This is a genomic window from Gilvimarinus sp. 2_MG-2023, assembly GCF_030547685.1.
Taxonomy (GTDB): domain Bacteria; phylum Pseudomonadota; class Gammaproteobacteria; order Pseudomonadales; family Cellvibrionaceae; genus Gilvimarinus.
The window spans coordinates 1-57,671 of sequence record NZ_JAUOQM010000038.1; the positions used below are offsets into that span (position 1 = coordinate 1).

Below are 57,671 nucleotides of genomic sequence, written 5' to 3' on the forward strand. Positions count from 1 at the left end.
TGGTTGGTTTGGCGCTTACAAATAAACAGCCTGAATCTTCCTACGTTTGGCGAAAAATACGCTATAACCACTACCACAATGCCAACGATCATCAGCTATATTTTCCCGGAAGTATCGCCTTTTATGGCGGTAAGTTTTACATCTCTAGGCATATCAACTTTCTATTTAAAACTGATTGGCTAAACAAGGAAATTCTTTGGTTCGAATTTACGCACCCTGGACAGGTGCATAATCTGCCTGAAACACCTCCCGCGAATATCGACGATACGCTAGCAGGCGCTGACAGCAACAATAATCTTATTAGAGACGACTTTGAATACAAAGTCTTGTTTTCCAACTATCAGCCTGAAGTAACAAATGCCGCCATGGCGGCAGGAAAAGTTTATCAACTATTAGTGACCACAAGCGAAGAATCTCAACCTCCTCCCACACAAAAAGCAAGAGACCTAGTTGCCGGGTTTGTTCTAGCTGAAATGTGTAAGCGTACAATGCACAGAAGATATTCAGGCAATGCTTGGTCAGAGGCTAGCCACTTCAACACGATCGATCGAATTAAAGTGAAATACAGTTATATTAATTACTTAACCTCAATGGTCGGATATGAATCAATCGATATTCCTACGGGGGACGCCTGTGTAAACCTTGAATCCTATAGATTAAGGAGGTCTATATTATGAAACTTTCCATGCTAACTACAATAATAATTATTATAACATTTTCTTCATCACATTCTTTCGCAATATGCGAAAACAATATAGACAACACCAAAACATACTATATTAACGGCATGTTTACTACTGTTGATGATTACTTTGCAAATAAGAGTATAATTTCTGAACTACTGGATAATTATTTTCCAGATCAAGGATTCAGCAAACATGTCTACGGATCTCATAACAATAAAAATGAAAAACTTCTCTACCAAGCTGCCGAGGTAGCCAGACAAAAAATAGAAGATAATGTACAACACGCTAAGGAAGTTCTAATTTCATTTCTTAACAATGAAACTTCTAATATAAACTCAGACGCTGAGCTAGATGTACTTAAATCCTATCTGCAGGATATATCAAGAATATATAAAATAACCTTATCCGAAAGTGACACATTATCTGCCGAGAATGAAATTATAGATCTATTAAACACCTGTTCAAGAGTAATTCTAATTACCCACTCACAAGGGAATTTTTACGGAAATGCAATATATACCAATTTATATGCTAACTATAAAAATGTTCGCGGTTATTCGATAGCAAAATTCCCAATGCTTGGAATGATGCAAATCGCCTCACCTGTACAAGTTCCAGGCGGCTCTATTGCACAACTTCATCCTGATATGATTGGTCACTTAACTAACGATAACGATCTAATAATGAAAGCTGTTCGAGAAACTTTAGGAGCCGTGGAATCTAATTTTTCTTCTTCAATTACAATTAAAGACCTGTCTGGCCATTCACTCAATACATCCTATCTAACTCCTCCGGAACAATCTTCTGAAATTGCAGGCCAAATCGATAGAATTAGACTAAGAATGATACCATATCCTATGCAGCATCAGAACAGCATATCTAGCAGCGCCTTTGCCTCTCTTGGACATTCTACAATTAATAAACTTTTAGACCTAAAATTCACTGATGGAAGCGTTTACAGATATAGTGACGTAAGTGATATTGAATTTTTAAGCTTTATATCCTCTGCATCTCTAGGGTTATACTTTAATGAAAACATTAAAAACATTTATCAATATTCTAAAATTCATTGACCGTAAAGACTGATAAAGCTTGCGGAATTCACAGACCGAAATTCTTTAACAGCGGATGGACTAATTCAAACATCTAATAGAATAACGAGTTCCGGGGACAGTTTACTTAATTAAATTTATCGGTTTTCACTTAATCCATGAATAAATGGGGTCAGATGAAACTTATGGCGCAATAAACACCTTTCCTGAAACCACTAGTCTTCCGGTTGATACTCATAATAGATGATTAAGCCGGTCGGAGGGGCGGGGGATTACCGGACCGGCTGTGTCTGAGATAACAGCACTGCATTAAAGCACTAACCTACCGGTTATTTTAATAAACCTGTCGCCAGGGTGCGGAAGGCTACTATGGCTTTTGGCAGTACGTCTTTCGGGGAGTCGCTGGCGGCGCTGCATTTAGCGCGGCGCCGTTTAGTAGCCTTGCAGCCGCATCAATGTCTACTCTGCATTTTGTGGGTTTCCCGGATTTTGCGGATTTTTTTTTAATTTTGAATCAACCCGCCCTGAGGACTTGAGCAAAACCACTGGGGTCAGATACCTTCTTGAAAATTAAGACCGGAAAGCGAAATTTCGGATTAATATGGGTTTCTGACATCACGACACCGTAGAACATGTGAACCAGCTTCCGCATGCTGACGCCTATAAACGCCGCTGACGATTTGGCACTCTTAAAGAGTCTGTCATCACCAATTTATGTCAAAAACTGGGATTAGCCCAGCACCCTGCCTTAAAAATTCACTCTAATTAGGTGGCTAAATTTACTATAACACCCTAAGTGATTGTTCAGTGCTTGCATTCAAAACTGAATGACAGTATTTTCACGATGGGTACAGTATCAAAAATAATACGAGTATATAGGGGAATTAGTTGATGAAATTCTTACACGTTATCTTTTTAATGGTAGTTGCTTTATATGTGGGTGGGGTAAATGCTCAAACCGCCATCCCTGCTGTTCAGGGGTTGATCCCGCCAGGGGTGGAACCTGGTGATAAGTTCTATATTATTTTCGCTGGTAGTGATACCGTGGACGGAGCGCAATCATCGGCCACTTATCAGGCATATGCAGCTTCTGTAAAAACGAACGACCCTATCACCGACCAAATAAGTGGCTGGATAACTTTATTTGGTCACGATGACTCATCCTTGGTCACGACGTCCGCTTTAGATTATACAAATATCCCTATTTACAATCGTAATGGTGATAAAGTGGCCGATAATAGGGCAGAGCTTTTTAGTAGTGCTCAGGATAGCGCCATTGGTTATGATGAACAGGGTAACCCCAATGCAAATAACATTTGGACTGGATTTAACTTTACCGGAGGCAATACTGGGATAGGTGATGATTCGTTGGGGGGGAATGATTCATTGGCTGATGGTTGCCTAGCTGGTAATGCTGCGGAAGCTGATAGTGAGTGGGCTGCATCGGTTTTAGCTGGTGGAAATGGTTGTACAGGCGTGAATTTGGGTATGTATGTGATTTCGCCAGCTTTCTTCATTCCTGAGCCTTCTCCGTTACCTATACTCAATATTCCAGGTTTTGTAATTTTACTAGTGCTAATGGGGCTTATTGCTAGACGTTACTTTGCTCGCTTACGTACCTGAGGAGTTGCAAACTCAGGCACAGAGTCAGGTTGAAGTTCCCCGAGAAAAACGGACACTATAATCAGGCGGTATTTTCAAACCATCGGAGTCGGGTCTTTAATCAACCACTCCCAACTCGTACCGTGGAGGGCTAGCTTTTAAATTCACAATGCATTTTGTGGGTGTCCCTGGTTTTTTCGGATTTTTTCAACTTGCTTGCAAGGCGCAGGATAGTCGCTGACTTTGTTTTTTGAGAGGTTTGATTGCGACACAAAAAAGGCCAAACAACAAAGCTGCTTGGCCTTTTAATCACACTTATTCAGCTAGTACTAGAATTTAACGTTTTCGACGAACGGCATACCCGCCCATAGCCGCTAGCATCAAGAACAGTACTAACTGACCCAACGCGCTTGTAGTGGGTAAGGGGGTAGGACTGCCGGAAGGCCCAGACGCAGCATCAACGTTTACCGCGATGCCGTCTATATCGTTGATATTAATGCCACTATACGATCCGTCGGCTGAGACAGCAGGAGCCGTGACGACAGTAAATGCTTGGTCGGCATCGACAACCATGTCGGCGACAGCTGCGACATCAAACGTGGCGGAGAAGCCGTTGCCTGCCGTCAGGACAACCGTGGCCACTGATACAGTGGCTTCACCGCCGGCAATACTCACATCAACAGAGATATCATTGGCCGGGGCGCCGGAAACTGACATGGTGACAGTTTGTGAGCTGCCCTCGTTGAGAATGAAGGCGCCACCACTGGATGGGTTCATAAAAATGTTGGCTATCTCATCATCAAAATTTGTGACATTAACGTTTGGGGTGGGTGCAGCATCGAACGAAGCTGTACCGCCTACAGCCGATGTAGTATTGGTAATAGTGTAGGCTACATTTCCATCAGCTACGCCATCATCAACTGGGGTAACGGTAATGAATTGCGGTGTATCCCAATCAGCGTCTGTAAATGTAAGATCAGCACTAACAGACCCCTCCGATGCATCAACTCCGCTGGTTGCTACTGTTACGACTTCTCCGGCCGATGGCGCCTCGTCTAAAACAACTTGGTAAGTAACCGCTGAGCCACCTTCATTGGTAAACAGAGTAGTGGTTGGGTTGATGTTAACTTGAATGGCGGCTGAGCTTAAACAGGAAAAGGATAATATAGCTGAGGCAAATAGTGTGCGTTTTAACCAATGATACATGGGATTTCCTTAAAGATTGTTTTTAACAATGGGGGACAGACCCGAAATACTTCGTTTTTTATCTAACCTTCCTGACTGGCTAAATTTTGGGTTGTGGTGCCTGCCTTCTGGCAGGTTGGCTGATCCACCATTACCCCTACGCGCTATGTGGCTAATCGTGCCATGAATGTGCACAGCTTGCAATTCCCTTTAATGCCGCCGTATTCAAGCAATCATCTCGGCAGTTATATATGCCAGAAGTCGGCGATTATATCTCCCCACGGATGCGACTAAAATTGAAAAATTTTAGATAAACCGTGTCAAAATATTTTCGATTTTCTTGACTAGAAGAGTTCCATCGGGGGTAAAAGTCCAAATCAATACACCAATATTACACAGAATAGATAACCACAATAGTGTTTTGAAGGGTTGTTTTATCGTTTTATGGCGCAGGCGTGATTGTGCATAGAGTGCCCCTGGCCAACCACCCAGTAGAGCAAGCATATGCAGGGTATTCTCTGGCACCCGACGGCCCCCACGTTGTGCCGCTCGCTAATCCAATGCGTAACACCAAACGTCAGTACCGACAAAACGAGATAAACAGGGAGCAACCAGAGCGGGCCGTTGAAAATAATCAGCGATCCGGCAGTGAGAATCAAAAAAGATAAAGCAAAAATCACTGTGGCGGGGGTTTCGCGGGGGTTTAGTACTCGAACACTCGTGGCATTTAGCCTGCCTTTGATGTCTTTTGTGAGCTCAAAATCTACGTTGTCACCCACGCCGGGCCGACGCTTTATACGGCGCAACTGTGAAACATGAAAGAAGACCCGTAATTTTACTTCTGACGCTGAAATAAACCCATATCCTTTAGCGTCGTGCCACTCAATAATTTTTCCTTTCATACTTTATGCTCTATGATTTTTTACTGTATGTTCTACCACAATGTAGCGTTTAGTTATGGCTATAGAGCATTCATCAGGCAGCATTCCACTCATGTACGATTACATCTGAAGCACCACTGGTATAAACAGGGTCGTTAAACGCTATTGTTTGTGCCGACTCTAGGTCTTCAGCCACAATCACATAGGCGCCACCAGTCTGATCGGTAAAGCCGCCGGCAAGCTCAAGTACTCCATTCGCCATTAGCTGAGCCAAATATTCTTTATGTCCTTCTATGACGGAAACATCAAAATTAGGTGTTCGTAGTGTCAAGATAAGATATCGCATGATCCACTCTTTTATGAGGATAGGGGAGTAAAGATGATGGATTATAGCGTGTTAGTACTTATAAGCTCCATTTCCACTATGATTTAAATGATATGCTCTCGGAAAATAGACAACTGGCTTATGCCGTCGTTATCATTTATATAACGATATAAGAAGCTCATCAAAGTTCCACGGTTGGAACATCACAAAATCCTATCATTTTGTGCGATTCCAGACAGTTATTAATATACAGTTAAATAATTTAAGACTGGAAACATTATTGCCAAAATATCACCCAAGATATAGCCGTATATTCATATACCGTTTCCTGATCAGGCGATCTATCGGCATCAAGGTCGATTTGATGTAGAATGACTGATTGATTTTCATCATACTCATACGTTTGCACACTATCCATCACCGTATCAAAATCGGAATCTTGCTCTAGCATAGAAAGATACTCGTGCGCGTTATAAGTATACAAAGAACATAAATCAAATGACCACTACACATTCCTTTCTACCATAAATTTAACATACGAAGACATGGCCACCTTTAAGAATTCAATAGCTTAATAACGGTAAATGTATTATTGGTAGATTCTTACATTGACCATAAGCTGTGTTAATTCAACTAGAATTTTTTACTAGCCCTATACCGATCCTGAACCCATCAAGGCAAACGTAAAAAAAAGTTTTTTATAGGTATTTAAAAAATATAGCAATCAGCCTCACCGGGATTAATTTGTCACTGATTTCCACTAATTAGTTTTTTTGTCGCTTCAATTAACCTTTAACAATGATAATTTTAAGATACATTTATCTTTCAGAACTTAGAATAAATGCATATTGTGGGGATAAGTCATACTGTATAGCCATATGACGAACGTCCGTGCCTGAATTACCTTGCTATAAAACTCTATTAAAACAATAACTAACCATCATTGTGGCGCATCTATTCAAGAACCATCTACCGTCTTAAGTACGGCTGGCTTCTTCCATCCAGAATTCGATAGTAGCGGGTAGTAGAAATTACTGAGAAAAGTGAACCTGTTAACAATCTATTTAACTTCAGTATTTGAATATTGATAGAAGGCTGTATTCATCGACGGTAGATTAATCGGTTTTCCAGAATAGACTTTGCTAGCATTTCTATCTGACTTAATTCAATTAAAAAATACCCGGCAAGGTGGGCAAACTAACCACTTTGCCGGGAGAAGATTCAGGGGTAAACGATTCGTTATTGAGTAATTAATGCAAGCTCAATATCTTGATTCAGCAAGACCCACCAAAGCTGTCTGTCGGTATCAAAACCTGCCACTGGCTCTGTACGACATGATTCTAATCGTGTAGGGGCTTCGTTAAGGAAGGCCTCATCGAACGCGCCCTCAACACGACAATCATGACTGACGACTTCAGTCCAATGACCATCGATTTTCCACGCTAGCGTATGTTCGCTATCACTGTGATCATCACTTAACTGCAGAGACACTGCATAGGTGTCGGAGACGGCAGTAGCCAAATCCCATTCTTTCGATGCTGTGGGTGGCAGCACAACGGCTGGCTTCTCAGTGCCTGTCGCGCTAGAAAGTGGTAATCCAGTCGCAGCTTCAATATCCAGTGGAACACCGTAGTCATCCTGATACACGCCAGTTTGATTTTGGGTGCCACTGATCAGAAGAATTTCAGAGGCCGTATTAGCTGCCGGTAACCAACTTAATGTAACGTGCTCTTTGAGGTCGAATGTTGTTTCGGGTATTACCAATTCTTCTGTTTCAAAATTAGGAATAATTCGCGCGGCGCTGTTTAAATTTGGTGTCCAGCTTTCATGCACCTGGAATAACCATTGGTAGGCTAAACGGGTAAGGTCCATCAGCGACTCTGCACGTGATATTCCGGGGGTGTAACTCATATCGCGAGTACGAGTATCTGTGCGATTAAATGTCGCGTTTTCACCACCTATTAATTTTGCAGTTAGACCACTGTCAGAAATACAAATGTCGCTGCGATATTCCGGCTGCAATACCATGACCGAGCGTGTACCCTCAGGAATTGAGGTAGGGTATATCAGCATTTCACAACGGTTAGTCGATCGTGAAAATTTATCTAGCAGCGACCAATCGGCGATAAAGTCTTGATCTGCGTCGTTACTTTGTGCTGTGTGTGGAGCGAACCAGCTTTCGTAATCAACTCGAGTTCCGGTAAAGCTCAGCACCGAGGAGTTAACGTCAAAGTTCTGTGAGCCACCACTCATGGTTGCATTTTTTTGAGCAACGATGGCTTGCACTAAGTCGCGCTCGCCGTAACGAAATTCATAGCCTTTATACGAAGCGTTGCCTGACATAATCTGCGTGTAAACGTCCATCCGATAATTACCACCTGTGGGCGTCGAGCCCGAAGGTAATGTCGTTAAGATGGTTTTGGCACTAACCACTGATCGCTGATATTGATGTTCATGGCCCTGCACATAGATAACATCGTGCTCAGCAAAAAAATCACGAATGCGAGGCTGTACATCGTACACCCAATTGTCATCTTTTGTGCCATCGACAATCTGTTCACGCGTTTGACCGTATTTCGCACCAATTAGACCATCGTGGCTGGCCACAACGATATGATCTACATCATCGCGGTGCTCAAGTATCACTCCGGTAATCCAGTCAAAAGCAATTGGCAAGTTATAGTAGGCCAAACCAATAATAAGCACATTGTCCCGAATCACATAGTAATTCACCCACTCATAACCATGCATGTGGACAGCATCTTCGGGAATAAAATCGCGCATATTCTCGATCCACTCCACGGTATAGGCATAGCTAGTTTCATGGTTGCCCATGACGGGTAGAAAGGTCATACCTGAATCTCGGTATGGCTCTGCAACACTCCGCCATTCATTAAATTCAAGCGTAGAGCCGTGATCGGTAAGATCGCCAACCGCAATTACCAAGTCGACACCTGCTTTCTGCTGATGCGCTAACACTTCGTCCATCGGGTGCATAGCCACATGCGCCTGATTGTCTGAGTCAGTGCCTCCTTGTGTATCGGGTAGCAAACCTATTTTGAACGTCGATTCTGGCGTTGGCGCTTCTACTTGGTCTTTATCTGTTTCAGTTTCTGTTTCGGTGTCCGGTATAGCATTTTCGCTATCTTTATTAGAGCTTCCACCGCAAGCACTAAGTAGTCCTGTCAGTGCAAAGCAGGCAAATATTGTCCAAATTTGTTTAGTCAACATAAGTCATTCCACTTGATAATAGTGAGTTACACTCCTAAACAGAGCGTGGCGCGCACATTAAAAGCTATATAAATGACGGTTGATATTATATTTGGTTACAATTGGATGAAGAAACAGTAAGGGCTAAACCAATGGCCTAGTATTGGCTTACCTGGCTGTAAAAGCTCCACAGTAGTCGCTCCTCAACGCTTTAAGCGCTTGGATTTTCGGGGAAAGTTTACCTAATTAGGTTTATAGGCCTTATTGTACTTAATGCTTAGAATTTGACAGGAGCTACTTAAGACAAAGATGCCTTGATGGCGAATTTCTCATTACCCGCATCAGATTATTCAGCGCGGTGCGCGCCGGATGAAAATATTTTTCACAGAAGTTAATTCTCAATAATACTTAGAGCTTGTGAAGTCATCCGGGCCAGACCTTTCATTTCACACAACTCATAAACCCTAAACACAATAGTTCGTTCATTTAAATTTTTGCTTTAAGTGGGCCAATTGAAAAAGCAGGGGGGAAGAACTACTGCGTAACATCTGGGCTTTGCCCTTTATTATTTAACCTTCCTAACTGGTTAAATGTGGATTCATGTGGTTAATTGCGCCATGAATTTGCGAGCCCTCTATTCCCTTTAAAACCACCGTATTCAAGCAGTAGCGGAGATCGAAGATCCAAGTCTTTTTGGGCGAAACTCCCAAGCCTAAATCTCACCTCTTTAGCTTTAATAGCAATCAAAGTACTTTTTGGGGAAATGTGCACCCTGTTTACGGTGGGATGGGTAATTATGGTGCGGCGTTGTCTAAACCGCTTAATCATTCGAGTATAAATATTATTTTGTAGTCATATTGGTCAACCAAAACACTTATTTGGGGATAAATATCAGCATTAACCTCCAAAAATGCGCCATTTTGTTTCACGCCTGTCACAAAATGTTAATTTTTGCACAGCATGGTAGCCTATTTGGTTTACAGAACGGTATTAGAGCAACTACTATTCAATCACCGCTAGTGGTTAACCGTTAGGAAGACAAGGTTGATTGCCAGTTGTGAGCCTTGAACCTTTTCCTTGGAACGCAAAGGTCTCGATGCCCGGTATGACTGATGTGAAAAACAATAAATCTAGATTCGCAATGTAAGACAGTTCTGGTTTTTCGTTTTGCTGTTCCGTTCAGTGATCTTTTGAGTCAGACGCAGGTGAGTCTTAATGATTCCCAGGTCGTGACAATACTAATAACAATCTCGGAGATTATTCCCCATGAAAAAAATCATGCAAATTCCCTCTGCACTAAAAGTAATGGCTGGCGCTATCGCGCTGTCAACCGCCGGTGTGAGTTACGCCGCCGACCCAGTATCCGTTAGCGCTTCTAGCGATGACGGCAACACCCCAGACAATACCCTCGATAACAGCTTGTCTAGCCGTTGGTCAGCTCAGGGTGACGGCCAGTGGATCGAGTATGATCTAGGTCAGGTGTATTCTGTGGATACACTTGAAATTGCGCTGTACAAAGGCGATCAGCGCACTTCCACCTTAGACATTCAAACCTCAGCTGATGGCAACAACTGGCAAACCGTTTTCTCCGGCGAGCAGCCTTCCAGCACTAGCAGCCAACAGACTTTCGATGTAACCGACAGCGATGCCCGTTACGTCCGTATTGTAGGCTACGGCAACAGTTCAAACGACTGGAACAGCATTACCGAAGTTGATATTGAAACCTCTACCGCGAGCAGTTCTTCTTCATCGTCCTCAAGTAGCTCAGCGGGTTGTGGTAGTTGCGGCACCAATGTTACCGCTTCGGCCAGTACCGATGATGGCAATGTAGCTGAAAATGTTCTGGATGGTGATTTGAATACTCGCTGGTCTGGCAATGGCGACGGTGCAATTCTGGAATTGGATTTGGGTACTAGCCAAACCGTTGGCAGTGTCGATATCGCCTTCTTTAAAGGAGATGAGCGCAATTCAATGTTTGAAATTCAAACCAGCGCCAACGGCTCAAACTGGGACACCGTTCTTTACAGTGCCGTAAGCAGTGGCAACACCACCTCACTGGAAAACTTTGCCGTGGAAGAAAGCGAAGCGCGTTATGTGCGTTATGTCGGTAACGGCAACACCGCTAACAGCTGGAACTCGGTTACCGAAATGAGCGTCAGTTCAGAAGGTGGCACCGACGGCGGTGGCGACAATGGCGGCGGTGATAACGGTGGTGGTGATAATGGCGGCGGCGACAACGGTGGTGGCGATAATGGCGGTGGAAACAACGGTTCTGCCAGCATTCCGTCAGACTTGATGAGCAACTGTAACCAGTGGAAAATCACTTATCCCGACGGTGTAGAAGATAAAACCCTGTGCGGTGAAGATAACAACGAATACTTCTACGTAAACACCGAAGGCAATGGTCTGGTCTTCTTCGCACCAGTTCGCAGCGGCAATGGCACCACACCCAACTCTAGTTATATTCGCTCAGAGTTGCGTGAGCGCGAAGCAGATGGCAGTAAAGATATTTACTGGACCACCTCAGGTCAGCACACTGTGTACGTTAAGCAAGCGATCACCCATCTGCCAATTGTTAAAAGCCACTTAGTTGCCACCCAGATTCACGGCAACAAAGACGACGGTATTGACGATGCTTTGGTTCTTCGCCTTGAAGACAACCACTTATTCCTTAGCTTTAACGGCGGCAAGCTGCGCAGTGATGTAACCGTGTCTAACGACTACAGCTTGGGTACCGAGCACGAAGTAATCTTTGATGTGGTTGACGGTAAGCATTACGTTTTCTACAGCGAAGATGGCAACCTAGACAGTGCTTATGCCTCAGGCAATGCGAGCCAGTACCTGGTACGCGACGGTTCTAACGACTACGTTATGGACCGTAGTTACGGCGAAGCTTACTTCAAAATTGGCAACTACACACAAAGTAACGCCGATAAAGAAGGCAGCGAAACCGGTGACCCAGATAACTATGGCGAAGTGGTTGTCTACGACTACTGGGTTGATCACCAGTAAGAGTTGTCGTTTCCGCACTTAGCGGAAACTGATTCGAATGCCTCCCCGCCGCTTATTGCGGTTGTGGGAGGTTTTTTATTGTTTGCGTTTTCTATACTGCCTAAGTATTTCCCGAATAAACCGAATAAACCAACACACAGCCATTGGTTACACTGTCGCGCCTATTGCGGTTGCTTAATGTAGAGTTAACCGGGAATCTTCGTTTGTTCTGTTCCATTTTTGGCTATCGCCGCTTTAATTTTTTCAACACAGCATCCACATTCGGCTCTTTTTATTCAACAGCCTATACACCCTCATTGGCTGGCCCAAAAGTGAATTCACCTTCGGCTAAAAACCGCCCATAATTTACGGGGACCACTCGGTAAACGTTGAAAGGCTTTAAACTATAAGAACTTACTGTTAGCCACGAAATTTAGCCTGACAGAAGGCCAATAATTTAACGTGATAAATTGAGCTATGAAGAAGGGAAGGTGTTTTAGAAATTATGCAATATCGGCGGTCAAACGTTTAATATTTAGAAGCCGAAATTCACACTGACCCTTGGCAATAAGGCCTCGGGTCAGTGCTTACTGCTTTGCAATTTATTGCGGATTCAAACCCAATTTTTCCAGTACCAGGAAGAAGTTTTCACGACGGTCTTCAATACCGTCAACTTCGCCACTGATTGGGCAAGATGAATCCGGGCAACCGCGGTTAACAATACCGGAGATGTCATCGATAAACTCGGTGCCCTGCATGCCACCATCAACATAAGCTTTTAGCTCTGTCAGGTAGTCCCAATCACCGTAAGGACCGCCATCTACGTTGTAGCCTTGTACATCGTTCACCCAGTAGAACAGACCTGCAATCCACTTGAGTTCTTTGTGCTCTTGCGAGGTACAGATCAACTGCGGATTTGAACAGAAATCTAAGTTTGCGTATAGCGGGTCTGCTGGTGCTGGTGCAACATTGATACCTTCCTGAACCGTACCCACAGTGGCAGGGTCAACATGGCTGCGCCCCAAAAAGTGGTTAAGCGTACCAAAGTTCTGGCGACCTGTGGTTTGAATTACACCACGGCCCCACCAACCACAACCTTCAACAGACTTTCCTGCTGCACCATTGTGAACAAACTCACCCGCTTTTTGGCCCACATAGACTTTACACTCATCACGCTCCCAAGCTTGCTTGGATGTGTCGATGCGCTCAGGTGTTTCAGCACACCAGCCACCACCGAAATTCCAGTAGCCGACAGCGCCATTAACCAACAAGCCGGCTTCTTCCAGCACCGCATCCGGCGCAGCAAACAGCGGCGCAGGAGCACCGTACCAACCAGCATGTGTTGTCGCCGTCACTTCCATCTTGGGTGCGAGTGGGCACGAATAAGGATGGTCTTCACCGGTGCTAGGGTTAACACCATAGCTGGCATAGTCTTGCTGCAGCTGGCCGCAGGAAGAGCTCAGCGGGTAGTCCACCGGATCACCGGTACCAATCGACCAGTTGTTTTCATCACAGGCATTGTAACGAATGGTTTCTTTCATGCTTTGCGAGAGGAAAGCGGCGATGGCGACTTTTGCATATTTGGTATTGGTGGCATCGTCTGCTTTCTCATCGAGCAACCAAAGTTTTTTGCCGGCAATACCGACGTTATGCATGGAGCTTAACGCCTTCAGGTAGTCGTTCCACTTGTAAACGGTCGACGGTGCGTAAGAGCCCTGAGATACCTCATACAAGAATGCCTCTGTATTCATTGTTTGCTCAACGGATAGAAGCGTTGAGTTCAATGAAGCGTTTGAGGTTAGCTCAAGATTATCGTCCACAGCACTGCCTTGACCCTCGTAATACAAAGGAACAGTTGCCGTCGCATAGTCCGCTATCTTGTCGCTCAAGCTTGTGCTGTCAGCATCAAACAGAACCGCAAATACATTGTGGTGTGCCGCGTGACGCAATTTACGCTCCGCAGAGGTTGTACCCAGAAAGTAGCTACCGGCTTGGGCTGTTGGTACAGACAACAAGGCAGGTGACTCAATAAAGTCGGAGACTTGTTTAACAAATCGCAATCCATTGTCCCACTGATCCGACGTTAAAGCTGCCGTCTCTGTCGTCTTGACGAAGGCGACGATGTCAGCGGCGTTGTCGCCACGGTACAGCTCGAAAGAATACAAGGCGTCTGCAGCTGCTTTAGAGGCGGCATCCCAAACACTGCGGTAACCTGAGTGGTAATCGTTGGCAAAGCTGCCAATGGTCAACTCCCAGCCGAAGACAGCGTTAGGTGCCATCTCGTTGAGAATTAGATTGTAGGCTTGTACCACGCCTTTAGCATCGTTGCTAAGATCGCTTGCATCGATAGACGCTGTGGTAGCAGATAGTGCCGCTTGAACATTTACAGTACCTAAAGAGGCGCCTTTGTCCGCCACAATTGAGCCGAGCAGGTCACCACCAATAACCACAGTTTTGGAACCGGCGTTTTGTGCAATGGTAATAGCGGCTTCAAAAGCATTGGTCAATATTGCAGTACTGGTAACACTTGCAATAGAAGCTGTGATGTCAACAATTTCAGGTGTCGTTGAGGGTGTGGCGGCGACAACTTGATTTGGCCAACCGGCGACTTTTAGGCTAACCGGATCGGTCGGGTTCGGCATAGAAAGCAAAGCCGGACCACCTTCAGCAGTACCATCACAATTAACCACGTGCTCCCATGTATCGTCGCTACCTGGAATCGTATCGGTGTAGTACTTTGCGCTGTAAGCTATATTGCCGTAAACCACCACTTGGTCTTTTTGTGCGTAATTCGCTTGCGGCCAGTTCGGATAAACAGGGTAGTCCTCACACAGCTCACCGACATCAACGCTACCCGAGCTTGAAGAAGAGCTGGAAATTGCGCTCGATGAGCTGCTGCTGGAAACACTGCTCACACTGGATGACGAGCTAGAGATTACGCTTGATGAACTGCTGCTGGAAACACTACTCACACTGGATGACGAGCTAGAGATTACGCTTGATGAACTGCTGCTGGAAACACTACTCACACTGGAGGACGAGCTGCTCGACGACGGATCACCGCCACAGCTGGCGCTGCCCATTAGCTCCCAAGGCCCGTAGTCTCCCGCGTTTTGGGGGTTGTCACCGCGTGTCCACCACTTGGCTTCAAAGCGAAAGCCACCGGCGGTGACCTGAGCACCACCCGTATAGGCGACACTGGCATCCCAAGCGTTTGCACAGGAACTGCCCGTTGAAGATGAGGCGGAACTAGCAATAGATGAACTCGTAGAGGATACAGATGACATCGACGAAGCCGAACTAGAAGACAGGCTCGATTGACTACTGCCATCGCATTGGCCCAAACCGGTCCAGGCATTTGCATAAGCCCAGCCCACTCCAGGCTCGTAAGCGCCGCCGGTGGAGCACCAGCCGCCCACCTCGCAGCGAAAGGCCTCACCATTGTGGCGAACCAGATCACCCGCGGCATAAGTAGTGTTGGCGTAATCGCTGAGACTCGCGCAATCATAGGCCTGAGCCTGCATAGCAGCGCCTGTCCCCACGGTAAGAGACAAAGCTGTCAGTAGCTTACCTCGTATGGATATAGTCATATTATTGTTCTCCCAAGTCATTAAAGCATTGGTCATTGACGAAGTATCAATGCCCACCTCCATCAGCGCTTTACCGGCAGCGCTTGTTCGCCCATCTGGTCGTGCATACCCATTGATCTGAACCAACGGGACAACGTTGTCATTTACAACCAAAAAAAAGCCGGCGGCTTTTAATTACATTTTCACATCTAGAATAAGCATGATCAGTATGCAAACACATAGATCTAAAAACAAGTCTTTTTGGCTAAAATACCAACAAAATATCTCTGTTGTGCCTTAAATCACACTGAATGGCTCTTTATTCAGAGTGCTTATTTCTGACTCCGACACAATGACAGCGTTGTCATTTCTTTGAACTTGTGAGGATTTATTGAGATCACCTAAAGCGCATTTTTTAGACAACTCAATGATTCGATAAGCCTGCTTATCCAATTTATAAAATTGATCTTTACTTGCCAACTTAGGGATCTTTAAATCAAACAAATACTTATTTAGAGTCTGACCATTTAAAGATTCCAGAGAAACATTATTAGCACCTGAAGGTTCTCTCGATTGAGGAAGCCCTTGAAATTTTTGCAGTACATAATCCGAAGGTGCCGATGAAAAAACTTGCTAAAAAATAACGTAGCTCATAAATATTAACCTCATTTCCTTGGTTATATAATAAAATTATTGAGCGATATACCCATTCAATAAATTAGTGTTAGCAGTCCATAAGAACATTCACTAGATAAAACTTTAAACTAATTTTTATTATTTCACCTTCTTGATTGGCTATATTTTTATATCAAATTTATACTTTTGGAAATTGAATATTGGTTTAATAACTCTGCGCACCAAGTGCGTTTAAAGCGCCACCGTGGGACGGCGCTATCTCCCGATTGATTCAAGTGACAGAAACACCTCAACAAGAGCCTATTTTATGATCGACCAGGGGCGCCACAATAGCCCCCTCTCTAATCACAAAGGCGAAGCTATGCGTCACCCACTAAATGTGCAAATATCTTTGGGCAGAAGGGTAGGAATAATGCCAAACTGCACCGTGTCTTTCGAGCAAGTACTCTCGGTAGGGGCATCCTTGCACAAAACATCGCCTGGATTTAGGTTGTCATTACCAGTAAAGCACCAAGCATGACCACCCGTAATAGTTCTTTTACAAGTGTGTTTAGTGGTACCAATCCAGTGCTTACAAACAGCATAGCTGTAGGTGCTAGCATTGCCTTTTAGTGCTTTTTCCGTCGCTGTTGTCTGGCACTTTTTCAGCGCCTCTTTACTTCTATCATTAACGGCATTGAGTATAGTGAAGTTACCCGATAGATAAACTTTTTTCTCATCGACACTGGCTTCTTGAGCCAATACATCACTTATACAATTGCATTGTTCTTCGGCCGCTTCGGCACTGAGCCCTAACTCCTGCTGATGATCGCTACAAGACTTCTGATAACTGGTACGAAAGTTTGGCGCCTCGCCGGCCAAACAACTCACGGCGAAAAGGCCGGCTACCAACGCGATAATTTTTTCCATCATTTATCTCCTTGAAATCAATATGAGGGGCGAAGCATATCGTACTTCTTCCCACGAAACGAACCTCTATTTAGGGGTAATTTATGAATCCAGAAACTCAGCTTGAATAGCCGAACCAGAATCTTTGTTAATTGTTATCTGTTTTATGAATGGACTACGCTTAAGTGCTCCAGTTGATTGAAAGTATCTATCCAGCTCGTTTTTTAAAACCTAAATGGTGTTTATATTTATGGATTTATCCGCCAAACATGGCTGAACTGGAACGATGCGCTGAAGTAGGTTTTGACTTGTTTCTTGCTGCGCGCCTATTATAGGATTTCTATAAGTTTATTTATACAGGGAGTGTTAAAAATGACCGGTTCTACTATGTCCATTCGCGATTACCTTAAGCATGTATACCCACTCGCACAGTCTGATTTAGACACTATAAGTGATGCTTCGGTAAATGAATTTTTCAATTCCCTGGGCTTTTACTTTCAACTTAGCCCGCAACCTATCGATGTTATTCCTCCGGGGAAAATTTCTCCACGTAATCAGGTCGAGTTGCCCCAAATTGGCGAGCTTTATTGGCCCTCTGTGATTAACCCGCAAGGCTTTTGGTGCCGTAATCCTTATGACCCTACCAACCCTCTCAACAACAAGTTTGTAAAAGGATTTGCATCCGGCAGCCGGGTAGAGGTATGCCACTCGAATGTCTACAACGGTAGCGCGGGTATCTACTACTATTTGGCTCCCGGCTCGGGCATTGCGGTTGATCTTGGCAAAACTCTTGTGGCCCGCAACAAATTAGATGTAATGCGCAAACTGGGTTGTAGTAACGATCAGATTGCAACGGCGCTGAATACTCCCGCTACAGCATACTGGCCTTACTACACCGGAGGCCAGCTACCACCGCCGGGCAGTCAGAAGCTCTTCAGAGATTTAGTCTCGAAGTATGTGGACCAATATGGTGTAACGACTGAAACGGCCCAAAACGCGATTATTGATGCAGCGATTGATGAGACCAATTACTTTTATGGCCGCGTCAACGACACTGGCTGGCAGGTGGATGAGGATAATTTTAATCTGGCCAAAAGCGCCGGCTACGATACTGTACAAATGACAACTCAGGCTAATATGAATAACGGCTGGGCGTTTGAGATTATCGATTTGCGCGTGTCTCCAGACAATAATTTGAAAACAACAATGACATCTTTAACGCAATATCACACGATGGTAAACCCGTTTAAACCTAGCCTTCATCAACGCGTGAGCAATACATGGCCATATTATAACTTATACGCCGCAAACACTTTGTCTGAAATTGCAAAAGATTATCCGTCTTATCAAGAGCGCTTCCCTTTTGCCGGGCCGGGTTATATTAACCCAACCCCAATCCCAGGGTATCCACACTAAGTAGCCTTGGTGCCGGCCCGTGAACTCACTCGCAAACGCTATGCCGTACTGCTAAGCACCGACAGTATTTTGTGCACTTGCTCTGTGATCTCACTGCCCTGAGATGTGAGATACCCACCATCTGGCTGGGTTACGAGGCCCCTCTGGTACAACCGCTCGGCTGCGGCTACGGTAGCCGGATCGGCCGAGTGTTTATGTACCTTTATGCCCTCTTGAGAGGACGATGAGTGAAACAAGGCAAGCAGGTTAAGTTCGTTGAGTTGTTCTGGGGAAAATGGCATGACGTATCTCTTATTGTTGTATTAATAGGTACCTGACTGGCCGATACCCTAGAATCTTTAGACTATACCGACTCTACCTGATTTTGCTATCAGATTGCATCTAAAATTAAAGTGGTTAAGCAACTAAAGCCGAGGCCCTTAATCTATCGCTGATTCTTACCTTTTACATTCTCAAAAACCAACCTAACAGCTCACCGGGCTTAAGGTCACAAAGTGGTACCATTTTAGAGCATTGGTACCCGCCTATGGTTTAACAACTTGGTTATATAACTTCTAATACTACTCGCTCGGTTAGGCTCATCAAAATCTTCTAAAGCCCGTAAGCAAGCCCCAAGTTTAAGCCTGCCCTCAACACAATAGGCAAGGCACTGTACTCGCCTCCTAGATCGGATTTTGGCAAGGTAATTCTCGACCTTTACCCACCCACTATACAATCAAAGTTGCTCTCTATTAACTATCCTATATACTTTACTGAACAACGGTAAAAGCCCCAGACGAGCATGTCTATATGGATCGCACCCTACTACGCACCCTAGGCGACAATACTCGCGACTTAATCTACGCTAAAGACTTAGAAGGGCATTTTCTTTACGTCAACGCAAAACTCCTCCAGATGTCAGGCGTTGACTCTGCCGATAAAATGATCGGTAAAACTGACTTTGACTTCTCCCCCAAGGATTTAGCACAAGGGTATTTCGAGGATGATCAAGCGGTTATTCTTTCAAACAAGCCCCTGACCGACCGAGAAGAGCTGGTTTTGGATTCCGATACAGGGCAGGCCCGCTGGCACTCCACCACAAAAGTCCCGCTCACTGATAACGGAAAAGTTATCGGCATCATGGGGATAACTCGCGATATAACAGCCAGAAGACAGGCCGAGGAAGAAGCTAAAAAGCTGAATATTGAACTTGAAAAACGGGTTGAAGAACGAACCCAAGAGTTAAAAAAGCTCAGCGATGTGTTAGCACATGAACGAAATTTAATGCGCACCTTAGTGGATTCACTGCCCGATAATGTTTTTGTTAAAGATACTCAAAGCCGTTTTTTACTGGCCAATCAGGCCATTGCTCGCGCCATGGGAACCACGATTGAACAATTGTTAGGCAAAACTGATTTTGAATTTTTCCCCGATAAAATGGCTCAAAGTTTTTTTGATTCGGAGCAAAAGGTAGTTCAAACCGGCAAGCCAGTACACCTAGAAGAGCCCTATCTCAACCAAGAAAAAAATCAATTAAGCTGGGTAATGACCAGCAAAGTACCTGTGCGAAACAGTGCGGGTAAGGTTATCGGTATAGTTGGAATTGGCCGAGACATTACCGAGCGGCGAGCCAGTGAGCTGGCATTACAAGAGAGCCAAGAGCGCTTTCGTAACCTGACAGAGTTATCCTCCGATTGGTATTGGGAGCAAGATAAAAACTTTGCCTTCATTAAACTGGCCGATCCAAATCATAAATCGGGTTACCGCCTCAACGATGTTCGCGGTAAAACCTTACAACAGCTGTCTCATGCCAAAGCACTTAGTTCCGATTGGAATTCACATCAAAAATGCATCAGCTCGAACTTACCTTTTCGCAATTTTGAATTTCAAGTCGTCGATGCTGAAGGAAACAACCGCTATTTAAGCTTAAGCGGTCTACCTAATTTTGGCGACAACGGGGAATTTGATGGCTACAGGGGCATCGGCTGCGACATTACCGAACGTAAAACCGCCGAAGCACATACACAGTACTTGGCCACTCACGACAGTCTCACCAACTTGCCTAATCGAGCCATGTTTTTTGAAACACTAGACCTTGCCATTGACTCCGCACTGAGAAACCGACGAAAGTTGGCTGTGCTATTTATTGATTTAGACCGCTTTAAGAATATTAACGACACTCTCGGCCACAATGCGGGCGATACCCTACTGGTTGAGATGTCATCTCGTCTCTCGACCAGCCTACGCTCATGTGATGTTGTCGCTCGCTTAGGGGGCGATGAGTTCGCCATTTTAATACAAGATATTACCGATCCAGAACAAGTCGCTAAAGTGGCTCGCAAGGTAATTAATGCAACCGCCAGCCCGGCAACTATACTTGGGCAAGAGTGTCGTGTTACCGCCAGTATTGGCGTATCAATTTACCCCGGCGACGCCAGAGATACTCAATCCATAATGAAAAATGCCGATATCGCCATGTATCGCGCGAAAGACGAAGGTAAAAACACCTATCAATTTTATTCGGCGGATATCAGCACACGGGCATTCGATCGACTCACTCTAGAGAACAACTTGCGCCTAGGAATAGAGCGCGATGAGTTGTTTTTGGAATACCAAGCAAAACGCGATCTTAAGACGGGCGATATTTGCGGCGTTGAAGCCCTTATACGCTGGCAGCATCCGAAGTACGGCGTGATTCCACCCGACAATTTTATTCCACTGGCTGAAGAAACTGGCCTGATTGTGCTCGTTGGACGCTGGGTACTTAAGACGGCCTGTACGCAAGCAAGAAGATGGCAAAAAGACGGCTTTGCTCCTATTGGCATGGCAGTTAACTTATCCGTTCGACAGCTATATGACGGACATCTCGTTGATGATATTGCACAGGCACTCAAAGAATCGGGATTACAGCCCGAACTACTAGAGATGGAAATAACCGAAGGCATGGTGATGCAAGACACCGAGCGTGCTATCCGTATATTGCAGGCCATAAAAGGGCTTGGAGTTCGCCTGGCTATTGACGACTTTGGGGTTGGCTATTCCTCCCTTGCAAAAATTAAACGTTTCCCTATCGATACCCTTAAAGTTGATCGGTCCTTTATATGTGATCTTCCCCAAAATACCGAAGACCGAGCGATTGCCGAAGCTATTATCGCCATGGGACGAACCTTAAATTTAACCGTTATTGCTGAGGGGGTAGAGACCGTGGAGCAAGAAACCTTTTTACGACTGAATCATTGCGACCAGTCACAGGGGTTCTATTTTAGCCCACCCAAGTCTCCAGAAAAATTTTCTGAATTAATGCGTGAGCAAATCAACCGGCCACGCCAATTTTAGAAAGTCGCGCCTTGCCCCCTCCGTGACTCTTGATGAGTTTATTTCCAATACAACGGGGGCACAGAGCCCCGATACCAAAGTAACCTATTAAAACACCCTAAGATTCATTAGATATCATTGTTCACAACTTTCAAAACGTGTGCAATGTCACATACAAGGCAGGCAAACTTTTACCCAAGTGGCATAGAAGATAGAACCACGTTATAGCTTAAGTCGCTTTGTACCTCTCATTTGAAATCTGATAAAAACAATGATAGTGATTTTTTATTTGTCAAAACCTTTTACATAATTCCAAAATTATATTGGCATCACTAAAACACGCTATATTTATGGTCTTTTTACGACCAGAAACATTACCGCGATAATATACATAACCAACCGTCTACAGAATTATTGCCAACTTAATGATTCTATTTTTGGATTTTAAATATAATTAAAGCATCTACGTCTCATCTATAAAGCCGTACAGTTCTCACATTAATTGTGAAGCAAAACGAATGGTAACGTTAAAGTTATCGAAAGAATCATTTTATTTAGAAGCCTAAAATAATTTAAAATGAATTCAATTCTTTATTTATAAAATTTTATCTATTTATTGAAATTAAACTAACCTTTTCTTATTGCTTTTAGTTAACTCTAATAATTCCAATCATTAGTAATTCCAATAAACGCCCTCAAGGAAAATAGAAAATATTTTTTACAACTTTGTTTTATGCGCCGCGAGTTAATTATTTTTGTGACTCCTGTCGCTAAGGAGGGCACGTAATGCCGTTTTGTTATTTTTTTTCATCACTATACTTCTCAGCAATTGCATCGCTGATGCAATTTATAGCACCAGCTATTTAATCGGTGCCTTTCAGAAATCCGAAAAATAGATTTTTGTTTTTTTTGACAAGGATGCACTATCTGATCATCGATATGCGCCTGACAAAATCATCAAAAATAATAATTTATGCGGGTTTTATTTTTAGCCACAATGACAGCGCTGCCATTTTCGTAAAAAACGCTGCCAATGATGATTAAGAGTAACGCGTCTGATTGCGTGCATGTGTTAGTTGGTCAGCAATACACAGTGTAAATAAAAAGTTTCTACCGTAATGGAGAGCAATATAATGATCACTACAAGAAAACGCCGCGGACCTGCGGTTTTACTTGGCTTGGCAATTGCCGCGGCGTCTCATGGCGCAGCTGCCCAAAATGCCAGCTGCAGTTATACAGTCAGCAACGACTGGGGGACTGGCTTTACCGGCACCATTGATATTACCAATAATGGCAGTACCCCCATTGATGGCTGGAACGTCAACTGGCAATACACCAACAATGTTTTAACCAATAGTTGGAATGCCAACATGAACGGAAGCAACCCTTATTCCGCTTCCAACTTAAGCTGGAACAGCACGATTTCGCCGGGCCAAACGGTTAGCTTTGGATTTCAAGGCAACACTAATGGCAGCTCAGCTGAAACACCAATAGTCACCGGCGATGTATGCGGCGACTCCAGCTCATCCAGCTCCAGCAGTTCATCGAGTAGCTCTATAAGCAGCTCCTCCAGCAGCTCTTCGTCTACATCCTCTAGCTCTAGCTCTTCGTCTAGCACTCCATCAGGTGATGGCAATTTCCGAGTGGACGAAACTGGTAATATCACCAAAAATGGCGATCTTTTTCCAGTTAAATGTTCGTCTTGGTTTGGCTTAGAGGGCCAACACGAACCGCCTTCAGCTGCAGACAACCCCGATGGCGCGCCCATGGAGTTGTATGTGGGTAACATGTGGTGGGTAGACTCCGGCCGCGATATTCAACAAACCATGGATGAGATTACCGCCCAAGGCATTAATACCATACGCTTGCCCATTGCGCCGCAAACACTCGATCCAACGGACCCACAAGGTATTGGAGATATTCGCGAAGGGGGTGTACTGAAAAATGCCGCATCAATTCAGCAAGATAACGCGCGTCAGGCACTGGAAGACTTTATCGTTCAAGCCGATCAAAATAATATTGAGGTTATTGTCGATATTCACTCCTGCTCAAACTATGTGGGCTGGCGTGCGGGTCGATTAGATGCCACCCCGCCTTACGTCGATCGCGACCGTGAACACTACGACTATACTCGCGAAGGTTATTCGTGCGGCCAGGTTGATGACGATGGCGTGATCGTACATGAGTATAACGAGCAAATGTGGTTAGACGACTTACGTGAAATTGCTGGTTTATCTGCACAGCTTGGTGTGGATAATATTATGGCTATTGATATTTTCAACGAACCATGGGATTACACCTGGGACGAATGGAGCACTCTAGCTGAGAACGCCTACGCCGCCATTAGTGAAGTCAATGATGATGTTTTGATCATGGTAGAAGGCATCTCTAACCAAACGAGTGATGGAACGGAAGTGCCTCACGGCGCGGAAGAAACCAACCCTAACTGGGGTGAAAACCTATACCCCTTCCAGGATGATCCACTCAATATCCCCAAAGAGCGTTTGATTTTATCACCGCATACTTACGGTCCATCTGTGTTTGTACAGAACCATTTCTTAGATCAAGCACAGCCTGAATGTGCGGACCTGGACGGCGATGCGGCAGGCGATGCTGAGTGTAATATTGTGATTGACTCAACACGTCTTGAGCCGGGTTGGCAAGAACACTTTGGCTATCTGCGCGATCAGGGTTACGCCATGATTGTGGGTGAATTTGGTGGCTATCTGGATTGGCCAATGGGTGCACCGCTGCGCGATCAAGAGCGCTGGGATCACATTGAGCCTGGTGTCGATGCGCAGTGGCAGGGCGCCCTCGTTGACTACATGGCAGAAAAGAATATCCATGGCTGCTACTGGTCGACCAACCCCGAATCGGGCGACACCGGTGGTTTATACGAACACGCCTATGACCCCGTATCTAACCCAGCAGGCTGGGGCACATGGGACGGTTTCGAGCAACGCAAATGGAACCTTCTGTTTGAGTTGTGGGGCGAAAATTAACCTCTCCCCATCGCAGCTATAACCGGGCCCAGTGCCCGGTTTTTTTCAAGCTAAAATCCTACACACTTCAAGACTCATCACACCAGATTTTGCGAGAATAGCAACAGGCTGTTCAGGAGAGCGATCAATATAAAATTAAAAGCTCGCCTTTTATTCCGCAAATTGCAACTAACCCTTTATTACCTAACGAGCTCTTTGTGTAGAGTACAAATAAGTTAAGCCAGATATCAAAAAAAGCGCGCTTAATAATAAATAAGTTAATCCGCTTCCGGCCGGAAGTGAGTGTGTTGATCCCAGTGATAATGGATATACTTCACGGCTCACTGTATTTGAGGCTGCATCATTTACATTACCTACCGTATCACTAAAGGTACCGGCTCCAACTAAAAGTGTAACGGTACCGTTGGCTAAAGGTGTTAACACAGCGGTGTAGCTGGCACCCGCCCCGGTTAAATTAACTGCTGCATTGGTAACCGTCAGGTCACTTACCTCAAAATCTGTACTTAACTCGGACAGAGTAATAACCGCAGTTTGATCACCGTTAATGGGACCGGTAAAAGCCCCAATGCTTATGCTGGGCGGCGTACCATCATAAGTCATCGATACTTGATTGGAGGTAGTGTTGTCATTACCTGCTGCATCGTTAAATGTATTAGCCGCGACCGATAGGGTAACTAACCCATCGCTTAAAGGAGTAAGCACAGCGGTGTAACTCGAGCCCGAACCTGACAGGGTCGCGGTGGCGTTGGTTAGGCTTAAGTCGGCGAGCGTAAAATCGGTACTGTTTTCCGATAGGGTAATCAGCGCGGTTTGGTTGCCGTTAGCAGGCCCGGTAAAAGCCCCAATGCTTATGCTGGGCGGCGTACCATCATAAGTCATCGATACTTGATTGGAGGCAGTGTTGTCGTTACCTGCCGCATCGTTAAATGTATTAGCCGCGACCGATAGGGTAACTAACCCATCGCTTAAAGGAGTAAGCACAGCGGTGTAACTGGCGTCCGAGCCGGTCAAGGTGGCGCTGGCGTTGGTTAGGCTTAAGTCGGCGAGCGTAAAATCGGTACTGTTTTCCGATAGGGTAATCAGCGCGGTTTGGTTGCCGTTTGCAGGCCCGGTAAAAGGCGCTATGGCTATGGTCGGGGACAAAGTGTCCACGGCAATACTCACCGTATTGTTAGCGTCGGCCGCATCCTGGTTTGTTTGCCCTGGGCTCACTTCAAAGGCGCCGTTGCCAACGGATATTTGGGCCGTTGCATTAGAGTTGTTCGTAGGGGTAAAAGTCGCACTGTAGCTTGTGCCTGAACCCGTCACGCTGCTTAACGTTCCCCCGCTAACGCTGATAGCTGCGGCATTTGCCAGTGTGACCGGTTGATCAATAGTAAAGGTGATTGTCGCAGTGTCACCTGCAGCCACCGCCGCCGAGCTGGATGTGACCCCCACCGTTGGACGCGTGCCCATCAGCGTTCTCGTATTCAGAGCACTTGTGGTTACAGCGCCCGTAATAGCAAATTCATACTGATAAACGTCAGCACCACCCAACTCACTAGCGCGCCAAATAATGCCAATATAATCATCCGCGGCATAAGTGGCGCCCGTTGGGCCGACTTGGCTAATAATAACCGGAGCTGTATAGCCACAGCTTTCAATCGAAGCTACTGTCACCGTGGACCCTGGCATAATGGTATCTGTATTTGCTAACCAAAACTCACCTGCGACTAATTGGCTATTGTTTGCCTGATGCTGGATACGGGTGTTACCCGAGGCACCCCAGCGGGCCTCAAAACAAACATTAGCTGACGGACCAAGCTGTTCTGCGCTTCCGATGTTGCTTTGAAAAGCCTGAGCCGGGTTGAACAGACAAAACACTAAGGCGCATATTAATGTAAGGGCAATCGATGTAGATTTCATGTAAGAGCATTTTCCTTGTTTGCATCAAAACAACTCAGTGAGCCTAGTTATTCGGAGCCTAAAATAGACAAACCATTGGTGCTGGTCTTACAATTCACTTGCAAGTACAGTGTCCAAAAGGTTCCGAGTCAAAAATTCCGAGAGTGCTTTGACGATACGATAGAAGAGGGTTAACGTTACCTTGTGCACGCTCTTATTATCTTACGCCCTAACTGGCACATTAGAGGCGACAAGATTTTGGCAGATTTAAAGATTAGCCACAATCCTTAGACTTTACTTTTTGTTCTTTAACTACCTGCCTACACCGCCGGATTAGACCACTTACGATTGACTGTTGTGTTCTACTTACTTTGTTTTGCGTTAATTACAAAATCCTAGTTTAAAACTTCGATTATTCCCCGCCCTTCTATCTGAAAAAACTTCTGTATCGCCCTCTTACTGGGCCTTGGTAGGTTACGGCTAGCCTTTACAACACTGGCACCGACGTTGCTTTATTGACATTGTCTGTGTGCATTTTCTATGTACATATTATTTTCAGTCAAAAGGAGACCACTATGTTGCCCTTAAAGACATTGTTAACCGCCGCGTGTTGCTCGGCAATCGTCAGCCAAGCCGCGACCGAGACTGCATCGATCACCATGTATAGCCTTGACGCCGAAGGAACCTCACAAGCTTTGGGTGAAATGTACATCCAGCACAATCAGTACGGTATTGTGTTTAAGCCCGAATTATCGGGGCTGGCACCGGGCGTTCACGGCTTTCATTTGCACAGCAACGGCAGTTGTGAGCCCAGTGAAGATGGCACACCCGGCGGTGCAGCGGGCGGCCATTACGACCCCATTAATATCGATAAGCACGGCGCCCCTTGGGGTGAAGGCCATTTAGGTGACTTGCCCGCCTTGTATGTATCCCAAAGCGGCGAAGCCACAAGCGCAGTTCTGGCACCACGACTGCAGCTGAGCGATTTAGATGAAAAAGCGTTGATTATTCACCGCGGTGGCGATAATTACTCTGATACGCCCCAAAAATTAGGGGGCGGCGGTAAACGTGTCGCCTGTGGCGTTATCGATTAACTGTAACAAGCGCAAACAGGCACCGGCAAAGCTGGTGCCTTCCCGAGACGGCTAGATTAATTATGTATATTGCATACTATAATGTACAGACTAAAACGCTCCGGCTTAAAACTTTCCAAAAGACTTAACGAGCCTAGCGAGCTTCACTCGGCTCCGCGTCTTTTACCTCACTCCACCGGCAAGGCCATCGAACCCAACGCCCCTCATACAAGCCGTGGCTCTGCCCGCAGTGTACATCTAAGGTTTACTGTTAAAGCACCGACTGTAACTTGTGCACTTGCTCGGTGATTTCACTACCCAAAGGCGTGAGAAAACCATCCTCGGGCTGGGTTACAAACCCCCGTGTATAGAGTCGTTCGGCTACGGTGGCGGGATCGGCAGAAAGTTTATGCACTTTAATGCCTTCTTGCGAAGACGATGAGTGAAATAGTGCGAGTAGGTTAAGCTCGTTGAGCTGTTCTTAGGAAAATGGCATAAGGCATCTCTTATTGTTGTATGGGTAGTCGCCCCTCCGCCGGGAAGAGTCCTTCTTAGTAAGGCTAACATAAACCGACTCTACTTGGTTTTGCTAATAAATTGCAGCCTATATCGTCACTATTAATGACAAGCTCAGTATCAAGCCTGCCCATTACAAAAAGAGTTTTAAGCATAATCAATATTTTGAACTTACGGCCCTTCTCGGGGTGACTGCCATAGTGCCTTACCCCCCCCCCTAATTACTGCCAATACAGTATCAATCAGGCGAATAGTGAGATTGGTTATCCCGCCTAAGAATCAGTAGCGGCCCGGCAATATCAGCATAGATAATTTTAATAGCCTCTTAATTAACGCTAACAGATAGGTGAGTAATCTTTAAGCCATTTTTCTTGTGTATAATAGTTCACTATTCGTACTGACAGGGTCAGTAGCCACTCTAATCTTGCAGCCATTGAAACAAAAAGGATTATCAGGATGACTCAACTCAGCCACTCACCTTTATCTCGCTAGAGCGCTGGCACCGTTACGGCAATGGCACTTATGGCCAGCGGCTGCAATTTAACCGGCCTGTCCTGCCAACAAACAGAAAGTAAGCTTTTAGTAAACGCAACTCATAACTATTTGTTTATTGATGATACTAGAGATGGCCTCCCAGGCAGCGTTGAAGATGATATTTTAGGGGAGGGGGTTATCTTTGCTGTGAATGGCCAAAGCGGTTGGAGCCCCGCCTCGGGAAGCTATTCCGGAACAGTCAACGGAGTTAGTATTCCTACCGAGTCTGTTCCCCCTTCATAGGCTTGGCAAATATGGAGAGCGCGTTTGCCTCTTACGACTCTGCTAACAATAACTGCCCTTTCAGCGACCTGCTGTCTAACCCGGATCAGGAGTTCTACTATATTAGCCCGGCGAATTTGGGCTTGATTCCTTCGGATACCGGTGAAATAAGCTTTTCTATCGACGGTGTCACCGCTTCAACAGCCTATCTCACCTTAGTATTGGCCAGCTATACCATTTTGAAAGACGAGAGCTCTATCGTAGAAATCGGCTGTGCAGGAAGCGATGATGATGCCCCCTTGCCTGCAGAGTTTACCTTTGTGATGAGTGCCAGCTGTGGGTTTGTTTCCGCTCTGCCAATTTTCGGCCCGGTGGGTTTGGGTATTATGGCTGTACTGCTGTCTCTTATTGGTGTGGCATCTCAGCGCCGCAAAGTGCGCTCATAACTGAGACGAGTTAACTCATTAAACTAACAGTGCTTTATTTACCTACCGCCATAGGCTTGGGTCACTATGCACTTGGCTACTACTACTCTCGGCAGCGTATATCTAACCTGGCACGCCGCCCAGGGGCAGTTATGCTAGGTGTAACAACCTTGGGGCTGGGAGTACTATTATTCGAATCTGGCTTTTCGCTAATTATTCTATTTGGAATCCATCACGCACTTAATGAGGCTTACGGCAAACGTGTTGAAAGCCCAGCAGCAGCCAAAGCACTGGCGCCGGTACGAGCGCTTTTACACCTTCTCTGTTATTTAATAATTTTGCGCACCAGTCTATCGTTTCACACTTTGTCGATAGAAGTGCTGGGTACCGGTTTGGCACTGACCGTTATTTATTATGTGTATAGCCTAAACCGCCAACCCCGGACTGCTAGCCCCTGGAGCCAACACCAGGTGGAAGCCCTCTCTTTACTCGCGGTGGGTTTATCGATTTTTGTAAATATTAACTTTTTACAGGTGGTACTGTTTCATTTTATTTTGTGGGCGTTTATTCCCATGCCAAGCTTTGGGCCATCAGCAAAGCTGAACTAGGCCGCTATGTAGTATTTTCCACGTCCATTACCGGATTATTTTTGCTTATGTCGCCTATAGGCCTGGCAGGGCATTTCGGTTTTACCACACTCTATACCAGCCAGTTTTATTTTTGGTCTTATATTCATATTATTACCGCCTTTGTGCTCTCGAGCAGCCACCCCCGCTGGATCACCGAACCCCTTTGGGGCCCCGACTCTCGTTAACAATCGAGCAAGTCATTGACTGTAGATATTATCGGTGAGGTGCCAAGGCATTTCCCGGACGAGCTGAAGAGTTGCCCAATAACAGGCTTCTGAAATTCACAAAATCGGAGGTTTTATCTATGGATTCGTACGGTAGCAGCGAAACCCAACTAGGCTCATAAGCCCGGCGAGTAAAATATAAAATAACGGAGAACCAACTGGCAATGCGGTAGCGGTAGCCTGCACAATCAAATTCAGGGTTGATTCCTTTTGAATATTATAATCACCCAGTGTTCTGTCATCTTCCAGCTCAACCCCGGCGAAGATCAATTGCTGTTGCTCGGGCAAATGGCCTTCTCTTTCCTGAATTTTTGACTTCACATTCTCAATAGTATCGTTAGTTTCGACATCTAAAGTAAATGTTTTGCCGGACTCATCGCGCACAAAAATCTGCATTGCCATGACATTGACTGATAGGAATACACTAAATAATACACATACGACTTTGACGGAAACACAGCCCATCGACTTTGATAGCATCAAGCTAACACCTCAAGCGATTCGTTAAGAAATCGGGCTGGTGATCTACGAATACAAGTGTTGTATAAGCCACCCCTTATGTTGAAAATTGTGCCACGAGTAATTATAAATTACAATTGCCCTTTTTCGGCCTGTCGGGCCATGAGCAGCCCAATGCATCAATCGTGTCGCGTATGCGGCCATTAATACATAAAGCTGAAGCTAACTCTCATAAAAAAAGCGGCCCCAAAGGGCCGCTTATACGTCTGATGTAAACGCTTATATCTTAACGGGTCATGTTAGTTACCCAGGCCGGTATCGATGGCTTCGATTAGCTCACCGTCAGTGGTGTCACCTGACAGCTCCCAAAAGAAGGCGCCACCCAGACCTTGTTGGTCAGCGTAATTCATCTTATTAATGATGGTTGACGGGGTATCGTAGCTCCACCAGTTGTTACCACAATGTGCGTAGGCGGTGCCGGCAAAGGTACCCGTTGAAGCGCAGGTATTTTTCAGGACTTTATAGTCTTCAATACCGTCTTCGTAGGTGCCATTGGCAGGTCCTGTTGCTGTACCACCAGGTGCTGACTGAGTAACACCAGTCCAACCGCGACCATAAAAACCAATCCCAAGCAGGATTTTTTCTGATGGCACACCCAAACTCTTCAAGGTTTGTACACCGTTGTTGCTGGTGAAACCTTCCAGGGGAATACCATCGTAGGTGTAGAGTGCGGAGTGCGGTGCAGTAGGTCCTTCGGCAGTCCAGGCGCCAAAGAAGTCATAGGTCATCAGCATGTAGAAGTCTAGATACTGAGCTGCGCCACCGTAGTCTGCAGCGAGCAGCTTGGCCTCACCGGCGCCGATGGCAGAGGTGACCAATTTATCATCACCAAACTCAGCGCGCAGGGCCGCCAATAGCTCACGGTAGGCATCAAAGCCACTGGTGTCACATTCTAAACCGCAAGAGTTGGGATATTCCCAATCGATATCGATACCGTCAAAGACACCTTCCCAGCGTGGATCAAAGACTAGGTCGTAGCACGATTTTGCAAACTGCTCAGGGTTTTGCGACGCCTGACCAAACCCACTGGAGTAGGTCCAACCACCGAACGACCACACCACTTTTAGGTTAGGGTGCATTTGTTTTAAGCGTTTAATCTGACCAAAGTTACCGCGCACATCGTCGGAGTTCCAAGAGTCTGCAACACCATCTACACTGGTTTGTGCATCGTAGGCTTTATCGATAGCTGCGTAGGAGTCGTCCATTACACACTGACCGTTCTGCACATTACCAAACGCGTAAACCAGGTGGGTCAGTTTATCTGCGCTGCCACTGGTTTCAATATTTTTAATGTGATAATTACGACCGTAAATACCCCACTCGACAAAGTAACCAACGACCTTATCACCGCCAGTGCCGCCGCTGCTTTCGCCTACGTTAGCGCTGGTGACCGCGCTATCGGTGGCGCCTTCATCGTCAGTTACCGTAAGAGAAATGGTGTAGCTACCGTCGGCACTGTAGCTGTGGCTGGGGTTGGCTAGGGTGCTAGTGTTACCGTCACCAAAATCCCATGCGAAGCTAACGATGCTGCCATCGGCGTCATAAGAGCCGGTGCTGCTAAAGTCGATACTCACATTGGCGTCGACGTTGAACGGACCGTTTAACTGGGCCACCGGAGCCTGATTTTGATCCGCCGCAACCACTTCCACTTGTGTGCTGGCGGTAGCGGTTGCACCGTCATCATCGGTTACCGTTAAGCTAACCTGATAGGTACCGGCACTGGTGTAACTGTGCGCCGCGCTGGCACCGCTGGCTGTGGCACCATCGCCAAAGGTCCAACTGTAGCTGGCAATACTGCCGTCTGCGTCGGTACCCGTTCCAGCAAAGCTAATGGCCGTGTCTACGGTGCCAGAGTAGGGGCCACCGGCATCGGCACTGGGCGCTTGATTGGCCGGGGTGCCATCACCCGAACACTGACCCTCATCGCTCCAAGCTGACTGCCAGTAGCTTCCCACGCCAGGCTCATAGGCCCAAGCGCTGCTGGATGAACACCACCCGGCAACATCACAGGTGTAGGTGTGACCTGCATTAATCACTGCATCGCCCGCATTGTATGCGGTACCCGCCTGATAGGCCTGACCATTACAGTCGTCACCACCTCCGGTAGAGTCTTCAGTCACGGTAGCCACTGCGTTCGCACTGGCACTAACGCCATCATTGTCGGTAATGGTCAAGGAGACACTGTAGCTGCCTGCAGCTGCATAGTTGTGTGAGGGGCTAGCCTGAGTGCTGCTATTGCCATCGCCAAAGTCCCAACTGTAGGTGGCGATATAGCCATCACTATCGCTGGAGGCTGTGCTATCAAATGCTATCGCATTACCCAGCGCGGCACTGTAAGGGCCGCCCGCATCGGCGCTAGGTGCAAGGTTGCTATCGTCACCACCGCCTGTGTCGCCGCCATCATCACAGGCCCCCACTAGGCTCCAGGTTTGGTATTGGCCGGAATTCTGCGCCGGGTCATCACCCTGACTCCACCAGTTGGCCTGGTAGGCGCTGCCGCTGTATTGGACTTGATTGCCACCGGTATAGGCGACACTGCTATCCCACGTACTCAGGCTTGAGCAGTCTGCCGCCTGTGAAGCCTGCACCGCAAAAACGGAGGCTGCACCTAGGCAAATCACGCTAATTGTTCGCATGCTAGTTTCCTCGATATTGTTATTAATTCATTATGACGGGCCGAGCCAGGCTGCCGGAGAGCTTGCCAGACACGACCACACAACCAAAAGCTCACGGGGTATCCGGTGTGCGCCTTTGGTTTGTTTATTCGCTGCCGCCCTACCCACTGAAATGAGCCGTGTCCGTTCTGACAACGTTGTCCCATTATGAGATCAATTTGAACTAATTGGTCAAGGTTTATCCGGTAAAAATGCGCAGGAAACGCACAAAAAGATCATAAAAACGCGACACACGTCACATTATATCCGTCACATTTGTCATTAAAACGCAAAAAATATCAGCTTAAAATGAAAATTTATCTGCCATCTATAAAATTTTATCGAGCTTAAAAGACGCCCCTTACGACTCAATTTTCAATTTTTAGTCAGATTAAATGACGGCTTTGTGCGCTTAGAATGACCGATAATTTCGACCTTTTCGAGGCAATTAAAAAAATTAATACGCGACCCTCAAAGACCGAGGGCAGCTGGCAGGCTGTTTCGAAAAACACATGACCACACTGACGATAGTATTAACTTTTTACAAAAAAATGTGGTTCATACTTTAATAGTTATTTGTCGACAGCCCCACAAAAACACTTACCTTTTGCAGTACTCGCCTCGACATTAGAGAATGAAGCATTCTTTAATACTTTAAAATCCTAAGCCATAAGCGACGATTGTGCTTGGGCAATTCGTATTCTTCGGGTAAGCGGCGACGCTCGATAGCTAACGCTGCTAGAGGCACTAGAAGACACATCGATTGTGAAGAAGGTCAAAGGTTATGCTGAATCTTACGATGCAGAGCTTGAGGTTATAGTTGACGAGCAGTCGTCCAAGAGTATCTAACCGAGCTTTTATAACTTATTTTTCCGACCCAGCGAAAACGCTCGCGCACATTGCCACGAGCGTTTTCTACCACACATAGCATATTCACCCTAAGGAGAAAGCCTCTCGATTAGTGGCTTTGGGGTTCACGTGCCTTATCTGTCAGCAACTGCATAAATGTCACTTGCGTGTAATCGCCCATGGATTTATCAGTCTGCCAATCACCGCTGCCTGGGCAGGCGGGGTAACGAAAGCTTAGGGCATCTTTGGTGCTACATTGATTATAGGCACCCGCCTTAAAGTGGAAAGCCTCTCCGGTATAGCCGGCGGGGTGGTCATAAATATCAATTTCTCCTAGTGCATCCACGTTATTGGCCAAATCAATTTGGTAATTAATAGAGCCAAGACGATCAGAAGTAAATGTTAGATACATGATATTTTCGTGTATATTCACCTTATAACTAAAGGGCTCATTCAGTGCAATGCCATCTTTACCCGGCTCTTGCTTACTCAACCATGGTTCACCCCACACTGAATAGCTTATGTCTATTCGATTAGAATCGTTTTTAACTAAATTACGTTCATAGTTCCAAAAAACCGAACCGTATTCGTGCTCAGGGTGTTTTTTGTAATAGATTTTTAAAGGCTCATTACCCCAGCCATAGCCTTGCCCCTTTTTTTGCATCGTCTCGTCCTGCACGGCATGGACCTGGCCTATAACCACAGAGTAGGCCGTGGGTTTCTCAGTATATTTGGCGCGTCTGGGTACATGGTCAACTTTTAAAGTCGCCTCCATATAACCTCCGACCTGAGGGTACTTTTCGGATTCTGGATTAGCGGCTATCGAGAAGTTATCTGTGTAAAAGCTCCCCGCCTCAACACCAGAGAGTCTTTGGTGCAGCTCGCTGCGAGTATTAGTCGAATTTACCGATGTTACCGCTTTATTAGGGGCAGCAAAGACCATATTTTGGTCTTCATCCAAGTAGAAAAATTTCTCATGATGATATTCTTGTAACGCTTTCACACTGACATCATCGACAATACCGTCACCATCCACATCGGTGGGGGGGTTAAGGCTCCACTGCTGCAAATCAAATTCTTGCGCAGGATATTTCAACTCTGATTTCTCACTGTTATTAGTAGTCGATAAAACATAAGCAGATGACAGTAAAAGGCTTGCGGTTATTGTTAGCTTTACGGCCATAAATTGTTTTACACGCATTTTAATATCCTCAATTAAACGATGTTTTAATTTGGTATTGGCTTTTCGCACATAAAAATCGTAACGTCGCCAGTTTAGGTATAAGTTTCGATAATCGTGTCTACAATTTGATTGGGTGACCGTCTTATATCCAGCACCAAACCATATTGTGGTAGCTCAAAATCTCGTAGCTGTGAACGTAGAAGGTCCGAGGTAAAATAATGATCTTCACGCGAATCGATTCTCAGCGAGATCGTTTCAGCATCACCATGCAGTACAGCCCAGGCTACCGGCTTTTGACAACGACGTGACAAAGTTTCACGGTATCTCTCTTTTAACGCAGAACAGGCTAATACAGCACTCCCTTCTTGCTCCTGGCGCTGCAGTAGTATTGACAACTCTTCTAGCCAGGGCTCACGATCCGCATCGGTTAAAGGTGTGCCACTTTTCATTTTATTAACGTTGGAGATGGGATGGAAATCATCCGCATCGAAAAACGGAATTTCTTTTTCCTTCGCCAATAAACGGCCGATCGTAGACTTACCGGTACCCGACACACCGCATATAATGTAAATCACAATACTTAGCCCCTACAAATCAATTAACGCAAGAACGCCGTTATAAGAAATAATAATGGAGAATAAAAAGGCTAAGCCAAGAATAATATTCAATAGTACACCGGCAGACTTATCATCCATCAGATTTTTCTTATTACTCATAAGAATGATGCCGAGAATAACCAGCGGTAAGACAAACACATTAAAGACCTGTGTTAACAGCTGGCCTTTTATTGGATTAAAACCCAGAACCGGAATGGTTAGTGCTATAACAGCAGCAATACCCGTAATAACGCGGAACTGCGTCGACTGGGTATCCAACTTACCGGATCGATAATCCTCGATTAGCAGTGGGGCAATCAACATACAAGGAAACACCGATGATAAGCCAGCGGCGAGGGTGCCAAAGATAAAGACCGTTAAGGCGCCCTTACCGGCGATAGGTTCCAGAGCGGTTACCATATCAAGCACATTGTTAACATCTTGGCCGCCACCGTGTAATGCCCCAGAGGCAACGGCCATTACCGAACCACTGATAAAAAACACCAGAAATGCGGCAACAATAGAATCTTTCTTTTGCTGAGCCGAGTCTGCAATAGTCCAACCCTTACCTTGAATAAATAACGGTCGCGATAAAAACGTTGCAGCAGCCATCGTGGTTCCCACAAATGCAGCAGCCATCATTTTTCCACCTTCGACATCGGGAATTACTGGGATCAAACCTCGAGCCACTTCGGACGGCAATGGATGCACCACAAAAAGTGAAAGAATGAAGGAGATACCCATACACGAGACGAATATGACAAGGATTTTTTCAAAAATTGAATAACGACCAATCAGTAGCATAGCGTACATAAAACCAATCACGGCAACAGCTATGGCCATAACCACCTCATATTTATGAGGCACCACAGAGGGGAAGTACATGGCAATCATTTCAAATATAATATTGGCCGATATACCTAAAATTCCGATTAGAGAATTCCATTGGCCAAATATCACTCCCACGATAATAAGAATTGCCATGGGCTTGCCAAACTTTAAATGTTTTTTAAAACTATAGAGAGCAGTCTCACCTGTTACCAGAGTAAAATTACCATAGGCATATATTAACGCCCCGGAAAACAAACAACTCAACATCAACACCCAAAGCAGCTGCATACCAAATGCACTGCCCGAAACAATCATGGATGTTACGCTGCCAGTACCAATGGTATAACCAATTGCTAAAAATGCAGGACCAAAGCTAAGGATCGCTTTTATTAATGCAGACATTATTATTCTCTCCAACTATTTATTATTTGACCCAACACCACCACTTTGCGTGAAATTATACAAGCAGTGGCTGCTGTTTCATTAGTTTGAATCTCGTGAAGCTCAAGATTCACCTAACCTTTTAATATATTCTTATCAAGAATTATTATTCATTTTCGATGATATCTAAGTAGAACAACATAACCGAGTTTTAAGCCGTGTAGACACCGCCATTTATATCGAGTGTTGCGCCTGTAATAAACCCATCGTATTCCGATGCCAAGTAAACCACTGCACGTGCGACATCTTCTGCGTTGCCTGCACGACCAATTGGTATGCCTAACGTTGTCTCACGGGCCGATTCTTCAGTAGTGTGGGTATTGTGAAAAGACGTACCCAAAATAAGGCCTGGCGCAACAGCATTGACACGAATGCCATCCGGGCCCAATTCGCTCGACAAGGAGCGGGTTAGGGTAAGAATAGCCCCCTTACTCGCAGCATAGGCGACCGACCCTGCATGGCCACCTTTACGCCCGGCCAACGAGCTCAAATTTACGATGCTGCTGGCCTTATGGCTTGCCAAATGCGGCGCTGCCGCTCGAGTGACAAGCATTGCCGAGGTTAGATTGACATCCATTACCTTCTTCCAAAACAGCTCCTCCATCTCAAGCAATGACTTACGACCGATCAGTGAACCGGCGTTATTAATTAGAACCTGCAGGCCACCAAGTGCATTAACCGCCGACTCAACCATCGCATCCGCTTCGGCCTCCTGAGTAAGATCCGCTTTAAGTGCTACTGCCTTTTGCCCTTTATTAACGGCGTATTGCACCAATTTATCGGCTGTCTCGCTGCTGGAAAAATAGTGAATGGCAACATTTGCACCACAATCAATAAACTCTTTAACTATAGCCTCGCCGATGCCCTGTGCGCCGGCTGTAACAAGAACGTTTTTATTGCTTAATTTTGTATTCATATCAAACCCATTTATCTAGGTGATCAGCCACCAAGCCATAAAGTCTTAATTAACGCCTAGCCGATCACATGTGCTTAAAAGCCTAAAAATCTATAAAAACCGATTAAGCTAACGCTCGTACTTCACATTGGTTGCTTTATAACTCGAATTATTGGCTTCAATCTCACCTGTATTTTTCATGATGACATTGTTAATAACCGTCTCTGGGTCGCCATTGGTTAAGTACAGCTTTAGTGGTGCACTGTCTACCCATTCGGTATTTTCTATTGTTAAATTCTGTACGCCATGAAAATACATCGAAGATCCTGAGCGGTGAGTAGAGCCTTTCCCTACGTTGTTTAGGTCATTATTTTCAACCTTCACCACAGGCCCAAAAGTGCTTTCATCGAATCCACCTCGGTAAACGACGGCAACCTCTGCTTTAATGTCAGTGAAGGTATTGTCCAAAATGCTAAGATTCTCCACACTATAAACGCCAAGATCATCCGTTTCTTTATTAAGAACTAAGATGCTCCCCGTAATATTGGACATTTGGCTATTAGTCAAAGAGATCTGTTCGGCAAAAGTACCTGGATTCGCTTTAAAGAAATCAAAATAACCATTAACGTTCAGATCCGTCACCTTGACCTTGTCGACCAAGAGTGAATAATTACGATTCATAGAGTTATCGCTGGTTCTGATAACACTATTGCCTTTATAGTCTGGTGATTCAGCCCCATCAAACCATAAATTACTCAACTTTAAAGATCCGCCGTTTTCAATCACAATAAAACTTGGCTTTTGCGATCGAATAACGGGCTTATTGCCATTTTCGGCAAGTATCGTGACGGGGTGATTTATTTTGACAAACTTAGTCAGCAGATAATCCTTGCCATTTTCTAGTACTAGGACATCTCCCGGCTCACTGTTATCAACGGCGTCGATTAAAGTATCTAGTCCTGCAGCAACCATAGTACGTTTGCCACTACCAAAACTGATATTAGACTCCTGCTTAGGATAAAACCCAGCTCCAACATCAGATTTATTGACCGGCAATTTAACATCGCCAAAATTAATTTTATTGAGCAAGTCTTTAGAGGGTGCTTTTAATCCATTTGCGGTAACAGCTAGCGCCGACTTCTCTTCTGTAAATCCCGTAGAGATCGTATTGGGTATCACTACCGAATCATTGACAATATTTTTATCGTAGGTGATACCAGACACATCATCATAAAGCGTAATAGTGGTGGAATTGTCTTCATTCATAATGAGGTTGTGGCGAAAGAATGAATCAATCGGTGTTGCCGTTCTTTCCTGATCACTGCCAGCACCAAAGTTAATGTTGTCACTATCCACAACCACATTGTTTTCCATAACAGCATTGATCGCCTGGTTATATCGATTAGGCGGGCTATTAGGAACACCATTCATAATAACCAATGCCGCACGGAATCTTTTCCCGGTCAAGCCCGACAAATAATTGTTATTAACAGTTTGATATTCATTAATAATTCGAATACCACCCGTATTGGGCTTGCGGTTACCAATAATATAGTTACCTGTCACCGTCGTGTGATGACCGTGACGCATGGTTAGAGTACCCTGACTTTCAAAAATCACGTTATTTTTGTAGACATTACCACTACTTTTACTGGATATAATTTCGTGCTCGCCATCCACGCGATCAAAGAAATTTTTCTGAACTAGAGTGTTCGAGTATTTTGTCGAAAAATGACTGGTTCCTACCCTAAGAGTTTCGCCACCATTTGCGCCTAAAATCTGTCGTGGCCCAAAGTAGTTGTACTCAATTATGTGGTGGTTATCTTCGCTTTTCTCAGTATTAAGTCTAACCGCCATTGTCACACCGCGATTTCTCTTATTTAACAACGAATTATGATCGAACCGATTGTGCTTGCCGTACATGGCAACCCACAAATCTGCCAGATTTCTATTAGGGTGACTAAAATCATCGATTACCGTATTAGTCACACGGGAGTAATTTGCCAACTCTGTATTGGAGGTACGAAAAGAGATAACCTCGCCCGTTGGAGTAAAACCATCTTTAAAGACTAAGCCCGAAACCACGAGATACTCGCCCGAAAGACTTAAGTTAGACTGACCACTAATAATTACCTTACCCGGCGTTTGCGCTTTCAAAGTAATTAATTTTTTCGGCAGACCTTTCGCCTTGAACACTAATTCAACATTTTCCCAAACGCCGTCAGCCATTACCAATTCATCACCAGGCTTTAACGAGGAAATTGCATTGTTAAACTGCTCTATATTCTCAACAATTTTTGCCGTGCTAATATTCGAGAAGAATGTTAGCGCAATCATCGCGAGAAGAGAGAAGAGTTTGTTATATGTTCTTATCGGCATTACATTTACCTCGATTTTATCTGGCTAACTTTAACGATCTTATTAAATGAATTTTTATGTTACTGATACCATCTACTATGCCTAGGGCATAGATACACTCACCATCGCCATTAACGTTTATATCAGCTGTCATCCTAAAGCTAACTGACTATGCCTTTTTATTAAAAGAAAAATATCGCCACCCAACATAAGCGGGCGGCGATTTATTGCAATAAACCAATCAAGCTAAGGTGGAGAGAAAAGCACCCATTTTTTCTTTAGAAATTTGCTCTAACGCCAAGCGTAATACGGCGATCAGAATCGCTGTATAACCAAGGGCTACCAATTTCAGTCAGCTGTAAGATTGGCTCATTAGTTAAATTTACTACGTTGGCCACAACAGTAACATTGTCATTGATATCATAGCTTGCTGACCAATCGAGCTGGCCGCGGGCATCGCGATAATTATTACCCAACGTAGGATCGAAATAGTCATCATCTGGATTCGTGCGATTGTAGATACCCGTTACAAGCTCGCCGACAGGGCGTACACGTTTCTCATCCTGACTGTAGAGATACTCATCGCGCCAGTTATATGCCAATCGCGTTTGGAAACCTTCGTATTCCCAATATACCTGTGCATTAAAGGTATTATTAGAGATATTTAACAGAGGGTTACCATTCGGCTGCTCGCTGTCAGCGTATGTATAGTTGACGCCGGCCCCCAAACCAGACCAAGGCCCTGGCAGGAAGTCAAACTGTTGCTGATACGCTAGCTCTAAGCCGACAACTTCACCACTGCCGCCATTGACATCGGTATTGATAACAATACCGGTTAGACCTGCGTCTCGCTGAGCTTCAACGTAGGCTAAGTCTTGACTGCCGGTGACATAATTAACATCACTCTGACTTACACCAGCACTATCAAGCAAACAAACATTGACATATTCGGTAACATTTTGACCTTCCACTGTTTCAGGATCTGCCACGCAAGAGCTATCGGAAACAGTAAATGAATTTACATCTTTATAGAAAATCGCCGCTGAGACTAAACCACCATCTGAGAAATAATGTTCGGCTGAGAGATCAAACTGTGTAACCCGATATGGATTCAACTGATAAGAACCCTGCGTACCTGAAACTAATGAGTTATCGACACTAACCGCGGGGCTAAGTTCTCCAAAGTCTGGACGACGCATTACCTTTGCAGCTGCAAAACGCAACACTGTGTCATCAGTAACATTGTAAGATACGTTCAAACTTGGCAAAAAGTCGGAGTAGTTATTTTCACCACTTTGATCATAAGTATTGGACTCAAGGTCGGTCGTCACATAGCGTGCACCGACTACCGCTGATACCTTGTCAAAGTCAAGGTGGAACTGTGCATATATGGCTTGAGTCTCTTCACTGATTTGGGCGTAAGATCCCGTATTACGTACCATGTTATCTTCAATACTACCGGTTAGCTCGTGACTGCTACCCGCTAACATTTGCTTCACTCGATCATAGGTTCCTTCAATATCATAGGCCAGTAAAGAACCGTCATACACCCAGTAATGAGTAAGCGCATTAGAACCAGAGATTCCGCTTTGTGCAAACGAGTTATCGTGATTGATCTCTTTAAATCCACCATATAGATCATTGAAATCGCCGGCCCAAGTAGGTGTTACGACACCATCGTAGGATACGCTAGTTTGCAGATTTTTAAGCTCATCGCCATTATTGCGCAAATCGTGCCGATCAAGTTCATAATCGCGATCGGTCGCCCGAACACCAACTTTAATGGATGATAAGAAATCTAACCCAGAGAATGGATTTTCGTATTCCGCGTCAAAACGGATTGCAGTTTCTTCATTCTCGGTGGCGAATCGCTGATGAGTGAACTGACGAATCGCCAGATTATCCGGATCCAATAAAGCGTCAGGATCTGAAAATTCAAGACCAGGCACGCTCAAACCATCTTGAGTCATCGTAATTGTGAACAAGTGTTCTGTAATGGTGCCATCCGCTTCATACATCTCGCGTGAGATTGGACGCAAATTAAATTCTGAATTACGTCTTTCGGCCTCTGATTTTGATTGCGAGATTTCACCGGAAATTCTCAGCTTATCGGTTAATTGAAATTCACCACCCAAGGCATTAGAGGTCGATTCGTTAGTTTCAAAATCCGACCAGGTTTTAGGCTGAACAAACACACTGCCAGAACCAAAGTTTTGCAATTGGCCATACTGATCACTATAAGCGTTGGTTAGATCTAGATCGCTGTAGTCCTTACTGTCATTGAGTACTGAATAAGCCTCTTGCCCACCATCCAATTCAGTTGAGCTAAGATCCAGATAGACAAAGCCATCAACTCCTTTCGGTTCCCACTGCAAAGAGACACCAAGAGCGGTACGCTCACGCTCCTCGGTTTTTTGCTCGACCGTATTTTGGCTTCGTACCAGATACTTACCACTGGCAGTATTTGCCTGATCGCTAATGCCATCGCCATCCAAATCTAGCTCGGTCGGGGTTACTAGGTTAATAAACTCATCGCGGCGTAATTCACGATCTTGATACGCTAAACGTACGGATGCTCCAACAACACCGGCATCACCTAGGTCCCAATTGTTGCCTACCGACAGATTAAACATTGGCGCCCAATTCTCTGTGTTGTCGGCGTATTCACCGTCGAGCGAAAAGGCAACTAAAGGCTCTGATAGATCCAGGGGGCGCACGGTTTCCATGCTGATGGTGCCGCCGAGCGCGCCTTCAATCATTTCTGGCGTGGGCGATTTTACAACTTCAACGGTTTTTAAGAAGCTCGACGGGAAATCGTCTAAGCTGATACCACCACGTCCGCTGCCCGATATGGAGCGTCCGTTTAATTCAATACGGTTTTGCGAGATGCCGCGAATCGTCACAGATTCACCCACACCAAAGTCAGTACTAATCGACACACCGGTGATGCGCTGCAGCGCCTCTGCAATATTGTTGTCTGGCAGCTTGCCGATATCCTCAGCAACAATCGCATCTACAATTCGTGAATCGGCCTGCTTAATACGCGCCGATTCCGCCAAACTGCCAGCTATACCAGTTACCACAACCTGCTCTAGCAGTTCATATTCCGATGGCCCTTCTTGAGCAAGCGCGGGTAAGTGCAATGAAATGGTTAAAGCAGCGCCGACCATCATCACATTCTTACGACCGCTTTTAGACTTCAGCAGCCCTGAATAGATTTTGTTCAATTTCATTATTTTATACCCCTTATATATTTATTGGGTGTTAATACAATCTAACTATCAAGCTCGTCCGATACATCTCATTGCTAGCCTGAACTTATGATATATTAATATGCAATGTGATATATTAGAAATAACTTATATCTGATTATATTTATTAGTGCAATAGTTTTCTTAGTATTTTTTGGATGAAATTTGATCTGGTATACATCTTTTTGGACTAACTCGGCTGTTTTAAGTGGGATAAAAGCAACCCAGCCAATTTTGGCCGGGAAAGTTATAGGAATTGATACCGGCCAATTCAGCCTTATAATGCTTTTACAGCTACGCCCAAAAACGATAAACAGAGCTGGCAAAGAGCTCAAATACCGTTAACTCAGCTTTGAAACAGGGCGCATTAAAAGTTAATGACGCCGGTATTAAGACCCGTAAAGTCCTGAAATTTGGGTATGTGATGGCATAAAGCATGACCTAAATCGTTCTAGTCATTGCAAATGCTGAATTCACTTAAGCACGCAAACACGACACAGTAAGTGCGAATCTGGCGCAGAACAAACAGCATGCCTTGGTGAGAAAAAGTTTTTTACTTTGAATTAACTAATTAACTGGACTTCAATGCAGCGCTCGTGATAATCATTAACAAACCCTGTGTACTTAAGTACACACAATGTAGTTTTATGCTTTAAGAAATAGGAATTACTCGTTGCCATTGCGATTGAAATTAATAGCTACTATATGAATAAAATTGAATTTGAAATTAAAAGTATTGAAAAAGTTCTTCGCAATTCCTGGATTAAAAAGGAAGGCAGCTTAGTCGATCAAATTTATAAAACCTTGCGCGCAAATATTATTAATCTCTCTTTACCACCGGAAATGCCGTTAGTGGAAAAAGAAATTGCCTCCATTGTCGAGATCAGTAAAACACCTGTTCGCGAAGCATTAATACGCTTAGAAAATGACCGTTTGGTCTCAATTGTACCCAAAAGCGGTAGCTACGTTACGCCGATTAGCCTTGAGAGGTATATTGAAGCTTGTTTTATACGAGTCAGTCTTGAGGGAGGCTGCGTGAAAAGATTGGCCGAACGAGGTATCGGCTTAGCCGAAAAAATACAAATTCAATCTATTATTAGAAAGCAAGAACAACTGTCCGAACAAGACAGTGACGCATTTGAGTTAAAAGCCGATTCGCCACACTTTGAAGCCAATGAAGAGTTTCACCGCACATTGTTTGGCTATGCAGACTTCTCTGGTGCTTGGCTTCTTCTAAACAGTGCCAAGGCTGAAATTGACCGCGTTAGACACTTAAAAAACATGATGGGGATTAATCGACAGCGCAGTATCATTGATGAGCATACAGATATTGTTCAAGCCATTTTAGATAGAGACCCACAAAAAGCTGAGCATGCAATGATACGGCACATCGGAGATATAAACGAAGAAACCGAAATAATCTCTAACAATCCTTTATTTATTAGTACGATGCAAGACTTTAACTCTCTGATTAGCGAGCAACGGCGTCGCCGTAACGCAAGCACCGCCAACGGCAGGCGCTTCGTCAGTAAACGTGTCATTTTTTGATAGAGAACATAACTCGAATATTGTCTAAACGACCTATTCGACTCATCTTCTTCACGGGGTATATACGGCAGGCAGTCCGCATGGTTCCTTTACTGAAACCGTATGGCAGAAGTCATTTCACGCCTAAACATCACCCACAAAACCAGAACTAAATGCCTCTTTCTTCGTCTTCGCCGGTAACACGGCGAATGCGGGCTTGCTCTTCTTCGTTTTCAGCAATAACGGCTTTAATTTCTTCCAGTACCGCGTCTACATCTGGGTCTTCTTCTTCAACGTGGTAGATACCGGTAATGGGTGTCTCGGGGGTTAATTCGCCCTCGGCAAACAGCGCCCACATTTCTCGGGCGTAATCGGTATTACTCAATTGAGGGGCGAACTCGGCGTAGTATTCGGTGATTTTTTCCACATCGCGAGTGAACATGGCCTGAGCGTTATTATTAGCAGCGGCATCTACCGCTTGAGGCAAGTCGATCACAACCGGGCCGTAGGCATCGAGCAGTACATTAAACTCGGATAAATCACCATGTACCAGTCCCTCACACAGCATCAGCTTAATGTAATGCATCATCAGCTCGTGGTCTTCCAGAGCCTGCTCTTCGGTGAGCACCACATCATCTAGACGAGGCGCCACATCGCCCTCATCATCGGTAACTAACTCCATCAACAGAACGCCATCCACACAACCGTATGTTTCCGGTACGCGCACCCCTGCCTTGGCCAAACGGGCGAGGGCAGACACCTCGGCATTCTGCCAAACTTCCTCTTGCTGCTGGCGACCATAGGAAGAGCGCTTAGACATTGCCCGCGCCCGGCGGCCACTGCGTACCGAACGGCCCTCTTGGTATTCGGCAGCCTTCTTAAAGCTGCGCTTAGCGGCGTCTTTATAGACCTTGGCACAGCGAATCGTATCGCCGCAGCGCACAATAAAGATATCCGCCTCTTTGCCACTCATTAACCGTGATAAAACTTCACTGATCAAGCCATCATCGACCAGCGGCTGTAAACGCTTGGGAACTTTCATTCTGCCTTTTCAAAGCCTTATGGGAACAAGTCAGTCACAATAGAGCCAGTTACCCTAAAGTGCAACTGGTAGGAGATATATGTTTGGGTTACAGAGCACGGGGTGCTGGCGATGGCAGTACCTCGCAAATTCTAGGGCAATGCGGCTGCCTATCGTTAAAGCTGCCCCCAATACAACTCTCTCTTTACCCTACTGCTATTAACGTAGATTTCTGCTACAAACTCACAAACTATTCTTTATGCAGCAGTGTATGTAAAAAAGGGACTCGGTTACCCGAGCCCCTTTTTTACTGCAATCAACTAACGCTTTTAATGTGTGACCTCAAAGTCATAAAACGATACGCGTGCCAATTGACCTGGCTCGCCACCGTTGTTCTGGTTGTAGGAGCCGGCTTTAAAGTAAAACCAATCAGAGTCGTACTCGCCCGACCAGGTAACGGTTCTGGACACCCAGCTGCCGTCTTCTTTAGTGACGGTAACAGTCATATCACGGCCTTCCACATCGACCTCGTAAGACCATTTCTCACCAAGCTCGATGCCATTCACAGGTTCGTCGGCCGATACGTCTGAACCGTATATAGTGAAGCTGGAATCGCCAAACATCGGATAGAAGATTTCTTTGCTGCTATCTTCATAAGCGAAATAGACAAAACCATTAGTATGCCCCGGCAATAAGCGGTAGTAAATTTTAAATGGCTCGTCCTCCGACGCGTGAATTTGGCCGACGATAACCCGGCCCACCATATACTCACTGCCCGCGTCCGTGCTGGTAGACACCTGATCAACCGACACCGTCGCCTTCATATTGCCATCCACACCACCTGCCTCGGCTTGATCTCCCGCTGATGCAGTGGAGATTACCCAGTTGTTACCAAGCTCTTTGGTACCGGCCGAGCTATCGAGCATTTCTCGCAATTCGGTGCGCGAGTATTTAGTGCTTGAACTGGTGGTTTCACCCTCGTTCGGGCACTGAAATACCATGGCGCCCGTTTCTGGATCGGTAAAAAACTGATCGGCGACCGCAACCGGTGGTTGAACCTCAGACGCATCAGGGTAGGTGATTTTCCACAGGCTTAAATCGTAGTTTTCATCCGGTTCGTTACTGGTGCTCAAACTGCGCCCAGCGTTAAAGGTAGCGCCCGTACCTGAGGTCAGCGGGCTATTACTTAACTCTAGCCTGGCACTGTCGGTGTCAAAATTATCTTCGTTGGCCGATATATCGGTATCACAGGGGCCGGGCACACCATCGGAGGTGTCTTCATCCCCGGTGAGCGGAATATCCAGTACCGCGATTTCAGTAATCGAGTTCCAACTACTGTCCGAATTACCAAAACCCTCATAGCGCACATAGCGCGCCTCAGTCTCTGGTATAGAGAAATATATGGCGCCATAAGACGCTAGGTTTTCACGCTGCGTTGTCCAACTCTCGCCGTCCACACTGGTGTGCAAGCTAAAGCAAGTATTGCGCTCCGTAGGCTTAGAAAACTCAATCTGCAGGGTGTTAACGGTTTTCACTTCACCCAAATCTAGATCCAGATAAACCGTACCCTCATCGCTGTCACCCGACCAGCGCGAATCATTGCTGCTGTCGCCATCAAGTACATTCGTCGCAGGGTTTTCCGCCTGTTCATGGGTGGCAGATACGCTACTAATCGGATGAACCGTTGTCGTCTCACTCGGCGCAGGGTCAGGATCTGGGGTTGGGTCTGGAGTAGGATCTGGAGTAGGGTCCGGATCTGGATCCGGCGCTGGCGTCGGGATTGGGTCCGAGGTAGTGTCTGAATCACCACCCCCGCCACAGGCAACCAAAGTCGTCGCGCACATTGCGAGAAGAATTATGCTTAGCTGTTTAATTTTCATGATGGAATACTCCATTTTGATTATATTTATCTTATTATTGTAATTGTTTACGATGGGAGTTGGTAGGGTACGACAAGTACAGGGGTAAGAGCAAAGATATATCTCTCAAGCTAAAATATTCGACACAGTCGGCCGGCCAGCACTAACGGGGATTAACAATCGCATAATCAGCACCGATTATTTATTCAATATCGACTCAAAATTTTGAAAATCAATCAAGTTAGAAATAACGAATATTCCTTTAGCTGACATGTAATTCAAATCTATGAACATCCTGATTGCTCACACTTCAAACCTACCCCTTCACGAACCAATATTAAATACTATGTGTCGCCCCCAAATAAATGCAGCAATAAACGTAAACACCTTAAACAATGCGTTAATATAAGCTTGATTTTTACCAAGGGTTCTAGTTAGGAGCATTATAGGATTTCATGCGAGGATAATCAGCGTATTATTTTTTAGCTTATCCCTTCTAAATTATAGTGAGATACCTAAACAGAGAGGGTCTTGATATTTAGACAATAATCTTATCTCTGAAAACTCCCGCACCTCACTTTTTAGTGAATATTTTTATATAAATCTATATTGGCAGACTGATTTATTCGAAATTTTTGGCATTCTAGAATAAAGTTACCAACTCGAATAGAAATACTTTCAAAATTTTTTCTGTGCGAACCATTGCTTAATACTCATAACACCCTAATCTACTGCTATTTTAAGGGCGCCACACTGAGCAATATTGTAACGTATGTCTTTATATTATGGCACTTGAAAAAACTAACCATGACCTTGCTTGATCTTTTATTATTGAGTATTTTTTTAAAATTTCTTTTTTCATAATCATGAGCTTTATCTGCCGTCGGCATCTTACCTCTTAAGTTTTTTCTTTAATATTGTGTGCAATAATATAAGAGCGAACAATTACTCCCATTCCAACTTTACTTTTCAACGTATCTATTAAGATTTATCATCTATCCATATTATTCCTTTTCACTTAACAAGTGTATATCACGCATGGGCGTAATCATTTCTTGAAAAATAATTTCGAACGCCCCGCAAGAGATTTAATGAATTAAGGTTTAAGCCGATTTTGGTCTTAGGGGAGGGAAAATAAAGCGAGCACGCTTTCGGGTGAATGCGTGCGCTGTGTGCAGAGGCGACACAATATACTTATATAAAAATCTTCACCTGCTACGAAGTGCCGCTTTTTGCCCCATTTACCTCTAGGCCGAATGGAAATCGATTTTAGGGGGTAAGCAAACAGGACGTTTGCGCAAGTATCGCCATCGCATGAACGAGCTTGTCGATACGGCCCGTTAAAATCGATTGGAATGAGGGAACCCAAAGGGCCAGATGTTGGGGCGCGGCATTTGGGTACTTTTGGCCAAGACCGAAAGTACCTTGCAACGCCCGGCGACCCGGGCAAGTTGAATCAAAGCTGCGGCAAAAAATTAAACGTATACTGCTTACTCGTCACCACAACATCCTCCCTCGCCGGGAAGCTAATCAACTTAACCCGCGCCAACACCTTGGCCTCCAACTCGGGATCGTTCAGCCCCGAGCTGACAATCACCACATCGGCCAAAGAGCCATCGGGGTTAATCACCAGTTTAAGCACAATTTTCCCCTGCAGCGCCGGATTAGAACGCAAGGCGCGACGGTAGTAGCGGTCCAGCGCACTGGCGTGCTGGCTCATCACTTGGCGAATTTCTTCATCGCTGCGCTCACCGGCCCGGCGCGCGGGTTCTGCCGTCTCGGTGCCGACGCCGCTATCGGCGCCAGCCAAGGGGCTTTCCACTTGGGTGGTTTCGCGCCCTGCGAGTGCGGTGTTGGCCGTGTCGGTGGAAAGCGCTGCGGTGTTAATGCCACCGCTGTCGGACTCGGCGCCACTGGTAATAAGATCGCGCTCGGTGACTTGCGCCTCGGCCGCACCGTGCGTTACTTCATTGCGGGTTAGCTCGGCGGTGTCGATTTCATTGCGCATATCCGCCAGGGCATCCTGAAACTGCAAAACGCCGGATACCTTAGCCACTTCGCGAGCCTTTTCCACTTCTGTTGGCTCGGGCTCTGGCACAGGTTCGGGTTGTTCGACTGGCTCTGGCTCTTCTACGGGCTCGGGTTTTTCCGGTTCGGGCTCTGCTTGCTCGGGCTCGGGCAGTGGCGGCGGGGGGTCTATCTCTTCTTTTTCTAACAGAACACGGGCCAGTTGTGGCGGCAATTTTTGTTTTTCTTCGCGCTCAATCTCGGGCAGGGTAATCAACGACAGCACCAGAGCCAGCACCGAGCACAGCACAACCGCCACCAATACCAACTTGCCAAAGCGCGCGTCGTCGGTCGCACTGCGATCAAAGGGAGATTGCACGGATTGGTAATCGCCACCGGCCATATCAGTCAGTCGCCCCCGCTTGCTCGCGTTTGTCAGCCTGTTGATTAACGGCCAGGGAGATATCGCGGTAACCGGCCTGGGCGCAGGTGTTCATCACCTGTTTAAGCAGGGTATAGGGAATGTCTTTATCGCCCATTATGGTGATAGGCAGGCCGCTCGCCTCTTGCTCCGCGGTTAGGGTGCGGCGCTCGGCGCGGTAGCTAAGCTCTTTTAGCAGGGGTTCAATTTCATTGGCCTCGCTAATATCAGCCAGCTCAACCACCGGCCGCCCGCTAACCAAAATACGGCTATCGTTGACCATTACTATCAGGGTGGTATCGGGCACGTTGTTGGCAATGGAGGCTGGCAACTCAATGGATTTGTCGTTGCTCAACACTTCCACATCGGATGAGTTGACCAACAAAAAGAACACCAAAATGGTGAAGATATCCATCAACGAGACCAAATTAAGTTTGGGCACATTTTTATTGCGACGATGGTGCTTGGCCATACGCTTGGCGCGCAGTGATTGCTTCACGGGGCACCTCCGGCGCTGTTGCTGGCCGCTGTACAGATGCTTTGATCGGCATCTTTAAGTGGGTCCGACTTTGGCGCATCTCCGAGGGAGATTTGCGGAAACAGCGCGGCGTCTACCACGCTGGCGGCTACCACCGCTTTAAATGAGCGCACGGCGTCCATGGTGCTGACGATGGTTTGGTAGTCGGTATCCGGTTCGGCCAGCAACACTATGTCGTTTTTCTCCAGCCCGTAAGAGTCTTCCAAACGGATTTTAATTTGCTGGAGGGCATAGGTAAGCTCGGTAAAATTGTGCTCGCCGGCCTGCTCGCCCTCGGCGTGGGGGCATATAGAATAGGCGCGATTGCCCGCCGGGTGATTAATGCCCAGGTATTCGGGGTAAATCACCACTTCCAGAAAGTCCATATCCTCGGCTTCGCTCTCGCCACCGCCCGCTGCGCTGTCGGGCAGGTTGAGTTCAAGCACGGTGATGCGCGAGAACACCATGCTCAACAGCAACACCGGAACCAGAACAATCATCAGGTTCATAAAGGAGGTGATGTTGAGCTCGGCCTCTTCGTTGTGCCGACGTCGTCTAAACCGCATTGAAAGCTCCGGCTTACGCGCTGGCTTTAGCGGTAGGTTTGGCGCTGGAGGCGGTCAGCAAATTCAGACATTTGACCCCGGTCATTTCCAGCGAGTCTACCAGCTCCGTGGTTTTGGTTTGCAGCATGGCGTGGAACAGAAGCAGTGGAATAGCGGAAATCAAACCGAAGGCGGTGGTGTTCATAGCCACCGAAATACTGCTGGATAGCAGCGATGCTTTTTCCGCCGGGTCGGCCTCAGCCACGGCGGTAAAGGCGGCGATTAGGCCAATAATGGTGCCCAAAAGCCCCAAAAGTGTTGCTATATTAGCCAAAGTGGCTAGATATGGAGTGCGCTTTTCCAACCGCGGCATGGCTTCTAGTACACCCTCTTCCATGGCCAGTTCAATATCATCGCGACCGCCCGCTTGCCCCATACGCTGCACACCGGCGGCAACAATACGGGCGATGGGCGCCTCACTTGAGCGGCCCATATTGACTACGCCCTGATAGTCGCGCTTTTTCAGAAGCGGCATCACGCGGTTAAACGCCTGAGCATTGGCGCGCTTAGCGCTAGCCAGTACCAAATAGCGCTCGATGGCGATGACCAAACCAATGACCAGTACCAGCGCAATCGGGTACATAAAAGGCCCACCATGTTGGAAAAATCGCACGATCGTCGTCAAAAAATCCATAATTTGTCTACCTTAACTCTGGCCTTGTGGTAATGGGTGCGGGGCGGAGCCCAGTGTATTCGTCGTATCGACGCATTATGCCTCATTCATCGGCGTTGGGTTGTGAACCGTCCGAGTTTTCTGGCGCCTCCAGCGGCTTTTGCCAGGCCAGCTCGCGTTTAAGCTCCGAGCGCTCCAGATGTTCGTACACCCGGGCCGATTGACTCTGCACCACATCGTACTTAAGCGTGGGGCTGTCGGGGGTTTGCCAGGGCACAATATACAGCACCTGCGGCTGCTCCTGATTACCGGTAATGGTCGTTTCCAGTGCGTCTTCCTGCGCGTGCGCGATCAGCGACAGCCCTGCTAAAGACAGGGTCAAGAGGAGTGCACGGGCGATGCTAGATGTCACAGTGGGCCTCCGGCGGCGATGCGGCGCTGTAAATCAATAATCCAACCCGCCAGTGTTGGGTCGGGCTGGCCTTGGGTCTGCTCGATAATATATTGCGCCGCCTGATAGTGCAGCAGCGCCCGCGGCCAGCGGCCAGTGTACAAGTCGTACAAAATACCGAGATTTTTATGGCTGGCCACCGAGTGTGGCCATACCGCCAGGGCGTCTTGGTAGAGCTGCTCGGCAGCGGCAAATTCGCCCTGGCGCCGCTGCAGGGCGGCCAGGTGATTGTAGGCATCGACATTGAGCGGGTTGGCCGCCAACGCCCGCTCAAAAGCGGCTTGGGCCTGCCCCGGCTCGTCCAGCTGAGTCCAGACAATACCCAAGTTCAGCCAGGGGGCGGTCAACTCCGGCGCCTGGGCCACAATCGCCTGCAGTATGGGCCTCGCCTGACTCCAGCGCTGTTTATCCATCGCCGTTAACGCGGCCTGAAAATCGCGGCTAATGGTTCGGCTTACCGAGGGCGGCGCGCCTTGGCTGTAGGGGTTTTGGGTGACTGGCCCGGCGGGCAGCACCGCGTTAAAAGCCTCTGGCGACTGTTCGGCTGATGTGGATTCCGGCTCGGGCGCGGTGGCGCAACCGACCAATAAAAGGCTGATGGCAACGGCGGTTAGCCCGCGCCCGAATAACGACGTGCGGGTTTTAACGCAGTTCACGCTGGGCCTCCACTGTACTTTCGTGTTTGCCGTAGCGGGCGGGCAGAATTTTGCCCAGCGACTCGATGCTGGCGGCCACCCAATCGTCGTAGAGTTGGTCGAAACTGCGCTGGGCGTTGGCCTCGTGCAACTCAATGGCTTTTTCTTCAAACGGATAGGCCTGTTCTTCCAGCAAAATATCGTATTGCTCAAGCTCCAGAGCGTTGAGTTCTTTGGGCCGCTCGGAGGCCATTAAATCCCGCGCCAGCAGAGTGTAAATTTCACCGATATAAAAATTGGCCCGGGTGGTGAATTGGGCCACATTAAAGTCCAACACCTGGCGCTGAGCCGCGAGGGCGTCGTCCAGCGCGGCGCGTTTGCGCGTCAAGCTGGATTTAATGGGCAGTGTCAGGGCAATAGAGCGAAAACGCTGGTATGGCCCCTGGGCTAAGGTGGTGGCTGCCTGCGCGCCTAAATAGCGGCTGCGCTCGGTGGGGTTTTGTTGGCCACTGGTAATCAGTCGGTTGAGCCAGAAATTGCGGCTGAGTTCATCCCCCGCTTGTTCGTACATTTGCGTCAAGCGCTGTTCGACTTCCAGCCGGTCGTTAAAAGGCTCGGGGTAAGCGTGGGCGTAGTCGCGATAGTGGTTGCGCGCCTGCTCCCAGTTGCCCGCTTTGTCGTAGTATTCGGCGGCGGTAAGCAGTGACTGGCGCGCCCGTTCGGGGTTATCGGCGCTGGCAAGCGCTTGCTGGCTGAGCAGGGCGGCGGCTTTTTCCCAAGCCTGCAAGGCCTCGTAAATCACAATCAGCTTGGCGGGAATATTGGTCGCCAGTGTGTGGTTGGGGTAAAGGTTGGCAAAGCGCGATAGCAGCGATTCGGCCAGCGGCCAGTCGCCCGCCATTTGCGCGGCGTGGCCGGCGTCAAATAGAGCGGTACTGGCAATATCAGTGTTGGGCAGTTCGCGCTCGATGCGCAGCAGCAAGGCAATGCCGGCATCGGTATTATCGGCGGCCAGGGCCTGTTGCGCCTGCTGGTAAAGACTGGCGGCGATGCGCTCGCGCAACTCGGCGGCCGAAGGCGAGCCCGGCTGGCTGCCCCACTCGGGGTGCAGCCGCAGCGCCTGCCAGTAAGCGGCTTCGGCCTCGGCGTAGAACGCTTGGTCAAACTCGGCGTGGCCGAGAGTCAGCCAGGCGCTGTAGAGCAGTGGCCCGGCTGGGACCGGCTGCCAGGTAATCACCTGACGCGCCACCTCGGCGGCGCGGGTTAAATCGCCCTGGAACATCAGCTCCGGTGCGGTGCTGGCCAGCACTTGCACGGCGCGCTCGTCATGGGGATATAACTCGGCAAATTTTAGCGCGTTGTCTATTTTGCGCTGCTGCCACTGCCACACTTCGCTCGTCACCGGCTCTTGGGCTTGGGGCACCGAGGGGTCGGCCTCTGGGCCGGTGCTCGTTTGCGAAGCTTCTACCAGTTGTTGCGCCAACAAAATACTGCTGTAACCGGCATCGCTGCCGTAGGTAGGGTCGCGCCGGGTAAAGGCCACGGTTTCGTAGGCGGTCAGCGCTGAAAGTGTGCGCCCACTTTCGCTGTAGGCCTCGGCCATAAGGAAGTTCATCTCTCCGGCTCGGGAGTCGGCCGGGAAGGTGACAATAAATTGCTGATACAGGTCGGCCGCCTCAAGGTAGGCGCGGTTAACATCGGCCCGGCTCGGTGCCAGCTCGCCGCCCTCAGCCAGTCCGGCCTGCAAGCGCTGAGCTTCGGCGTGGTGGTGGCGCGCCAGTTCGTGCAAGTAAAGCTTCAGCTTAGCCAGCGCGTCGGTGCTCATATTGCGCGGCTTTTTACTGCGTATCTCTTGCCTGGCCTGCAGGGCGCTTGTGGTTTGCGGCAGGCCCGCCCGCGCTTGCCAGTAGCTGCTGTAAACCCCGTACCGATCGACAAACGCGCGCTTGGCGGGCAGCACTAGTGAGGGGAAACCGCCGCGCTGGTAGGTCTCAATTTCCATAATCGAGAAATCCGGTGCCAGATCTGCATCCGGGTTGTGATTGACGAAGCGAGCGTAGGTGTCGGCGCTGTCCAGATGGCGCTCTTGGGTCTCGTAGAGCTTACCCAACTCGCGGTAAAGCAAGTGCTGATAAGCTCGGGTGCCGATCGCCTGTTGCTGTTCGGCAATGCTCTGCGCGCCGTCGAGGTTGGCGTAGGTAAAGCTGAGCACCCGCAAGGTGTCGTCTATTAAATTGCGCTGATTGGCCCCCATCTTTCGCAAGGCTTTGCCTACCTGCCCCGGCAGTTGTACACCGACAAAGCCCTGATCGAGTAGCTGGGTAAAGTTGCCCATGGCGGCGTCGTACTGGCTGAGCTTGTAGGCAGACCAACCCTGCATATAGAGCGCGTTATCGGCAAAGCTGCTGGCCGGGCTGGCGGCTACCTGACGATAAAGTTGCTGCGCCTGCTGGTAATCGCCCGCGGCGAAGGCGCGCTCGGCGCGGCGAAATTGCGCTTCGTGCAAATAGGCCGACTGCGGAAAGCGCGCGGCCAGCTCATCCAGCGCGGCGGCCGCCTCGGCATCGCGCCCCTCCAGTGCCAGAGCCTTGGCCAGTTTGTAGTAGAGCGCATCGGGCGCGGTGGCGACCGATGCCTGGGGGTCAGTGGCGTATGCCTCGACCAACTGCTGGTAGTGAGCGATTGGCTCGGCAAAAAACTGGGTCAAGCTGCGCGCCTCTTGCTGCGCTTGTTCGCTGCGGGCCATTTCCAGATCGGCCAGACGCACCTGTATTTGGTGGCGCACTTGAGGGTGCGTCGCCACACTCAGTGCCGAGCGGTACTGAGCCTCGATTTGAGCCAGGTCCTGCGCGCTGACCGCGAGGTCAGAGGGGGGCAGTTGCGCTTCAGGCAGGTCGGCTAGGGTATTTCCCACCTGATGTAAAGGCTGGTGACTACAGGCGCCCAGTGTAATAGCCGTTACTACGGCCAGCGGCAGGTGGCGGCGAAAGCGAATCATTGCGGCGCTTCCTCGGGTACTCGCTCGGGTTCAGACATCGACTCAGGTTCAGGCGCTATATCGGACACTGGCGACGCACTCAGTGGCGGCCGGTTGCGGTAAGCATCGTCCATTAAACGTGCGATGCTTAAGCGCGTTTGCGCCAAGTAATCATTGAGTCGGGCGCGGTGTTCACCCAGATGGCCGCGCAGAGCTGCACTGAGGGCAGCGGCTTGTTCGTTAATGGCTTGTGCCTGCGCCGCCAATAACTGTTGGTTGCGTTCACGGGCACGATTAAGGCGCTGTAATTGGGCTTGTAAGTCTTGCTCTTGGGCCAGAAGCTGCTCGATGCGCTCACTGGCCGCCAGGCTGCTGGCCAATGACGCATTGATTTGATTAAGGCGCTTTTGCACCTCCCAGCGGTTGGCGGGTAGTTGCTGGGCGGCGCGCCACTGCAACACCCCGGCAAAAAAATTGAGCTTGGCTTGGGCCTGATAGGGCAGCGGCTTTTTGCCCTCCAGCGCTTGAAGCGCGCGCTGGGCACTTTGCTGGCGTGCGTGTAAGGCGCGGGTTTGTGTATCAGCCAGTGCCATGGCGTTGTGCTGAACCTCTATTTGACGCAACTGTTCGCTCAGCCGGTCGCTTACCGTTTGTAATTCATCACTTTGCTGTAGCAGACCGGAGCGGGATAATTGATCGGCCCGCTCGGCGCGGCGCAGACGCTTTTGTTGCACCAGCTCGCGGTACACATCGAGCTTTTGCTGCCACTGACGGTGGCGGTGCTGCAAATCCACCAAGTCGCGCAGTAATTGCGCTTGCTGTTGCTGAGCGTCGTCGCGCAGCAGAGTATCGAGATAGGTGAGCGGGCTGGTGATCACACTGGAATCGGGCAGGCTCAACCAGTTTTGGCCACTTTTCGCCTGGCTCGGGTGCAAGGCTTGCGGCCGACGCTCTCCGGTCAGGTAATCGAGCAGAGCCTGGGCGTTTAACTGAGCCAGGTGAGTGTCGATATCGGCCAGCATCTCGGTCAGCAGTGTTTCCGATTCGCCGTAGGCGATTAGCGCGGCCCCGGTGGAGCCCATTTGCTCATAGGCCCAGGGCACAGCGAGCAGTGACTCCTGCACGGCCGGGTCGAGCAGTGAGCGCTGGCGCAGCGCCTGCCAAGGTTTTAGGGCGAGCACATAGTCGTGATAACTGGCGGCGCTCCAGCCGTAGCC

Annotated in this window: 39 protein-coding genes and 1 pseudogene (1 of these 40 running past the window's edge); 11 read left to right on the forward strand and 29 right to left on the reverse strand. The window is 47.2% G+C overall.

Features of this window, described 5'->3' with window-relative positions; genetic code table 11:
* The 3 genes from Q4526_RS08050 to Q4526_RS08060 form a co-directional block, all read left to right on the forward strand.
* Nucleotides 1–677, forward strand: a 677-nt coding sequence (locus Q4526_RS08050) for a hypothetical protein (protein ID WP_215976539.1), incomplete at its 5' end; no start/stop codon positions are given.
* Nucleotides 674–1,759 (forward strand): KTSC domain-containing protein, encoded by a 1,086-nt coding sequence (locus Q4526_RS08055; protein ID WP_215976540.1) that lies wholly within the window; start codon nucleotides 674–676, stop codon nucleotides 1,757–1,759. The genes Q4526_RS08050 and Q4526_RS08055, both read left to right, overlap by 4 nt.
* Before the next feature lie 870 nt (nucleotides 1,760–2,629).
* A complete protein-coding gene (locus tag Q4526_RS08060) occupies nucleotides 2,630–3,361 on the forward strand; it encodes a hypothetical protein (protein WP_215976541.1) in 732 nt (243 codons plus the stop codon).
* A gap of 315 nt (nucleotides 3,362–3,676) precedes the next feature.
* Here the strand turns inward: Q4526_RS08060 and Q4526_RS08065 are convergent, their stop codons facing one another.
* The 6 genes from Q4526_RS08065 to Q4526_RS08085 form a co-directional block, all read right to left on the reverse strand.
* Nucleotides 3,677–4,546 carry a hypothetical protein gene (locus tag Q4526_RS08065; protein ID WP_215976542.1) on the reverse strand — a complete coding sequence of 290 codons (870 nt, stop codon included), beginning with the start codon at nucleotides 4,544–4,546 and terminating at the stop codon, nucleotides 3,677–3,679.
* Between the two features lie 285 nt (nucleotides 4,547–4,831).
* On the reverse strand, nucleotides 4,832–5,029 hold the full coding sequence (locus Q4526_RS16485; RefSeq protein ID WP_368411101.1) for a DUF1294 domain-containing protein: 198 nt from the start codon (nucleotides 5,027–5,029) through the stop codon (nucleotides 4,832–4,834).
* Entirely contained in the window at nucleotides 4,960–5,427 is a 468-nt protein-coding gene (locus tag Q4526_RS08070) for a cold shock domain-containing protein (RefSeq protein WP_215976544.1), read from the reverse strand. Before Q4526_RS08070 ends, Q4526_RS16485 begins: the two co-directional genes overlap by 70 nt.
* 73 nt (nucleotides 5,428–5,500) lie before the next feature.
* Entirely contained in the window at nucleotides 5,501–5,752 is a 252-nt protein-coding gene (locus tag Q4526_RS08075) for a YciI family protein (RefSeq protein WP_215976545.1), read from the reverse strand.
* Between the two features lie 256 nt (nucleotides 5,753–6,008).
* Nucleotides 6,009–6,182, reverse strand: coding sequence for a hypothetical protein (locus Q4526_RS08080; protein ID WP_215976546.1), 174 nt, complete (start codon nucleotides 6,180–6,182; stop codon nucleotides 6,009–6,011).
* A 788-nt stretch (nucleotides 6,183–6,970) separates the two neighbouring features.
* Complete coding sequence (locus Q4526_RS08085; protein WP_215976547.1) at nucleotides 6,971–8,962, reverse strand: metallophosphoesterase; 1,992 nt, start codon at nucleotides 8,960–8,962, stop codon at nucleotides 6,971–6,973.
* A gap of 1,245 nt (nucleotides 8,963–10,207) precedes the next feature.
* Between Q4526_RS08085 and Q4526_RS08090 the strand changes: the two genes are divergently transcribed.
* Nucleotides 10,208–11,953, forward strand: a complete 1,746-nt coding sequence (locus Q4526_RS08090; protein WP_215976548.1) for a discoidin domain-containing protein — start codon at nucleotides 10,208–10,210, stop codon at nucleotides 11,951–11,953.
* A gap of 581 nt (nucleotides 11,954–12,534) precedes the next feature.
* On the opposite strand, the gene Q4526_RS08095 is transcribed toward Q4526_RS08090, so the two are convergent.
* Nucleotides 12,535–15,522: a cellulose-binding domain-containing protein gene (locus Q4526_RS08095; protein WP_303609588.1), complete on the reverse strand. Its 2,988-nt coding sequence runs from the start codon at nucleotides 15,520–15,522 to the stop codon at nucleotides 12,535–12,537.
* Between the two features lie 981 nt (nucleotides 15,523–16,503).
* Nucleotides 16,504–17,046 (reverse strand): hypothetical protein, encoded by a 543-nt coding sequence (locus tag Q4526_RS08100; RefSeq protein WP_303604561.1) that lies wholly within the window; start codon nucleotides 17,044–17,046, stop codon nucleotides 16,504–16,506.
* Between the two features lie 294 nt (nucleotides 17,047–17,340).
* Here Q4526_RS08100 and Q4526_RS08105 point away from each other — a divergent pair, with 294 nt between their 5' ends.
* Nucleotides 17,341–18,441: a hypothetical protein gene (locus Q4526_RS08105; RefSeq protein ID WP_303609589.1), complete on the forward strand. Its 1,101-nt coding sequence runs from the start codon at nucleotides 17,341–17,343 to the stop codon at nucleotides 18,439–18,441.
* A gap of 38 nt (nucleotides 18,442–18,479) precedes the next feature.
* Here Q4526_RS08105 and Q4526_RS08110 read toward each other — a convergent pair whose 3' ends face one another.
* A complete protein-coding gene (locus tag Q4526_RS08110; RefSeq protein ID WP_215976551.1) occupies nucleotides 18,480–18,722 on the reverse strand; it encodes a TIGR02647 family protein in 243 nt (80 codons plus the stop codon).
* A gap of 508 nt (nucleotides 18,723–19,230) precedes the next feature.
* Between Q4526_RS08110 and Q4526_RS08115 the strand changes: the two genes are divergently transcribed.
* Nucleotides 19,231–21,756 (forward strand): EAL domain-containing protein, encoded by a 2,526-nt coding sequence (locus Q4526_RS08115; protein WP_215976552.1) that lies wholly within the window; start codon nucleotides 19,231–19,233, stop codon nucleotides 21,754–21,756.
* A gap of 1,112 nt (nucleotides 21,757–22,868) precedes the next feature.
* Nucleotides 22,869–24,737 carry a cellulase family glycosylhydrolase gene (locus tag Q4526_RS08120; RefSeq protein ID WP_215976553.1) on the forward strand — a complete coding sequence of 623 codons (1,869 nt, stop codon included), beginning with the start codon at nucleotides 22,869–22,871 and terminating at the stop codon, nucleotides 24,735–24,737.
* A 183-nt stretch (nucleotides 24,738–24,920) separates the two neighbouring features.
* Here Q4526_RS08120 and Q4526_RS08125 read toward each other — a convergent pair whose 3' ends face one another.
* Nucleotides 24,921–26,642 carry an Ig-like domain-containing protein gene (locus tag Q4526_RS08125; RefSeq protein ID WP_215976554.1) on the reverse strand — a complete coding sequence of 574 codons (1,722 nt, stop codon included), beginning with the start codon at nucleotides 26,640–26,642 and terminating at the stop codon, nucleotides 24,921–24,923.
* A 554-nt stretch (nucleotides 26,643–27,196) separates the two neighbouring features.
* On the opposite strand from Q4526_RS08125, the gene sodC reads away from it, so the two are divergent.
* Entirely contained in the window at nucleotides 27,197–27,715 is a 519-nt protein-coding gene (sodC, locus tag Q4526_RS08130) for a superoxide dismutase family protein (protein WP_215976555.1), read from the forward strand.
* A 250-nt stretch (nucleotides 27,716–27,965) separates the two neighbouring features.
* Here sodC and Q4526_RS08135 read toward each other — a convergent pair.
* Nucleotides 27,966–28,163, reverse strand: a pseudogene (locus Q4526_RS08135) (TIGR02647 family protein); the annotation flags it as partial.
* A gap of 835 nt (nucleotides 28,164–28,998) precedes the next feature.
* Here Q4526_RS08135 and Q4526_RS08140 point away from each other — a divergent pair.
* Complete coding sequence (locus tag Q4526_RS08140; RefSeq protein WP_215976556.1) at nucleotides 28,999–29,412, forward strand: hypothetical protein; 414 nt, start codon at nucleotides 28,999–29,001, stop codon at nucleotides 29,410–29,412.
* A gap of 131 nt (nucleotides 29,413–29,543) precedes the next feature.
* Nucleotides 29,544–29,999, forward strand: a complete 456-nt coding sequence (locus Q4526_RS08145; RefSeq protein WP_215976557.1) for a hypothetical protein — start codon at nucleotides 29,544–29,546, stop codon at nucleotides 29,997–29,999.
* A 323-nt stretch (nucleotides 30,000–30,322) separates the two neighbouring features.
* On the opposite strand, the gene Q4526_RS08150 is transcribed toward Q4526_RS08145, so the two are convergent.
* The 8 genes from Q4526_RS08150 to Q4526_RS08185 form a co-directional block, all read right to left on the reverse strand.
* Nucleotides 30,323–30,724: a ubiquitin-like protein gene (locus Q4526_RS08150; RefSeq protein ID WP_215976558.1), complete on the reverse strand. Its 402-nt coding sequence runs from the start codon at nucleotides 30,722–30,724 to the stop codon at nucleotides 30,323–30,325.
* A 278-nt stretch (nucleotides 30,725–31,002) separates the two neighbouring features.
* Entirely contained in the window at nucleotides 31,003–33,399 is a 2,397-nt protein-coding gene (locus Q4526_RS08155) for a glycosyl hydrolase family 18 protein (RefSeq protein WP_215976559.1), read from the reverse strand.
* A gap of 976 nt (nucleotides 33,400–34,375) precedes the next feature.
* Nucleotides 34,376–35,467, reverse strand: a complete 1,092-nt coding sequence (locus Q4526_RS08160; protein ID WP_215976560.1) for a polysaccharide lyase family 7 protein — start codon at nucleotides 35,465–35,467, stop codon at nucleotides 34,376–34,378.
* Between the two features lie 74 nt (nucleotides 35,468–35,541).
* Entirely contained in the window at nucleotides 35,542–36,024 is a 483-nt protein-coding gene (locus Q4526_RS08165) for a gluconokinase (RefSeq protein WP_215976561.1), read from the reverse strand.
* 12 nt (nucleotides 36,025–36,036) lie between these two features.
* On the reverse strand, nucleotides 36,037–37,278 hold the full coding sequence (locus Q4526_RS08170; RefSeq protein ID WP_215976562.1) for an NRAMP family divalent metal transporter: 1,242 nt from the start codon (nucleotides 37,276–37,278) through the stop codon (nucleotides 36,037–36,039).
* A gap of 190 nt (nucleotides 37,279–37,468) precedes the next feature.
* On the reverse strand, nucleotides 37,469–38,233 hold the full coding sequence (locus Q4526_RS08175) for an SDR family NAD(P)-dependent oxidoreductase (protein ID WP_215976563.1): 765 nt from the start codon (nucleotides 38,231–38,233) through the stop codon (nucleotides 37,469–37,471).
* A gap of 108 nt (nucleotides 38,234–38,341) precedes the next feature.
* Nucleotides 38,342–40,591 (reverse strand): polysaccharide lyase 6 family protein, encoded by a 2,250-nt coding sequence (locus Q4526_RS08180; protein ID WP_215976564.1) that lies wholly within the window; start codon nucleotides 40,589–40,591, stop codon nucleotides 38,342–38,344.
* 257 nt (nucleotides 40,592–40,848) lie between these two features.
* Entirely contained in the window at nucleotides 40,849–43,803 is a 2,955-nt protein-coding gene (locus tag Q4526_RS08185) for a TonB-dependent receptor (protein ID WP_215976565.1), read from the reverse strand.
* A gap of 723 nt (nucleotides 43,804–44,526) precedes the next feature.
* On the opposite strand from Q4526_RS08185, the gene Q4526_RS08190 reads away from it, so the two are divergent.
* Complete coding sequence (locus tag Q4526_RS08190) at nucleotides 44,527–45,369, forward strand: GntR family transcriptional regulator (protein WP_215976566.1); 843 nt, start codon at nucleotides 44,527–44,529, stop codon at nucleotides 45,367–45,369.
* 148 nt (nucleotides 45,370–45,517) lie between these two features.
* Here Q4526_RS08190 and Q4526_RS08195 read toward each other — a convergent pair whose 3' ends face one another.
* From Q4526_RS08195 to Q4526_RS08240, 10 genes are all read right to left on the reverse strand, one after another.
* Nucleotides 45,518–46,390 carry a PA4780 family RIO1-like protein kinase gene (locus tag Q4526_RS08195; protein ID WP_215976567.1) on the reverse strand — a complete coding sequence of 291 codons (873 nt, stop codon included), beginning with the start codon at nucleotides 46,388–46,390 and terminating at the stop codon, nucleotides 45,518–45,520.
* A gap of 308 nt (nucleotides 46,391–46,698) precedes the next feature.
* Nucleotides 46,699–48,249, reverse strand: coding sequence for a polysaccharide lyase family 7 protein (locus tag Q4526_RS08200; RefSeq protein WP_215976568.1), 1,551 nt, complete (start codon nucleotides 48,247–48,249; stop codon nucleotides 46,699–46,701).
* 1,435 nt (nucleotides 48,250–49,684) lie between these two features.
* Nucleotides 49,685–50,638: an AgmX/PglI C-terminal domain-containing protein gene (locus tag Q4526_RS08205; protein ID WP_215976569.1), complete on the reverse strand. Its 954-nt coding sequence runs from the start codon at nucleotides 50,636–50,638 to the stop codon at nucleotides 49,685–49,687.
* Nucleotide 50,639: 1 nt separating this feature from the next.
* Nucleotides 50,640–51,155: a biopolymer transporter ExbD gene (locus Q4526_RS08210; protein WP_215976570.1), complete on the reverse strand. Its 516-nt coding sequence runs from the start codon at nucleotides 51,153–51,155 to the stop codon at nucleotides 50,640–50,642.
* The gene (locus tag Q4526_RS08215; RefSeq protein ID WP_215976571.1) at nucleotides 51,152–51,739 is read right to left on the reverse strand and encodes a biopolymer transporter ExbD; all 588 of its coding nucleotides are present in this window, start codon (nucleotides 51,737–51,739) and stop codon (nucleotides 51,152–51,154) included. Before Q4526_RS08215 ends, Q4526_RS08210 begins: the two co-directional genes overlap by 4 nt.
* Nucleotides 51,740–51,752: 13 nt before the next feature.
* Nucleotides 51,753–52,412: a MotA/TolQ/ExbB proton channel family protein gene (locus Q4526_RS08220; protein ID WP_215976572.1), complete on the reverse strand. Its 660-nt coding sequence runs from the start codon at nucleotides 52,410–52,412 to the stop codon at nucleotides 51,753–51,755.
* An 82-nt stretch (nucleotides 52,413–52,494) separates the two neighbouring features.
* The gene (locus tag Q4526_RS08225) at nucleotides 52,495–52,803 is read right to left on the reverse strand and encodes a hypothetical protein (protein ID WP_303604543.1); all 309 of its coding nucleotides are present in this window, start codon (nucleotides 52,801–52,803) and stop codon (nucleotides 52,495–52,497) included.
* Nucleotides 52,800–53,498 (reverse strand): tetratricopeptide repeat protein, encoded by a 699-nt coding sequence (locus Q4526_RS08230; RefSeq protein WP_215976573.1) that lies wholly within the window; start codon nucleotides 53,496–53,498, stop codon nucleotides 52,800–52,802. The genes Q4526_RS08225 and Q4526_RS08230 overlap by 4 nt, the downstream gene beginning before the upstream one ends.
* Nucleotides 53,485–56,475 carry a tetratricopeptide repeat protein gene (locus Q4526_RS08235; protein ID WP_215976574.1) on the reverse strand — a complete coding sequence of 997 codons (2,991 nt, stop codon included), beginning with the start codon at nucleotides 56,473–56,475 and terminating at the stop codon, nucleotides 53,485–53,487. Before Q4526_RS08235 ends, Q4526_RS08230 begins: the two co-directional genes overlap by 14 nt.
* On the reverse strand, nucleotides 56,472–57,671 hold the 3' portion of the coding sequence (locus Q4526_RS08240; protein ID WP_215976575.1) for a hypothetical protein. Its footprint extends 774 nt past the window's final position; 1,200 of the gene's 1,974 nt are visible here — the last part of the coding sequence; its start codon lies off the right edge, out of view; its stop codon occupies nucleotides 56,472–56,474. Before Q4526_RS08240 ends, Q4526_RS08235 begins: the two co-directional genes overlap by 4 nt.

Bases quoted from the DNA above. Each gene is read 5' to 3' on its own strand.
- Q4526_RS08055 (WP_215976540.1), top strand. From the start codon at position 674: ATGAAACTTTCCATGCTAACTACAATAATAATTATTATAACATTTTCT.
- Q4526_RS08060 (WP_215976541.1), top strand. From the start codon at position 2,630: ATGAAATTCTTACACGTTATCTTTTTAATGGTAGTTGCTTTATATGTG.
- Q4526_RS08065 (WP_215976542.1), bottom strand. From the start codon at position 4,546: ATGTATCATTGGTTAAAACGCACACTATTTGCCTCAGCTATATTATCC.
- Q4526_RS16485 (WP_368411101.1), bottom strand. From the start codon at position 5,029: ATGCTTGCTCTACTGGGTGGTTGGCCAGGGGCACTCTATGCACAATCA.
- Q4526_RS08070 (WP_215976544.1), bottom strand. From the start codon at position 5,427: ATGAAAGGAAAAATTATTGAGTGGCACGACGCTAAAGGATATGGGTTT.
- Q4526_RS08075 (WP_215976545.1), bottom strand. From the start codon at position 5,752: ATGCGATATCTTATCTTGACACTACGAACACCTAATTTTGATGTTTCC.
- Q4526_RS08080 (WP_215976546.1), bottom strand. From the start codon at position 6,182: ATGCTAGAGCAAGATTCCGATTTTGATACGGTGATGGATAGTGTGCAA.
- Q4526_RS08085 (WP_215976547.1), bottom strand. From the start codon at position 8,962: ATGTTGACTAAACAAATTTGGACAATATTTGCCTGCTTTGCACTGACA.
- Q4526_RS08090 (WP_215976548.1), top strand. From the start codon at position 10,208: ATGAAAAAAATCATGCAAATTCCCTCTGCACTAAAAGTAATGGCTGGC.
- Q4526_RS08095 (WP_303609588.1), bottom strand. From the start codon at position 15,522: ATGACTATATCCATACGAGGTAAGCTACTGACAGCTTTGTCTCTTACC.
- Q4526_RS08100 (WP_303604561.1), bottom strand. From the start codon at position 17,046: ATGGAAAAAATTATCGCGTTGGTAGCCGGCCTTTTCGCCGTGAGTTGT.
- Q4526_RS08110 (WP_215976551.1), bottom strand. From the start codon at position 18,722: ATGCCATTTTCCCCAGAACAACTCAACGAACTTAACCTGCTTGCCTTG.
- Q4526_RS08115 (WP_215976552.1), top strand. From the start codon at position 19,231: ATGGATCGCACCCTACTACGCACCCTAGGCGACAATACTCGCGACTTA.
- Q4526_RS08120 (WP_215976553.1), top strand. From the start codon at position 22,869: ATGATCACTACAAGAAAACGCCGCGGACCTGCGGTTTTACTTGGCTTG.
- Q4526_RS08125 (WP_215976554.1), bottom strand. From the start codon at position 26,642: ATGAAATCTACATCGATTGCCCTTACATTAATATGCGCCTTAGTGTTT.
- sodC (WP_215976555.1), top strand. From the start codon at position 27,197: ATGTTGCCCTTAAAGACATTGTTAACCGCCGCGTGTTGCTCGGCAATC.
- Q4526_RS08140 (WP_215976556.1), top strand. From the start codon at position 28,999: ATGGAGAGCGCGTTTGCCTCTTACGACTCTGCTAACAATAACTGCCCT.
- Q4526_RS08145 (WP_215976557.1), top strand. From the start codon at position 29,544: ATGCTAGGTGTAACAACCTTGGGGCTGGGAGTACTATTATTCGAATCT.
- Q4526_RS08150 (WP_215976558.1), bottom strand. From the start codon at position 30,724: ATGCTATCAAAGTCGATGGGCTGTGTTTCCGTCAAAGTCGTATGTGTA.
- Q4526_RS08155 (WP_215976559.1), bottom strand. From the start codon at position 33,399: ATGCGAACAATTAGCGTGATTTGCCTAGGTGCAGCCTCCGTTTTTGCG.
- Q4526_RS08160 (WP_215976560.1), bottom strand. From the start codon at position 35,467: ATGCGTGTAAAACAATTTATGGCCGTAAAGCTAACAATAACCGCAAGC.
- Q4526_RS08170 (WP_215976562.1), bottom strand. From the start codon at position 37,278: ATGTCTGCATTAATAAAAGCGATCCTTAGCTTTGGTCCTGCATTTTTA.
- Q4526_RS08175 (WP_215976563.1), bottom strand. From the start codon at position 38,233: ATGAATACAAAATTAAGCAATAAAAACGTTCTTGTTACAGCCGGCGCA.
- Q4526_RS08180 (WP_215976564.1), bottom strand. From the start codon at position 40,591: ATGCCGATAAGAACATATAACAAACTCTTCTCTCTTCTCGCGATGATT.
- Q4526_RS08185 (WP_215976565.1), bottom strand. From the start codon at position 43,803: ATGAAATTGAACAAAATCTATTCAGGGCTGCTGAAGTCTAAAAGCGGT.
- Q4526_RS08190 (WP_215976566.1), top strand. From the start codon at position 44,527: ATGAATAAAATTGAATTTGAAATTAAAAGTATTGAAAAAGTTCTTCGC.
- Q4526_RS08195 (WP_215976567.1), bottom strand. From the start codon at position 46,390: ATGAAAGTTCCCAAGCGTTTACAGCCGCTGGTCGATGATGGCTTGATC.
- Q4526_RS08200 (WP_215976568.1), bottom strand. From the start codon at position 48,249: ATGAAAATTAAACAGCTAAGCATAATTCTTCTCGCAATGTGCGCGACG.
- Q4526_RS08205 (WP_215976569.1), bottom strand. From the start codon at position 50,638: ATGGCCGGTGGCGATTACCAATCCGTGCAATCTCCCTTTGATCGCAGT.
- Q4526_RS08215 (WP_215976571.1), bottom strand. From the start codon at position 51,739: ATGCGGTTTAGACGACGTCGGCACAACGAAGAGGCCGAGCTCAACATC.
- Q4526_RS08220 (WP_215976572.1), bottom strand. From the start codon at position 52,412: ATGGATTTTTTGACGACGATCGTGCGATTTTTCCAACATGGTGGGCCT.
- Q4526_RS08235 (WP_215976574.1), bottom strand. From the start codon at position 56,475: ATGATTCGCTTTCGCCGCCACCTGCCGCTGGCCGTAGTAACGGCTATT.